Source organism: Roseobacter sp., assembly GCF_024639605.1.
Classification (GTDB): domain Bacteria; phylum Pseudomonadota; class Alphaproteobacteria; order Rhodobacterales; family Rhodobacteraceae; genus Roseobacter.
Window position 1 is genome coordinate 1 of the sequence record NZ_JAHEHZ010000003.1, and the last position, 56,097, is coordinate 56,097.

57 protein-coding genes and 1 pseudogene (1 of these 58 only partly in view) are annotated in these 56,097 nt (G+C 60.1%); 28 read left to right on the forward strand and 30 right to left on the reverse strand.

Annotation, left to right across the window (positions count from 1 at the left end; genetic code table 11):
- Window positions 1-216: pseudogene (hrcA, locus tag Q0M35_RS00770) on the reverse strand (heat-inducible transcriptional repressor HrcA); the annotation flags it as partial.
- Window positions 217-329: 113 nt separating this feature from the next.
- On the opposite strand from hrcA, the gene rph reads away from it, so the two are divergent.
- From rph to hemW, 3 genes are read left to right on the forward strand one after another with little or no spacing between them, the layout of a single operon-like run.
- Entirely contained in the window at window positions 330-1,043 is a 714-nt protein-coding gene (rph, locus tag Q0M35_RS00775; RefSeq protein ID WP_295311209.1) for a ribonuclease PH, read from the forward strand.
- Entirely contained in the window at window positions 1,040-1,651 is a 612-nt protein-coding gene (locus tag Q0M35_RS00780; protein ID WP_295311211.1) for a non-canonical purine NTP pyrophosphatase, read from the forward strand. The genes rph and Q0M35_RS00780 overlap by 4 nt, the downstream gene beginning before the upstream one ends.
- Window positions 1,644-2,801: a radical SAM family heme chaperone HemW gene (gene hemW, locus Q0M35_RS00785; protein ID WP_295311213.1), complete on the forward strand. Its 1,158-nt coding sequence runs from the start codon at window positions 1,644-1,646 to the stop codon at window positions 2,799-2,801. Before Q0M35_RS00780 ends, hemW begins: the two co-directional genes overlap by 8 nt.
- On the opposite strand, the gene Q0M35_RS00790 is transcribed toward hemW, so the two are convergent.
- From Q0M35_RS00790 to hemJ, 7 genes are all read right to left on the reverse strand, one after another.
- Window positions 2,798-3,688, reverse strand: coding sequence for a ParB/RepB/Spo0J family partition protein (locus tag Q0M35_RS00790; RefSeq protein ID WP_295311215.1), 891 nt, complete (start codon window positions 3,686-3,688; stop codon window positions 2,798-2,800). The two genes, hemW and Q0M35_RS00790, sit on opposite strands and share 4 nt — an antisense overlap.
- Window positions 3,689-3,699: 11 nt before the next feature.
- Complete coding sequence (locus Q0M35_RS00795) at window positions 3,700-4,509, reverse strand: AAA family ATPase (protein WP_295311217.1); 810 nt, start codon at window positions 4,507-4,509, stop codon at window positions 3,700-3,702.
- A complete protein-coding gene (gene rsmG, locus Q0M35_RS00800; RefSeq protein ID WP_295311219.1) occupies window positions 4,502-5,116 on the reverse strand; it encodes a 16S rRNA (guanine(527)-N(7))-methyltransferase RsmG in 615 nt (204 codons plus the stop codon). Before rsmG ends, Q0M35_RS00795 begins: the two co-directional genes overlap by 8 nt.
- Complete coding sequence (gene mnmG / locus Q0M35_RS00805) at window positions 5,113-7,023, reverse strand: tRNA uridine-5-carboxymethylaminomethyl(34) synthesis enzyme MnmG (RefSeq protein WP_295311310.1); 1,911 nt, start codon at window positions 7,021-7,023, stop codon at window positions 5,113-5,115. Before mnmG ends, rsmG begins: the two co-directional genes overlap by 4 nt.
- The gene (gene mnmE / locus Q0M35_RS00810; RefSeq protein ID WP_295311221.1) at window positions 6,989-8,272 is read right to left on the reverse strand and encodes a tRNA uridine-5-carboxymethylaminomethyl(34) synthesis GTPase MnmE; all 1,284 of its coding nucleotides are present in this window, start codon (window positions 8,270-8,272) and stop codon (window positions 6,989-6,991) included. The genes mnmG and mnmE overlap by 35 nt, the downstream gene beginning before the upstream one ends.
- Before the next feature lie 31 nt (window positions 8,273-8,303).
- A complete protein-coding gene (gene rho / locus Q0M35_RS00815; protein ID WP_295311223.1) occupies window positions 8,304-9,602 on the reverse strand; it encodes a transcription termination factor Rho in 1,299 nt (432 codons plus the stop codon).
- A gap of 121 nt (window positions 9,603-9,723) precedes the next feature.
- The gene (gene hemJ / locus Q0M35_RS00820; RefSeq protein WP_295311225.1) at window positions 9,724-10,173 is read right to left on the reverse strand and encodes a protoporphyrinogen oxidase HemJ; all 450 of its coding nucleotides are present in this window, start codon (window positions 10,171-10,173) and stop codon (window positions 9,724-9,726) included.
- Between the two features lie 403 nt (window positions 10,174-10,576).
- On the opposite strand from hemJ, the gene Q0M35_RS00825 reads away from it, so the two are divergent.
- The 4 genes from Q0M35_RS00825 to dnaQ are packed head-to-tail and all read left to right on the forward strand — an operon-like array spanning window position 10,577 to window position 13,275.
- Entirely contained in the window at window positions 10,577-11,176 is a 600-nt protein-coding gene (locus Q0M35_RS00825; RefSeq protein WP_295311227.1) for a nucleoside triphosphate pyrophosphatase, read from the forward strand.
- Window positions 11,173-12,006 carry a shikimate dehydrogenase gene (locus Q0M35_RS00830; RefSeq protein WP_295311228.1) on the forward strand — a complete coding sequence of 278 codons (834 nt, stop codon included), beginning with the start codon at window positions 11,173-11,175 and terminating at the stop codon, window positions 12,004-12,006. Before Q0M35_RS00825 ends, Q0M35_RS00830 begins: the two co-directional genes overlap by 4 nt.
- Window positions 12,006-12,596: a dephospho-CoA kinase gene (gene coaE, locus Q0M35_RS00835; protein WP_295311230.1), complete on the forward strand. Its 591-nt coding sequence runs from the start codon at window positions 12,006-12,008 to the stop codon at window positions 12,594-12,596. Before Q0M35_RS00830 ends, coaE begins: the two co-directional genes overlap by 1 nt.
- Window positions 12,589-13,275 carry a DNA polymerase III subunit epsilon gene (gene dnaQ / locus Q0M35_RS00840; RefSeq protein ID WP_295311232.1) on the forward strand — a complete coding sequence of 229 codons (687 nt, stop codon included), beginning with the start codon at window positions 12,589-12,591 and terminating at the stop codon, window positions 13,273-13,275. The genes coaE and dnaQ overlap by 8 nt, the downstream gene beginning before the upstream one ends.
- A gap of 2 nt (window positions 13,276-13,277) precedes the next feature.
- On the opposite strand, the gene secB is transcribed toward dnaQ, so the two are convergent.
- Both secB and Q0M35_RS00850 read right to left on the reverse strand, forming a co-directional pair.
- Complete coding sequence (gene secB, locus Q0M35_RS00845; protein WP_295311234.1) at window positions 13,278-13,781, reverse strand: protein-export chaperone SecB; 504 nt, start codon at window positions 13,779-13,781, stop codon at window positions 13,278-13,280.
- 59 nt (window positions 13,782-13,840) lie between these two features.
- Window positions 13,841-14,332, reverse strand: coding sequence for an FxsA family protein (locus Q0M35_RS00850; RefSeq protein WP_295311235.1), 492 nt, complete (start codon window positions 14,330-14,332; stop codon window positions 13,841-13,843).
- Window positions 14,333-14,436: 104 nt separating this feature from the next.
- On the opposite strand from Q0M35_RS00850, the gene Q0M35_RS00855 reads away from it, so the two are divergent.
- From Q0M35_RS00855 to Q0M35_RS00865, 3 genes are read left to right on the forward strand one after another with little or no spacing between them, the layout of a single operon-like run.
- Complete coding sequence (locus Q0M35_RS00855) at window positions 14,437-15,096, forward strand: Tim44/TimA family putative adaptor protein (protein ID WP_295311237.1); 660 nt, start codon at window positions 14,437-14,439, stop codon at window positions 15,094-15,096.
- A 38-nt stretch (window positions 15,097-15,134) separates the two neighbouring features.
- On the forward strand, window positions 15,135-16,127 hold the full coding sequence (locus Q0M35_RS00860) for an MltA domain-containing protein (RefSeq protein WP_295311239.1): 993 nt from the start codon (window positions 15,135-15,137) through the stop codon (window positions 16,125-16,127).
- Window positions 16,124-16,726, forward strand: a complete 603-nt coding sequence (locus tag Q0M35_RS00865; protein ID WP_295311241.1) for a Smr/MutS family protein — start codon at window positions 16,124-16,126, stop codon at window positions 16,724-16,726. Before Q0M35_RS00860 ends, Q0M35_RS00865 begins: the two co-directional genes overlap by 4 nt.
- Here the strand turns inward: Q0M35_RS00865 and Q0M35_RS00870 are convergent.
- The 12 genes from Q0M35_RS00870 to regB form a co-directional block, all read right to left on the reverse strand.
- Complete coding sequence (locus Q0M35_RS00870; RefSeq protein ID WP_295311243.1) at window positions 16,710-17,936, reverse strand: MFS transporter; 1,227 nt, start codon at window positions 17,934-17,936, stop codon at window positions 16,710-16,712. The two genes, Q0M35_RS00865 and Q0M35_RS00870, sit on opposite strands and share 17 nt — an antisense overlap.
- A gap of 39 nt (window positions 17,937-17,975) precedes the next feature.
- Window positions 17,976-19,286, reverse strand: a complete 1,311-nt coding sequence (gene hslU / locus Q0M35_RS00875) for an ATP-dependent protease ATPase subunit HslU (protein ID WP_295311244.1) — start codon at window positions 19,284-19,286, stop codon at window positions 17,976-17,978.
- A gap of 96 nt (window positions 19,287-19,382) precedes the next feature.
- The gene (locus Q0M35_RS00880) at window positions 19,383-20,447 is read right to left on the reverse strand and encodes a hypothetical protein (protein WP_295311247.1); all 1,065 of its coding nucleotides are present in this window, start codon (window positions 20,445-20,447) and stop codon (window positions 19,383-19,385) included.
- Window positions 20,444-21,001, reverse strand: coding sequence for an ATP-dependent protease subunit HslV (gene hslV, locus Q0M35_RS00885; protein ID WP_295311248.1), 558 nt, complete (start codon window positions 20,999-21,001; stop codon window positions 20,444-20,446). Before hslV ends, Q0M35_RS00880 begins: the two co-directional genes overlap by 4 nt.
- A gap of 136 nt (window positions 21,002-21,137) precedes the next feature.
- Window positions 21,138-21,458: a thioredoxin gene (gene trxA / locus Q0M35_RS00890; protein WP_295311251.1), complete on the reverse strand. Its 321-nt coding sequence runs from the start codon at window positions 21,456-21,458 to the stop codon at window positions 21,138-21,140.
- Between the two features lie 35 nt (window positions 21,459-21,493).
- Window positions 21,494-24,868, reverse strand: coding sequence for a double-strand break repair helicase AddA (gene addA, locus Q0M35_RS00895; protein WP_295311253.1), 3,375 nt, complete (start codon window positions 24,866-24,868; stop codon window positions 21,494-21,496).
- The gene (gene addB, locus Q0M35_RS00900) at window positions 24,865-27,813 is read right to left on the reverse strand and encodes a double-strand break repair protein AddB (protein WP_295311255.1); all 2,949 of its coding nucleotides are present in this window, start codon (window positions 27,811-27,813) and stop codon (window positions 24,865-24,867) included. The genes addA and addB overlap by 4 nt, the downstream gene beginning before the upstream one ends.
- Window positions 27,806-28,489: a nucleotidyltransferase family protein gene (locus Q0M35_RS00905; RefSeq protein WP_295311257.1), complete on the reverse strand. Its 684-nt coding sequence runs from the start codon at window positions 28,487-28,489 to the stop codon at window positions 27,806-27,808. Before Q0M35_RS00905 ends, addB begins: the two co-directional genes overlap by 8 nt.
- Window positions 28,474-29,526 carry a phosphotransferase gene (locus Q0M35_RS00910; protein WP_295311258.1) on the reverse strand — a complete coding sequence of 351 codons (1,053 nt, stop codon included), beginning with the start codon at window positions 29,524-29,526 and terminating at the stop codon, window positions 28,474-28,476. The genes Q0M35_RS00905 and Q0M35_RS00910 overlap by 16 nt, the downstream gene beginning before the upstream one ends.
- Window positions 29,493-29,966, reverse strand: a complete 474-nt coding sequence (gene tsaE, locus Q0M35_RS00915) for a tRNA (adenosine(37)-N6)-threonylcarbamoyltransferase complex ATPase subunit type 1 TsaE (protein WP_295311260.1) — start codon at window positions 29,964-29,966, stop codon at window positions 29,493-29,495. The genes Q0M35_RS00910 and tsaE overlap by 34 nt, the downstream gene beginning before the upstream one ends.
- A 38-nt stretch (window positions 29,967-30,004) precedes the next feature.
- Window positions 30,005-31,564, reverse strand: a complete 1,560-nt coding sequence (locus Q0M35_RS00920; RefSeq protein WP_295311262.1) for a PAS-domain containing protein — start codon at window positions 31,562-31,564, stop codon at window positions 30,005-30,007.
- Between the two features lie 96 nt (window positions 31,565-31,660).
- A complete protein-coding gene (gene regB, locus Q0M35_RS00925; protein ID WP_295311264.1) occupies window positions 31,661-33,049 on the reverse strand; it encodes a sensor histidine kinase RegB in 1,389 nt (462 codons plus the stop codon).
- A gap of 92 nt (window positions 33,050-33,141) precedes the next feature.
- On the opposite strand from regB, the gene Q0M35_RS00930 reads away from it, so the two are divergent.
- Together Q0M35_RS00930 and Q0M35_RS00935 are read left to right on the forward strand one after the other, a co-directional pair.
- Window positions 33,142-33,765 (forward strand): SCO family protein, encoded by a 624-nt coding sequence (locus tag Q0M35_RS00930; protein WP_295311265.1) that lies wholly within the window; start codon window positions 33,142-33,144, stop codon window positions 33,763-33,765.
- A gap of 97 nt (window positions 33,766-33,862) precedes the next feature.
- Window positions 33,863-34,417 carry an ActR/PrrA/RegA family redox response regulator transcription factor gene (locus Q0M35_RS00935; RefSeq protein ID WP_295311267.1) on the forward strand — a complete coding sequence of 185 codons (555 nt, stop codon included), beginning with the start codon at window positions 33,863-33,865 and terminating at the stop codon, window positions 34,415-34,417.
- Between the two features lie 3 nt (window positions 34,418-34,420).
- Here the strand turns inward: Q0M35_RS00935 and Q0M35_RS00940 are convergent, their stop codons facing one another.
- Together Q0M35_RS00940 and Q0M35_RS00945 are read right to left on the reverse strand one after the other, a co-directional pair.
- Window positions 34,421-34,906 (reverse strand): GNAT family N-acetyltransferase, encoded by a 486-nt coding sequence (locus tag Q0M35_RS00940; RefSeq protein WP_295311269.1) that lies wholly within the window; start codon window positions 34,904-34,906, stop codon window positions 34,421-34,423.
- Entirely contained in the window at window positions 34,903-35,499 is a 597-nt protein-coding gene (locus tag Q0M35_RS00945) for an HD family hydrolase (protein WP_295311271.1), read from the reverse strand. The genes Q0M35_RS00940 and Q0M35_RS00945 overlap by 4 nt, the downstream gene beginning before the upstream one ends.
- A 217-nt stretch (window positions 35,500-35,716) precedes the next feature.
- On the opposite strand from Q0M35_RS00945, the gene Q0M35_RS00950 reads away from it, so the two are divergent.
- The 5 genes from Q0M35_RS00950 to Q0M35_RS00970 all read left to right on the forward strand — a co-directional run bounded on the left by Q0M35_RS00950 (window position 35,717) and on the right by Q0M35_RS00970 (window position 39,423).
- The gene (locus Q0M35_RS00950; RefSeq protein ID WP_295311273.1) at window positions 35,717-36,031 is read left to right on the forward strand and encodes a hypothetical protein; all 315 of its coding nucleotides are present in this window, start codon (window positions 35,717-35,719) and stop codon (window positions 36,029-36,031) included.
- A 143-nt stretch (window positions 36,032-36,174) separates the two neighbouring features.
- Entirely contained in the window at window positions 36,175-37,563 is a 1,389-nt protein-coding gene (ahcY, locus tag Q0M35_RS00955; protein WP_295311275.1) for an adenosylhomocysteinase, read from the forward strand.
- Between the two features lies 1 nt (window position 37,564).
- Complete coding sequence (locus Q0M35_RS00960) at window positions 37,565-38,011, forward strand: hypothetical protein (RefSeq protein ID WP_295311277.1); 447 nt, start codon at window positions 37,565-37,567, stop codon at window positions 38,009-38,011.
- 130 nt (window positions 38,012-38,141) lie between these two features.
- Complete coding sequence (locus tag Q0M35_RS00965; RefSeq protein ID WP_295311278.1) at window positions 38,142-38,906, forward strand: PRC-barrel domain-containing protein; 765 nt, start codon at window positions 38,142-38,144, stop codon at window positions 38,904-38,906.
- 175 nt (window positions 38,907-39,081) lie between these two features.
- The gene (locus tag Q0M35_RS00970; RefSeq protein WP_295311280.1) at window positions 39,082-39,423 is read left to right on the forward strand and encodes a DUF2853 family protein; all 342 of its coding nucleotides are present in this window, start codon (window positions 39,082-39,084) and stop codon (window positions 39,421-39,423) included.
- Between the two features lie 219 nt (window positions 39,424-39,642).
- On the opposite strand, the gene Q0M35_RS00975 is transcribed toward Q0M35_RS00970, so the two are convergent.
- Genes Q0M35_RS00975 through tsaD form a run of 5 tightly spaced genes read right to left on the reverse strand, consistent with a single transcriptional unit; the run spans window position 39,643 to window position 42,845 of the window.
- Window positions 39,643-40,038, reverse strand: coding sequence for a DUF1761 domain-containing protein (locus Q0M35_RS00975; RefSeq protein WP_295311282.1), 396 nt, complete (start codon window positions 40,036-40,038; stop codon window positions 39,643-39,645).
- 57 nt (window positions 40,039-40,095) lie between these two features.
- Window positions 40,096-40,515 (reverse strand): EVE domain-containing protein, encoded by a 420-nt coding sequence (locus tag Q0M35_RS00980; protein WP_295311312.1) that lies wholly within the window; start codon window positions 40,513-40,515, stop codon window positions 40,096-40,098.
- A complete protein-coding gene (locus tag Q0M35_RS00985) occupies window positions 40,515-40,787 on the reverse strand; it encodes a YciI family protein (RefSeq protein ID WP_295311284.1) in 273 nt (90 codons plus the stop codon). The genes Q0M35_RS00980 and Q0M35_RS00985 overlap by 1 nt, the downstream gene beginning before the upstream one ends.
- A gap of 1 nt (window position 40,788) precedes the next feature.
- Window positions 40,789-41,751 (reverse strand): NAD(P)H-dependent glycerol-3-phosphate dehydrogenase, encoded by a 963-nt coding sequence (locus Q0M35_RS00990; protein WP_295311286.1) that lies wholly within the window; start codon window positions 41,749-41,751, stop codon window positions 40,789-40,791.
- On the reverse strand, window positions 41,748-42,845 hold the full coding sequence (tsaD, locus tag Q0M35_RS00995; RefSeq protein WP_295311288.1) for a tRNA (adenosine(37)-N6)-threonylcarbamoyltransferase complex transferase subunit TsaD: 1,098 nt from the start codon (window positions 42,843-42,845) through the stop codon (window positions 41,748-41,750). The genes Q0M35_RS00990 and tsaD overlap by 4 nt, the downstream gene beginning before the upstream one ends.
- Before the next feature lie 74 nt (window positions 42,846-42,919).
- Here tsaD and Q0M35_RS01000 point away from each other — a divergent pair, with 74 nt between their 5' ends.
- From Q0M35_RS01000 to Q0M35_RS01050, 11 genes are all read left to right on the forward strand, one after another.
- Window positions 42,920-43,615: a uroporphyrinogen-III synthase gene (locus Q0M35_RS01000; protein ID WP_295311290.1), complete on the forward strand. Its 696-nt coding sequence runs from the start codon at window positions 42,920-42,922 to the stop codon at window positions 43,613-43,615.
- Between the two features lie 87 nt (window positions 43,616-43,702).
- The gene (locus Q0M35_RS01005) at window positions 43,703-45,172 is read left to right on the forward strand and encodes a hypothetical protein (protein WP_295311292.1); all 1,470 of its coding nucleotides are present in this window, start codon (window positions 43,703-43,705) and stop codon (window positions 45,170-45,172) included.
- A 10-nt stretch (window positions 45,173-45,182) separates the two neighbouring features.
- Entirely contained in the window at window positions 45,183-46,697 is a 1,515-nt protein-coding gene (locus Q0M35_RS01010) for a heme biosynthesis HemY N-terminal domain-containing protein (RefSeq protein ID WP_295311294.1), read from the forward strand.
- 78 nt (window positions 46,698-46,775) lie between these two features.
- Window positions 46,776-49,001 (forward strand): heavy metal translocating P-type ATPase, encoded by a 2,226-nt coding sequence (locus Q0M35_RS01015; RefSeq protein WP_295311296.1) that lies wholly within the window; start codon window positions 46,776-46,778, stop codon window positions 48,999-49,001.
- A complete protein-coding gene (gene cueR / locus Q0M35_RS01020) occupies window positions 48,998-49,393 on the forward strand; it encodes a Cu(I)-responsive transcriptional regulator (RefSeq protein ID WP_295311297.1) in 396 nt (131 codons plus the stop codon). The genes Q0M35_RS01015 and cueR overlap by 4 nt, the downstream gene beginning before the upstream one ends.
- Before the next feature lie 30 nt (window positions 49,394-49,423).
- Window positions 49,424-49,849 (forward strand): thioesterase family protein, encoded by a 426-nt coding sequence (locus Q0M35_RS01025; protein WP_295311299.1) that lies wholly within the window; start codon window positions 49,424-49,426, stop codon window positions 49,847-49,849.
- A 78-nt stretch (window positions 49,850-49,927) separates the two neighbouring features.
- Window positions 49,928-52,228: a bifunctional salicylyl-CoA 5-hydroxylase/oxidoreductase gene (locus tag Q0M35_RS01030; RefSeq protein WP_295311301.1), complete on the forward strand. Its 2,301-nt coding sequence runs from the start codon at window positions 49,928-49,930 to the stop codon at window positions 52,226-52,228.
- Complete coding sequence (locus Q0M35_RS01035) at window positions 52,225-52,944, forward strand: SDR family NAD(P)-dependent oxidoreductase (RefSeq protein ID WP_295311302.1); 720 nt, start codon at window positions 52,225-52,227, stop codon at window positions 52,942-52,944. The genes Q0M35_RS01030 and Q0M35_RS01035 overlap by 4 nt, the downstream gene beginning before the upstream one ends.
- A 37-nt stretch (window positions 52,945-52,981) precedes the next feature.
- Window positions 52,982-53,446, forward strand: a complete 465-nt coding sequence (locus tag Q0M35_RS01040; protein ID WP_295311304.1) for a MarR family transcriptional regulator — start codon at window positions 52,982-52,984, stop codon at window positions 53,444-53,446.
- Window positions 53,446-54,237, forward strand: a complete 792-nt coding sequence (locus Q0M35_RS01045) for an enoyl-CoA hydratase family protein (protein ID WP_295311306.1) — start codon at window positions 53,446-53,448, stop codon at window positions 54,235-54,237. Before Q0M35_RS01040 ends, Q0M35_RS01045 begins: the two co-directional genes overlap by 1 nt.
- A gap of 95 nt (window positions 54,238-54,332) precedes the next feature.
- Entirely contained in the window at window positions 54,333-55,484 is a 1,152-nt protein-coding gene (locus Q0M35_RS01050) for an acyl-CoA dehydrogenase family protein (protein ID WP_295311307.1), read from the forward strand.
- Between the two features lie 9 nt (window positions 55,485-55,493).
- Here Q0M35_RS01050 and Q0M35_RS01055 read toward each other — a convergent pair whose 3' ends face one another.
- Window positions 55,494-56,097: the 3' portion of a transcriptional regulator gene (locus tag Q0M35_RS01055; protein ID WP_295311309.1), read on the reverse strand. The gene runs 233 nt beyond the window's last position; 604 of the gene's 837 nt are visible here — the last part of the coding sequence; its start codon lies beyond the right edge, outside the window; it ends in the stop codon at window positions 55,494-55,496.

Below are 56,097 nucleotides of genomic sequence, written 5' to 3' on the forward strand. Positions count from 1 at the left end.
CCCCGCACTGATATGCGGGCTGTCGAGAAGTCCCAGATATTCCAGATCCTGCATGACGTTGCGGATCGTCGCCGCACTCACCTTTTCCGAGAAATCCCGTGTCAGTGTGCGCGAGCCGACAGGCGCGCCATCAGCAAGGTAGCCTTCGACCACGCGTCGAAACACTTCGCGCGAGCGATCGTTCATCTCTCCGAGGATATCTGCCTTGTCACTCATAACCGTTTCCTGACCAGGAGCACATAAAAGCACAGATCGCGCGGAATTCAATCGGGGTTGCATCAGGGCCCGCAGCCCCTGTATCGGAGAGACGCATATAAAAAGGATATCCCATGCGCCCCTCCGGCCGAGAACTGAACGAAATGCGCGCTGTTTCTATAGAAACAGATTTCACCAAACACGCCGAAGGCTCCGCGCTGATCCGCATGGGCGACACGCATGTGCTCTGTACCGCAACCATCGAAGACCGCGTGCCGCCGTTCATAAAAGGCTCCGGGCTTGGCTGGGTTACAGCAGAATACGGCATGCTGCCACGCGCCACCAACACCCGCATGCGCCGCGAAGCCGCCAGCGGCAAACAGGGTGGCCGCACCGTCGAGATCCAGCGACTGATCGGGCGCTCTCTGCGCGCCGGTGTCGATCGCGTGGCCCTGGGCGAGCGGCAGATCACCGTCGATTGCGATGTACTACAGGCTGATGGCGGCACCCGCTGCGCATCTATCACCGGCGGCTGGATCGCGCTGAAACTGGCGGTGAACAAGCTGATGAAGGCCGGCGATGTTGTCAGTGACCCGCTGACCGATCCGGTGGCCGCGATCAGCTGCGGCATCTATGCAGGCCAGCCGGTGCTTGATCTGGACTATCCGGAAGATTCCGAGGCCGGCGTGGATGGTAATTTCATCATGACCGGCACGAAACAGCTCATTGAGGTGCAGATGAGTGCTGAGGGCTCGACCTATTCACGTGATCAGATGAATGCTTTACTTGATCTTGCCGAAAAAGGCGTGAGCGAACTGGTCACAGCACAGAAAGCCGCCACCTCATGACACGACGCTTCACTGGCAAACGTATCCTGATCGCCACCCATAACACGGGCAAGCTGGAAGAGATGGAACAGCTCTTTGCGCAACACGGGGTCGAGGTTGTGGGTGCTGCCGCGATGGAGCTGACGGAACCCGAAGAAACCGAAGACACCTTTGTCGGCAACGCCCGGATCAAGGCGCGCGGGGCCGTCGCGGGCACCGGCTTGCCTGCGCTGGCGGACGACTCCGGGATTGAGGTTGAAGGACTGGACGATCAGCCGGGCGTTTACGCCGCCGACTGGGCCGAAACACCTGACGGTCGCGATTTCATGATGGCGATGCAGAAAACCCACGACATGCTGGTGTCCAAAGGCGTGCCACAGCCCTGGCGCGCCCGTTTCCGCGCCACCTTTGTGCTGGCCTGGCCCGGCGGCGACGAAGAGGTCTTTGAGGGCCGCGTGAACGGCACGCTCGTATGGCCGGTCCGGGGCGGGACCGGGCACGGCTATGACCCGATGTTCATGCCCGACGGGTACGACGTGACCTTTGCCGAAATGGACCCGGCACAGAAAAACAAGGTGAGCCACCGCGCCGACGCCTTCCGGAAACTGATTGCCGGCTGCTTTGGCTGAGGATTGGCAGGAGGGCGGGTTCGGGCTCTATATCCACTGGCCTTTCTGCGAGGCAAAGTGTCCCTATTGCGACTTTAACAGTCACGTATCACGCTCCATCAACCAGGCGGCCTGGGCTGCGGCGTATCTGTCGGAACTGCGCCGCGCAGCTTCTGAAACTCCGGGCCGGGTGCTGAACGCGGTATTCTTCGGCGGCGGCACTCCCAGCCTGATGGACCCCGACACCGTTGCCGCGATCATCGCCGAAATCCGAAGGTTGTGGCCTGTGGCAAACGATCCGGAGATCACGCTGGAAGCAAACCCCGGTTCTGTGGAGGCCGGGCGCTTCCGGGCCTATCGCGATGGAGGCGTGAACCGTATCTCGATGGGTATTCAGGCGCTCAATGATGATGATCTGCGCCGGCTGGGCCGTATCCACACCGCGCAGGAAGCCATGGCCGCATTCGATATCGCGCGGGACACTTTCGCCCGGGTCAGTTTTGACCTGATTTATGCCCGCCAGGGACAATCCCTTGCAGACTGGGATGCGGAACTGCGCTCTGCCCTGTCGATGGCCGTAGACCACCTGTCGCTTTATCAGCTGACCATCGAACAGGGCACCGCTTTCGGCGACCGCTACAACGCCGGCAAATTGCGCGGCCTTCCCGACGATGATCTGAGCGTGGATCTCTATGCTCTGACCCGCGACATTTGCGGCGCGGAGGGCATGCCCGCGTATGAAGTTTCCAATCATGCCCGGGACGGGGCGCAGTCCCGGCACAACCTGATCTACTGGCGATACGGTGATTACATCGGGATCGGTCCGGGCGCACACGGGCGGCTCACATCAGACGGGGCACGATACGCTACTGAATGTTTCTCTAACCCAACGCGATGGCTTGCCGCTGTCGACACCAACTCCGCTGAAAAACCCCGCCAGCTTCTGACGCGGGCAGACGAGGCCAGTGAATTTCTGCTGATGGGATTGCGTCTGAAGGAGGGCGTCAGCCTCTCCCGCTATGAAAAGCTCAGCGGCAGACCGCTTGATCCCGGCCGCATTGAGCATCTTCGCGATATCGGTATGGTCGATGCGACTAAAGACAGAATTACTGTTTCAGAACAAGGGTTTATGGTTCTTAATGCAGTGCTTGCCGACCTTCTGAGCGTTTAACTCCCGCTCAGAATACGGCAAAGCTCGTCCAGCTCTTCCAGCGATGAATAGTGCAGCGTGATATGCCCTTTTTCGCCGCCAGGCTTATGGGAGAGCTCGACCTTCATCCCAAGGGTCGCGGAAAGATCCCCTTCAAGCGCTTTGGTATCGGCATCCTTTGCAGGCGCCGCAGCTTTCTCAGGCCTCGTGGCGCCGTCCCCCGCCTGAACCTTTTTCACAAGCGCTTCTGTCGCGCGCACGGACAGCCCGCCTTTGACGATCTGCTTTGCGAGGGCCAGCGGATCATCGGACCCGATCAGCGCGCGCGCATGACCGGCGCTCAGCGTATCACCGCGGACCATGTCCAGAACAGGTTCAGGTAGATTCAGCAAGCGCAACAGGTTGGCAATATGGCTGCGGCTCTTGCCAAGGGCCTCGGCCATCTTTTCCTGAGTGTGGCCAAACTCATCCATCAGGCGCCGGTAGCCAGCAGCCTCTTCCACCGCATTCAGATCGGCCCGCTGGATATTTTCGATAATCGCCACTTCGAGCACTTCGACATCGGAAAACTGCCGCACGATGACCGGCAACTCATGCAGCTTTGCCATCTGCGCCGCGCGCCAGCGCCGCTCTCCTGCAACAATCTCATAGCGTCCGCTTGCCAGGGCCCGCACGATCAGGGGCTGAATGATTCCCTTCTCTTTGATCGAGGCCGCAAGATCATCAAGATCACCGTCCGCAAAGCGTTTGCGCGGCTGGTCCGGATTCGGGGATATCTGTTCAATAGGGATTTTCCGCTCGGCAGCTGCGGGGCCTGCAGCAGCACGCTCCCCGGTGTCCGCCACATCCGACATCAGGGCAGACAGCCCCCGTCCCAAACCACGCTTGCGCTCTGTTCCACCCGACATGTCCCGCTCCCTCACGCCACTTTGGCTTTATTTTTATGCATAATTTCCTGCGCCAGCGCGCGATAGGCCTGCGCGCCTTTCGACGCTGTGTCATAAGTCAGCACCGGCATGGCATAAGACGGCGCTTCACTGACACGCACGTTGCGGGGAATGCGCGTTTCAAACACCAGTTCCCCCAGATTGTCCCGTGCATCCTGCTCCACCAGCGTCGACAGGTTGTTGCGCTGATCGAACATTGTCAGCAGCACGCCCTCAATGCGCAGGTTCTTGTTCCCGGTCTGACGCACTTCGCGAATCGTCAGCATGAGCTGAGACAGACCTTCCAGCGCGAAAAACTCACTTTGCAGCGGCACCAGAACGGAATGCGCCGCAATCATCGCATTCACCGTCAGCAGGTTCAGCGACGGCGGGCAATCGATCAGGATATAGTCGAGGTTGAAATCGTCCATCCGCGTCTGACGCAGCGCGTCATGCAGAAGAAAACTACGCTTTTCGTTGGACATCAGTTCCAGATCGGCAGAACTCAGATCGACCGTTGCCGGCACGATCATCAGATTTGGCGTAACCGTCGGCAGAATAACCGAGCCCAGATCGATGTCTTCAAGCAAAAGCTCATAGGTGGTGAATTCACGGTTCTCCATCTCGATCCCGAGACCGGTGGACGCATTTCCCTGCGGATCCAGATCAATCACCAGTACCCGTGCGCCGGATTCGGCGAGTGCTGCGGCAAGATTGATGGTGGTCGTCGTCTTGCCGACGCCCCCTTTCTGATTCGCAACTGCAATAATTTTTGGGCCTTGAGGACGCGACAGGTCAGACACGCTTGATTTCCTTTATCTCAAGAACGGCAGCAGCGGGGTTCGTTTTACTTTTATGCGATGTGACGGAAAATGACCAGGTTTCCTGTGCTCTGGCGAGCTCTTTTTCCCATGTTTCGCCTTTGAAAAAGACGGCGCGACCCTCAGGGTTGAGATGACGCTCAGCATACCCGATAAGCTCCGTCAGATCAGCCAGCGCCCGGGCAGAAATCACATCGGCTCCCACGGGCTCAGTGGTCTCAACCCGGGACACCTTAACGGATGCGTTCAGGTCAAGCTCTCTTATGGCAGTTCTCAGAAACGCCGCCTTACGCTGATCGCTTTCGATCATGATGACCCGGCCGCCAGGGTTTTGCCGCTGCGCAAGGATCGCAATGATAATAGCGGGAAATCCGCCCCCGCTTCCGATATCCAGCCAGGTATTCCAATCTTCGACAATCGGATACGCCTGCGCAGAATCCCATATATGGCGGCTCCAAAGCTCTGGGATACTTGATTTAGATATCAGGTTTATTCGCGGGTTCCATTTGAGCACCAGATCGTGAAAGACACAAAGCCGCTCAGATGTTTCACGTGAAACATTGATATCCATCGGCGCCTGTGAACTCATGCGGATCTGCGCTTGTTGCGCTGCCGCAGCCGCGCCAGAACAATGGTCATGGCCGCCGGTGTGATCCCATCGACACGCCCCATCTGCGCGAGCGTCTCCGGACGCGCCAGGGAAAGCTTAACCTGCAGTTCTTTCGACAACCCATCGAGAGAAGTATACTCAAAGTCGGCTGGTATCTTAAGCGCCTCGTCCTTCTGCAGCATCGCGATATCCCGCTGCTGACGCTCAATGTAGTTGGCATAAAGTGCTTCCCGCTCCATCTGACGCCGTATCTCAGGCTGGACTGCGGCCAAACGCGCATCAACCCGTTCAACCATATCAAAATCTGCGTCCGGAAAGGCCAGTAACTCCATCGCCGTTCTGCGGGACCCATCCTGGTTGATCTTCATGCCTGCCGCGCCTGCCTCCGATGGTGTAAACGTTGCATCTGTCAGCATGGTTCTTGCTGCCTCAAGCGCTTCCCGCTTTTCTGACCACGCGGCGGCGCGTGCCGGACCCACACATCCGATTGCGATTCCTTTCGGCGTCAGACGCTGATCGGCATTATCCGCCCGCAGTGACAGCCTGAATTCTGCACGGGAGGTAAACATGCGGTAAGGTTCCGTCACCCCCCGTGTGGTGAGATCGTCGATCATAACGCCGATATAGCTTTCGGCCCTTGAAAATATGATCTTTTCGCGCCCCATCGCCCGGGCGGCCGCGTTCAACCCAGCGACCATGCCCTGCGCTGCAGCCTCCTCATACCCGGTGGTTCCGTTGATCTGACCAGCGAGATAAAGCCCTGGAATACTGTCCAGACCCAGCGTCGCATTCAAGACCCTCGGATCGACAAAATCATATTCAATTGCGTAGCCAGGCTGAATGATCCGAGCTCCTTCTAGACCTTCTATCGACCGGACATATTCCAATTGAACGGCTTCGGGCAGAGATGTTGAAATTCCGTTCGGATAGACCGTATTCGTGTTCAACCCCTCTGGTTCAAGAAAAATCTGGTGGGATTCCTTATCGGCAAAGCGCACGATTTTATCTTCAATTGACGGGCAATATCTAGGTCCGACGCCGTCAATATGCCCACCGTACATTGCTGACTTCTCAAGATTTGCCCGGATAATAGCATGCGTTTTTTCATTGGTGTGCGTAATACCGCAGGAGACTTGCCGCGCTGAAACACCTAGCGACATAAAGGAAAAAAGCACCGGTTCATCATCGCCCGGTTGTTCTTCAAGGATGTCCCAGTTGATTGTTGTCCCGTCCAGTCGCGGCGGCGTCCCGGTTTTTAAACGCCCCATAGGAAGCTCAAAGCTATCCATACGATCTGCAAGCTTAACGGACGCGCGATCACCCATCCGTCCACCTGACCGTGAGACATCTCCGATATGAATAACACCGCGCAGAAAGGTCCCGGTGGTCAGCACAACTGTTTGTGACGCAATCTCACTCCCGTCTGAAAGGATCACACCTGTCACCCCCGAGCCATACATCTGAAAATCAGTAACCTCGCCCGTTATGACGGTGAGATTTTCCTGATGAGTGATTTCAGCAAGCATTTCCCGTTGATAGATTTCGCGGTCGGATTGTGCCCGGGGGCCCTGTACTGCCGGCCCCTTGCGCCGGTTCAGCAGACGAAACTGAATACCCGCTTTATCAGCAACCCGGCCCATGACGCCGTCCAGCGCATCTATTTCCCGTACCAAATGCCCTTTACCGAGGCCACCGATCGCCGGGTTACAAGACATAACACCGATTCCGGCCTCTGACATGGTTACAAGCGCGGTCTGTGCGCCACAACGCGCTGCCGCGTGCGCGGCTTCGGCCCCGGCATGACCGCCACCAATCACCAGAACGTCAAATTGTTTCACGTGAAACACTCCGCTATTTTCCGAGGCAAAAGCTGGCGAAAATCTCATCCAGCAGGTTCTCAACATCAATGCGGCCAACGAGCGCCTCAAGTGCTCGAATCGCAGATCTCAGTTCTTCGGCAGCTATATCATATAGCTCCGGTCCGCGACCAACGATCTCCCGGGCAGCTTTCAGGCCATCCAGCGCGCGCTCCATGGCAACCCGGTGGCGCTCGTGCGTGGCAATCCCGGCATCAGAGGTTCTGTTTGAGAGGATCTGCCTGATATCTTCGATCAGTTCATTAACACCCTGACCAGTTCTTCCCGAAACGCCTCGAACACCAGAAAAAGGCGTGTCCTGCTTCGGCACGAGGACGATATCTTCCGGACAAGGGGAAATCTTCAGAATTCCGCCGTCGTTCAGAAAAACACGCAGATCGGCCCTTTCTGCCCGCTCGACAGCACGCTCAACTCCGATCGCTTCAATCTGGTCTTCGCTGTCCCGAAGGCCAGCGGTGTCCAGAAATGTAACAGGCAGCCCGCCCAGATCCATTCTCACTTCAATCACATCGCGCGTTGTTCCGGCAATCTCAGACGTGATCGCAGCATCCCTGCCGGCCAGTCGGTTCAGCAGCGTGGATTTCCCAACGTTGGGCGCACCAATGATCGCAACCTCAAACCCGGTTCTGATCCTCTCGGCAACAAATGAGCCGTTGATCTCAGAGGTGATGTCGGATGCGGTCGCGGTCAGGAGTGTTGACACTTCCGGAGAGACATCAACGGGCACGTCCTCATCCGCAAAATCAATGGTGGCCTCAAGTAAGGCAGCCGCACGAATAAGGTCCCGACGCCAGATCTCGACCTTTTCTCCCAAGGCACCTGAAAAAACCCGCACAGCCTGACGACGTTGCGCGTCTGTCTCCGCATTTATGAGATCCGCCAGGCCTTCGACCTGCGCGAGATCCAGCCGGTTATTCTCCAGAGCGCGCCGTGTGAACTCGCCAGGCTCCGCCAGCCGGCATCCATCAATTGTGCCAAGCTCTTTCAGGCAGCCGCGCACAACAGCCACACTACCATGCACCTGCAACTCCACCACGTCTTCTCCGGTAAAGCTGTTTGGCCCGGAGAAGCTGAGTACCAGCGCCTCATCGATCAGATCTCCGGAGGCATCCCGCAGTTTTCTCACGGCAGCACGCCGGGATTGAGGGACATCCCCACACAGCACCTCAGCCGCGTCGAACGCGAGAGGACCGGAAATCCGGATCACCGACACGCCGGCCCTGCCTTGCGCCGTTGCGAGGGCAAAGATCGTATCCATTACGGTTAACTCACTGTTAATAAACAGTAATTCAGGTATTCATAGAATCAAAAAACTCAGCGTTATTTTTGGTCTGCTTGAGTTTCGAGATCAGGAACTCAATGGCATCTGTGGTGCCCATCGGGTTCAGAATACGACGCAGCACGAAGGTTTTCTGCAGATCGATCTTGTCGACAAGCAGGTCTTCTTTCCGGGTGCCCGATTTGAGAATGTCCATCGCGGGGAAGACCCGTTTGTCGGCCACCTTGCGATCCAGCACAATCTCGGAGTTGCCCGTGCCTTTGAATTCTTCAAAGATCACCTCATCCATCCGGCTGCCCGTGTCGATCAGCGCCGTGGCAATGATGGTCAGCGAGCCACCCTCTTCGATGTTCCGCGCAGCACCAAAGAAGCGTTTAGGCCGCTGCAGCGCATTAGCGTCGACACCGCCGGTCAGAACCTTACCCGACGAGGGCACAACAGTGTTAAACGCCCGGCCCAGTCGCGTGATGGAATCGAGCAGAATGACCACGTCACGCTTGTGCTCCACGAGACGCTTGGCCTTTTCAATCACCATATCCGAGACCGCCACGTGACGTGTTGCAGGCTCATCGAAGGTCGAGGAGACCACCTCGCCTTTGACCGAGCGCTGCATGTCGGTGACCTCTTCGGGCCGTTCGTCGATGAGCAGAACAATCAGATAGCATTCCGGATGGTTCTTCTCGATCGAATTGGCAATGTTCTGCAGCAGAACGGTTTTACCCGTGCGCGGCGGCGCGACAATCAGCGACCGCTGCCCTTTACCAATCGGTGACACCAGGTCGATGATCCGCGCGGACCGGTCTTTGCTTGTCGGATCGTCTGTTTCCATCGTCAGACGCTCATCCGGATAGAGCGGCGTGAGGTTTTCAAAAGCAACCTTGTGGCGCGCCTTTTCCGGCTCTTCGAAGTTGATTTGCGTGACATCGATCAGCGCAAAATACCGCTCATTGTCGTCCGGCGCTTTGATGACGCCTTCGATGGTGTCCCCGGTGCGCAGCGAATATTTGCGGATCATCTCAGGCGACACATAGATGTCGTCTGGACCCGGCAGATAGTTTGCCTCAGGAGAGCGCAGAAAGCCAAATCCGTCCTGCAGCACTTCGAGCACGCCGTCCCCGGAAATTTCCCAGCCCTCATCTGCGCGCTCGCGCAGGATCTGGAACATCATCTCGCCTTTGCGCATGGTCGATGCGTTTTCGATCTCCAGATCTTCGGCCATGGACAGGAGATCTTTTGGCGACTTGCGCTTGAGATCCGCCAGGTTCAGCGTTTCCATCGGTTCGTTGGTGTCGATCGTGTCAGTTGTCATGGAGATACCCGCAAAGCCGCGTGGCCCGGCGGCCCGCAGCAAGAATTCAGAAATGTAAGGTCTGCACCATCCCCGGACGGGGTGGTGGCAATCAGTTAATCAGCCAGTCCGCCCCTGTCAATCAGAACCGGACCACCACCGACAGAACAATCAGGACCATCAGCACTGTGGGCACCTCATTCATCATCCGGTACTGCCGGCCGGTCAGAGTATTTTCACCAGCGATAAACTCTTTGCGCCGCAACCCCAGCCAGTGATGAAACCATGTCATGGCCAGCACACCGCCAGCCTTTGTCCAGGGCCAGACCTGATCCCAGCTCACAATGCCCGGGGTAAAGACCAGACACAGCCCGAAGATCCAGGTGGCAATCATCGCCGGGTTCATGATCGCGCGCAGCAGGCGCCGTTCCATGTCCTGAAACATCTGATGGGTATCGCCCGTCGTGCCCACCTGTTCGGTATGATAAACAAAAAGGCGTGGCAGATAGAAAAGCCCGGCCATCCAGGCAATCACCGACATAATGTGAAAGGCCTTGATCCAGGGATAGGCGTTTAAGAGCAGATCAGTCATTCCGGGCCCCCGTCGGTCCAACCCTCTTAATAATTAATAAAGAAAGAGAAAAGGATGATGATGTAGGTAGGGTTGCCGATTTCTGTGGATTAACGATTTACCAGGGGTTTTTCCCACAGGGGGACAAGATCAGCGTTTAAAATTAACAGTATGGTAATGAAATAAATAACGATTTAAAATCAAGTAATTAAATGGTCCTATTACTCCGGGAAACTGTACGACTCTGTGTATAAACCGGTGGAAGACACATTATGCACACCGACTGGTTTATCCTTACCCTTACGGGGGTGAAATGCGCCGGACCCCGTGAGACAAGCGCGCCGCCCGGGACTTGCGCCGGGCCGGCATTTTGCCCAGAAGAAATGCAGCAACAATCCAGCGTCCCGCACACAGGCTTATTCACATGCCAACGCCCCTGATCCTTGCCTCCGGATCCGAGATTCGCGCCCGGCTTCTGCAGCAGGCTGCCGTTGCATTCACGGTCGTCCCGGCCCGGGTCGATGAAGAGATGGTGCGTGCGGCCCTACTGGCAGAAAACGCGCCGCCCCGGGATATTGCTGATACACTCGCGGAGCTCAAAGCCCGCAAGATCAGTGAAAAGTACCCCGGTGCGTTGGTAATCGGCTGTGATCAGGTGCTTGATCATAAGGGGACGCTGATGTCCAAGCCCGCGACGCCCGAAGATGCTGTTGATCAGTTGCACGCGTTGCGCGGAGGCCGGCATCAGCTTTTGTCGGCGGCGGTGGTCTGTGAAAACGGAGAGGCGATCTGGCGACACGTGGGTCAGGTCAGGCTGTATATGCGCGCTGCGACCGATGCTTATATCGCGGGATATGTCGCGCGGAACTGGGACAGCATCCGCCATTCCGTCGGCGCCTATAAACTCGAAGAAGAAGGCGTGCGGCTTTTTCACCGGGTCGAGGGCGACTATTTCAATGTGCTGGGCCTGCCTTTGCTGGAGCTTCTGTCCTGGCTCACTTTGCGGGGGGATCTCGAACAATGATCAGGGAAAACATCCCGCTGGCCGGCGTGATCGGATCACCCATCGCCCACTCCCGGTCCCCGCAGCTGCACGGGTACTGGTTGCACAGATACGATATTGCTGGATTCTACGTACCGATGAACGTGGCGGCAGGCGATCTGGAAACGGTGTTGCGCACCCTGCCGCGCGCCGGATTTGTCGGGGTAAATGTCACCATCCCGCATAAAGAAGCCGCTCTCAGAATTGCGGATGAGACCAGTGAAACCGCCCGGTCAGTCGGTGCGGCGAACACTCTGACTTTTCTGCCAGATGGACGAATTCACGCAGATAATACAGATGGTTACGGATTTATGGCAAATCTGCGCCAGGGCGCACCGTCCTGGAAACCTGAGTCCGGTCCGGCGCTGGTTTTAGGCGCTGGCGGCGCCGCGCGTGCAGTGATCGTGGCCCTGCTGGATGCGGGTGTCCCGGAAATTTACCTGACGAACCGGACACGCGCCCGTGCCGAAGAACTGCGCGCGGCCTTCGGAGCTAAAATCACCGTCACCGGATGGGAAGACGCTCGGGATGCCGTTGAACCCGCGCATCTGATTGTGAATACCACGTCGCTGGGCATGACCGGGAAACCACCGCTGGAAACAGACCTCGCAGGTCTGCAACCGCGAACGCTGGTCACCGATCTGGTCTATGCTCCGCTCCGCACGGGTCTTCTGCAAACGGCCGCCGCGCGGGGCTGCGCGACGGTCGATGGACTGGGCATGCTTCTGCATCAGGGTGTTCCGGGATTTGAGAGATGGTTTGGTCAACGCCCCGACGTGACCGAAGACCTGCGCGATGCGGTGCTTGGCTGATGTTCATCCTCGGGCTCACCGGCTCCATCGGCATGGGCAAATCAACTACGGCGAAGATGTTCGCCGAAGAAGGCTGCGCCCTCTGGAACGCGGATGCTGCGGTGCACCGGCTTTATGCGAAAGGCGGCGCCGCCGTCGGACCATTGCAGGAGGCTTTCCCGCAAGCCATTTCGGATGGCGCTGTCAGCCGTGACACCCTGCGCGGCATCATTGCCGATGACCCGGGCGCGCTGAAACGGATCGAAGCAATCGTGCACCCGCTGGTCGCCGCCGACCGCGCGGCATTCCTGTCAGAAACCACCGCAGACATTGCCGTCCTCGATATTCCGCTGCTCTTTGAAACCGGAGGTGAAAAACTCGCAGATGCCGTTGTATGCGTCTCTGTTCCGGCCGAATTACAGGAAAAAAGAGTTATGGAGCGTGGCACGATGACACGTGAACAGTTTGCGCATATCCGCGATAAACAGCTGCCTGATGCCGAAAAACGAGCGCGTTCTGATTATGTGATCATCACCGATACGGTTGAACATGCCCGCGCGCAGGTTCAGAATATCGTCAGGCAGATCAGGGAGAAAATGGCCAATGCGTGAGATCGTTCTGGATACGGAAACCACCGGCTTTGACCCGGAAACCGGCGACCGGATCGTTGAGATCGGCGCAGTTGAGCTGATGGGCCATATGGCCACCGGGCGCACGTATCATCAGTATATCAACCCGGAACGCGCGATGCCGGAGGATGCGTTTCAGGTACACGGGCTTGGTGATGAGTTCCTTGCTGATAAACCGAAATTTGCCGAGGTCGGTCAGGGTTTTCTGGATTTCGTCGGCGATGCAAAGCTGGTCATTCACAACGCTGCATTCGACATCAAATTTCTCAATGCCGAGCTGAAATGGATGAACCTGCCGCAAATCCCCTGGGAGCAGGCAATTGATACGCTGGCGATTGCGCGCAAACGTTTCCCCGGGTCGCCCGCTTCTCTTGATGCGCTTTGCCGGCGTTTCAGCATCGATAATTCATCGCGCACCCTGCACGGAGCACTTCTCGACAGTGAAATCCTCGCAGAAGTATATCTGGAACTGATCGGGGGACGGCAGCCTGATTTCGGCCTGTCAGGTGACAGTCAGAAACCGGGCAGCGATGCAGTACCCGAGTGGACGCCGAGACCGCGTCCGACAGCACTGCCATCCCGTCTTTCTGAGAAAGAAGCCGCCGCCCATGCCGCCTTCGTGGCAAAGCTGGGCGACGACGCTATGTGGAAAAAAGCCTGAGATCAGGCGTCGGCTTTGGGTGTCTCTGCGGCCTGACGGCGCGCGATTTCGTTGCGGTAAAGCGACAGGAAATCAATGTTTTCGAGGTTGAGCGGCGGGAAGCCACCGTCTCGGGTGATGTCACTGACAACCCGGCGCAGAAACGGAAAAATCATCCGCGGGCATTCGATCAGCAAAAACGGGTGCAACTGATCTTCGGGCACGTTCTCGACATGGAAAATACCGGCATAATCGATCTCGAGCACGAAAAGCGTGGTGTCGCCCTCTTTTGCCTTTGATGTCACGTTCAGCTTGATCGATGTCTCGTACTGGTTTTCGGCTGAGCGCTTTTTGGCGTCCAGATTGACCTGCACCTGAACGTCGGGCGTCGTATCAGCCGGCGCGCCCTTCTGTGCCATGATGTTTTCAAAGGACATATCACGGATGAACTGACCAAGGACGCGCATCTGCGGGGCCTGAACCTGCTCCTGTCCGTTCGGCTGCGCTTGCGGTTGTTCGTCTGCCATTGGTTACTCCTGACGGGAAAATAAAATCAGCGCGTGCTTAACAGCTTGGCGGGGGCTTCTCAATGCCTGGTCCAGCCCGACGGACCAGACGGCGAATCGTCTTCGGGCCGGGCTTCGGAATACTCGCCCTCGATAACGTCATTCTGGTAATGCGCCCGTCGGGTATCCTGAAAACCGTCCCGCGGACCGGGGCCCATGGTCTGAATGTTCACCCGGGCGCGGATCGCAGCGAAAACAGCCGTGCGCACCCCGGGGATCAGCAGCAGAAAACCGATGGCATCGGTGAAAAACCCGGGCGTCAGCAGCAAAGCACCCGAAAAAAGGATCATCGCGCCGTGCACCAGCGGTTCGGTCGGATCTTTCATATCGGAAAACGACGCGCGCAGCTGCGTGAGCGCCAGCGCCCCCTGATTGCGCACCAGAACGGTACCGATGATCGCAGTAATAACGACCGTTGCGAGGGTCCATCCGAGACCAATTGCGCCGCCGATCTGGATGAAAAGTGTGATTTCAATCAGCGGAACCGCGAGAAAGGCTATAAAGAGCCACATTTTGATACTTCCTTTCATGGCACCGCAGTGGACTTGGGCGTGCCCCGCACCTACATAAGAGCAGACTGGCTCCGTTTCCACATCGTACCCCGCATGAGGTTTTTATGAATTCGTCCCTGATACAGCTTCTTGTCCTTGCCGGCATCGCTGTTTTTTTGATTCTGCGCCTGAAAAACGTGCTTGGGACCCGGGATGGATTTGAAGCACCGCCCGCGCAGAAACCCGTAACCGACCGGCGCGCCGGTCGTGACTTCGAAGTTATTGAGGGCGGACCCGATCTTGATATCACCGATCACGTCGATGAAGGCAGCGACGAGGCAAAAGCGCTGGCTGAGATGAAGCGCGCTGAGCCATCGTTCAGCGTTACCGAATTTCTTGGCGGTGCGCGCGGTGCTTATGAGATGATCGTCATGGGCTATGAGAACGGCGAGCTTGATCAGATCCAGCCGTTTCTCGCGGAAGACATCTATGATTCCTTCGTCGATGGCGTCGCCGCCCGCGAAGACGCCGGCCTGACGATCGAGGCAAACTTCATCGGCGTGCGTGAGATCAAACTCATGAATGCCACTTTCGACCGCGACACGAACGAGGCCGAGCTGACCATCCGCTTTACCAGCGAGATGACATCGGCGGTGCGCAATGCCGAAGGTGAGATAATCGAAGGCAGCACAACTGAAATCAAACGGCAGAAAGACACCTGGTCCTTTGCGCGGACCATGGGCGCGGATGATCCCAATTGGTTGCTGGTATCCACAGACGCCTGAATGCGGCGGTCTGTGCGGCATGCGCGGGGCTGGTTTTTATGGCTGATGCCGCGATGCCGGATACCCGAACGCAGATATTGTCGTTTGATGATCTCGATGGCTGGGCCGCGGATGACCATGCCGCGGCCTTTGATGTTTTTAACCAGACCTGTCCTGACCTGACCGCGCCCGACTGGCGCGCTGTCTGCGCCTATGCCACCAGCAATCCGGAGCCGCGGGCGTTTTTTGAGCTGTTCTTCCGGCCGGTGCTGATCGAAGATGATTCAGATATGCTTTTCACCGGATATTTCGAACCGGAACTCAGAGGCGCACTGACCCCGGACGCGCGCTACCGGTATCCGGTTTATGCCATGCCGCCCGAGGCGCTGGAAGTTGAGCAATGGTTTTCCCGACAGCAGCTGCTGGATGACGATCTCCTGGCCGGGCGTGGTCTTGAGATTGCTTACGTCGATGACCCGGTGGAGCTTTTCTTTCTTCAGATCCAGGGCTCGGGCCGGATCACCCTGCCGGACGGCGACAAAATCCGCGTAGGTTATGGCGGGGCAAACGGGCATCCCTATCGCTCGGTAGGCAAGGAGCTGGTGCGCCGTGGCGTTTACGAGGCGCATCAGGTAAGCGCCGATGTCATCCGGTCCTGGGTGCGGCGTAACCCGGTTGAGGGCGAGGCGCTGCTGTATCACAACCCGTCTTATGTTTTTTTCCGTGAAGTCAGCGAAGTGCCCGCGCATCTGGGCCCGCTTGGCGCGATGAACCGCTCGGTCACGCCGATGCGCACCATTGCAGTTGATCCTGCTTTCACACCGCTCGGCGCTCCGGTCTGGATCGAGAAAGACGGAGAAGATCCGTTGCGCCGGCTGATGATCGCACAGGATACCGGCTCTGCGATCAAAGGCGCGCAACGGGCGGATATTTTTTTTGGTACCGGCGATGACGCGGGGCGCGCGGCCGGGCGGCTCAGAGACCCCGGGCGGATGGTTGTGCTGCTGCCCATTCAGCGGGCCTATGCCTTGTTGCCGGAGGACACACCGTGAGCCGGCGCAAACTGCGACCTGATGAGATCGCGCTCTGGCAGCAGGTGGCGGACCGCACAGAGCGGCTCGATAAACGCGAAACATTTGATCCTGACGCGGTGGCTCCGAAACCTGTGCGCAGTGAGACGCCTCAGTCCCCGCGCAAAGTGCGCCAGGCTTTTGGCGATGCGATACAACCGCCCAGACCAGCGTCGCGCAAAACCAGTTACGATCTGGCACCGGCCCTGCCTGACCGTCTGCGCAAAGTGCCGGTCCAGATGGACCGCAAAACTTTTGGCAGAATGAACCGTGGCAAGCTGAAACCCGAGGGGCGCATCGATCTGCACGGCATGACGCTCGACCGTGCACATGCGGCCCTGAACCGGTTTATCATGTCCGCGCACGGATCCGGAAAACGGCTGGTGCTTGTGATCACCGGCAAGGGCAAAAACCGGGACGAGGGCGGACCGATCCCGGTGCGTTTTGGCGTGCTGCGTCATCAGGTGCCGCAATGGCTGACGACGCAACCGCTGGCCGGTGTGGTCATGCAGATCTCGGAGGCGCATATCAGCCACGGTGGCGGTGGTGCCTATTACGTCTACCTCAGGCGGCACCGCTAGGCAGATCGCGCTGGTAGCGCAGGATGCCGAAACCTGCCAGCAGGGCTCCGGCGAAATAATAAGCGGCAATCGGGATCATCTGTTGCGGAAAATCGATCCCGGCATCTATCAGCGCGCCGGTAATCCCCGGGCCGATGGCAGAGCCGAAAACCATCAGCGCCGCTGCTGCCGCTTTGATGGATCCCAAATTGCGCGTGCCATAGAAAACCGCCCAGAATGCAGTGATTGCCGTGGCCTGCATTCCCTGCCCGATCCCGAACACCGTCAGGCCGGCACCGGCCATGAAAATCGTATCCGCATAAGCGAGGATCAGGAACGACACACCAAACGGCACCAGGTAAAACGGCACGATCCATTTCACGCCGATCCGGTCCACGGCCCAGCCGGTGATGAAGGTAAAAGCGATGGTCGCCAGCGTATAGACCGGCATCAGCGCCACATAAGACACGAGGCTCCAGCCTTTAACTTCGGTCAGATGCACCTGCTGAAAAAACAATGCTGTGCCCCATGCGGCAGGCCCCAGAATGAGCGGGATCAGCATGTAAAAGAGCGGATGGCGCAACAGTTCTGCGCGGGTCCAGTGACGCCCGCCCATCCCGAGGCTTTGAGTGCTGTCTGACATGGATTGCGGTGTGCGTTCCTGGCGCAGCAGCATCTGCATCACCGGTATTGTCACCAGGATGCATATCGCCGCCAGAACCCAGAGCAAACGCCAGTCAAAGCGCACCAGCAGGGCCACGAAAATGACCGGCAAAAGCGCCTGGCCTGCGGCAAACCCCATAGATGCCAGCGAAATTGCCCGCCCGCGCGCCGCGACGAACCAGCGCGACATGGCCACCGCGCTGAGCTGCGACATCATCCCCTGGCCCGTCAGGCGCAGGGCATAAACGACAAACACCAGCAGAAATCCCGTCGGCACCAGGGCCATCGCCACGCAGGCCATCGCCAGCAATCCCATCACGCCCAGCGACAGATGCCGCACCCGGAAACGATCGGTCAGCGCGCCTGCCCAGATCATCGTGATGGCCGACAGTGTGGTGCCGATGGTATAAATGCCGCCCCAGCTGCCATCGGTCAGACCAAAGGCCTCTTTGATCTCACCGGCAAAGAGCGAGATGAAATAGGTCTGCCCGTAGGACGAGGTAAAGGTCAGCAGAAACCCCGCCAGCAAAAACAGCCGGTTGTCGATCAGAAAGCGGATGTAGCCCATGCGCAGAGGTGTTGCAGGACCGCAGCCCGATGGGAAGCCTTAAAGCACGTAGCGGCTGATATCTGTGGATTTTGTCAGCTCGCCGAGGTTGGCGTCGACAAATTCCGCATTGACCACGATTTCCTCACCGCCGCGATCCGGGGCCGTGAATGACAGTTCCTCAAAGACCCGTTCCATGACCGTGTAGAGGCGTCGCGCGCCGATGTTTTCGACCGACTGGTTCACGTCGGCGGCGATTTTCGCGAGTGCTGCGATACCGTCTTCGGTGAAGGACACGGTCACTTTTTCGGTGTCCATGAGTGCTGTGTATTGCAGCGTCAGCGCGTTGTCGGTTTCGGTCAGAATGCGCACGAAATCCTCTTCGGTCAGAGCACGCAACTCCACCCGGATGGGTAAACGCCCCTGAAGTTCGGGCAAAAGATCAGAGGGCTTGGCAATGTGAAAGGCGCCTGAAGCAATAAAGAGCACGTGATCAGTTTTGACGGGTCCGTGTTTGGTGCTGACCGTGGTGCCCTCGATAAGCGGCAGCAGATCGCGCTGCACCCCTTCTCGGCTCACGTCCCCGCCGCGCGCATCCGAGCGGGCGCAAACCTTGTCGATCTCATCGAGAAACACGATCCCGTTCTGTTCCACGGCTTCGATGGCAGCACGGGTCACCGTTTCATCATCCAGCAGTTTATCGGCTTCTTCGCCGATCAGAATTTCATAACTCTGCGCCACCGACATGCGTTTACGGGTGGTGCGCCCACCCATGGCTTTGCCGAAAATATCGCCAAGGTTCATCATGCCGCCGCCCATTGCGGGCTGTCCGGGGATGTCCATCATGGCGCCAAAGGGGTTGGAACTGTCGGCAATCTCAAGCTCAATCTCGGTATCATCAAGCTCACCGGATTTGAGCTTTCTGCGAAACATCTCACGGGTACTTTCGCGGGCGTCCTCGCCGGCGATGGCAGTGATCACGCGCTCTTCGGCGGCTTTGTGGGCGTTGGCTTTGACGTCCTCGCGCATATGCTCGCGCACCATGGTGATCGCGCTGTCCACCAGATCGCGGATGATCTGTTCCACGTCGCGGCCCACATATCCGACTTCGGTGAATTTTGTGGCCTCTACCTTGAGAAACGGCGCACGCGCCAGTTTCGCCAGACGGCGGCTGATCTCGGTTTTGCCGACTCCGGTGGGCCCGATCATCAGGATATTTTTGGGATAGACCTCATCGCGCAGATCGTCGCTCAGCTGTTTGCGCCGCCAGCGGTTTCTGAGGGCCACAGCCACGGCGCGCTTGGCGTCTTTCTGTCCGATGATGAACCGGTCGAGTTCGGAAACGATTTCGCGGGGCGTAAGGTCAGTCAAGGGAATATCCTGAAGTCAGTTCTCTGAAGCGATGTAAGGAGTAGTGCCGGAAACGCAACCGCGTAGGTGAAATCACGCCACTTCGCGGCGCGGATTTCAGATCGATGGTGGCAGTCTGTCACGCGGAATGACCCCCGGCAGAATGCGCATAAGCCGCGCGCGGATCCGTTCCCAGCGCGCACCGAGCACCAGCAGAAAGATGCCCAGAAACAGCACGGTAAAGACCGCGCTTTGCTCGTCAAAAACCGTGTTGCTCAGGATCACAATATATCCGATGGCCGCGATCAGGAACGAGCGCCGGTCGATCACGATCGCAATCATCGCGACCACAGCCAGCACCGCCAGAAGTACGGCATTCGACCAGGCCGCATCCCGGTCCATCAGGCTGAGCGCGATGGTGTTCACCAGCGCCGGGGCCGCCACCACATGCAGCCAGAACCCGTTGGCCGCGCGCCGTGTCACGCGGTGCGGATCGGACATGTCGAACAGCATAGCGATGGCGAAAACGATAAGCCCAAGCACAAGAGTGATCACCGCAAAGGGCCCGTCGGCGGAGAGCAGAAAAAGATCACGCATGTCCTGTGGCGCGCCTGACATATTGCCGGCGATCAGCACGGACACGCCAAAAGCTCCGAGTGCGATGATCGCCAGCGCGAAGGGCACCCGGAACCGGTACCAGAAAATCAGCAGGGACACGGTCGCAAGGGCGAGAGGCAGCGGCAGGCTGTCAGTATCGCCCTGGGCCACCATGAAAAGCTCGGCAATGCCACCGGAAAATCCGTAAGCGGCATTCACCGCAAACATCACGGACAGGGCAATCGCCGGTGCGACCATCCGGCGGGTGCGGATGAAATACTCCGAAAGCGTCCAGACGACGACCGCGCCGATCAGGCCCGACCCGATCAGAACATTGCGCAGATCAGAGATATTCTCGATGGCGGCGAAGGTGACGACACCGATCCATCCGGTGGTCAGGATGATCAGGCCGACGACGATGAAAATCTCGTTGAAACCGCGGAAAAGCTCAAAGGGTTCGTCGCCCGGGTCGAGGTTTTCGCGCGCGCCCCGCCGGCTGTCTGCCAGCGAGGTGAGTGCCGCGGCCTGCGCTTCGGTCAGCAGGCCGGCGGCGACCGAGGCGCGCAGGTCGTCGCGCCCGATCATTTGCTGATCTTTTCGACCGTCAGATTGCCGTTGGTATAGACACAGATGTCTGCGGCAATCGCCATCGCATCACGTGCCACGGTTTCGGCATCCCGGTCGCTGTCCATCATGCCGCGCGCGGCCGCAAGCGCATAGTTGCCGCCCGACCCGATGGCGGTGACGTCATGTTCCGGCTCCAGCACATCGCCCGCGCCGGTGATCACAAAAATCTCCGCGCCATCGGTAACAATCAGCATCGCTTCGAGCTTTTGCAGGTACTTGTCAGTGCGCCAGTCCTTGGCCAGCTCAACACTCGCGCGGGCCAGCTGCCCGGGCGTTGATTCCAGTTTCGCCTCCAGCCGCTCAAGCAGCGCAAAGGCATCCGCCGTTGACCCCGCAAACCCCGCGACCACATCATAGCCACCGGGCGAGAGCCTGCGCACCTTGCGCGCGGAGCCCTTGATCACGGTCTGGCCCAGAGAGACCTGCCCGTCGCCTGCAATGACAACCTCGCCGCCCTTTTTGACGCCGATGATGGTGGTGCCGTGCCATCCGGGAAACTCTTCGCGGGCCATTGTGCTCTCCTGTCGTTTTGCAGAGCCTATATGGCGGTCAGGGCGGCGTGGCACAAGGGCCGGTCGCGGGGCATGGATAACGCAGCGAAAAGGGCGCCCCGCAGCGGGACGCCCTGAAAATCCTGATATCAGAGGATCAGATGGAGGCTTCGATCCAGCTTTGCAGCGCTGCTTTCGGCTTGGCGCCAGCCATGTTCGAGACCACCTGACCGTCTTTGAAGATAAAGAGCGCCGGAATGCCGCGCACACCCATCTGGGCGGGGGCATTGGGGTTTTCATCCACGTTTACTTTGACGATTTTGACCTTGCCGTCCATCTCAGAGGACAGTTCTTCAAGAGAGGGGCCGATCTGTTTACAGGGGCCGCACCAGGGCGCCCAGAAATCGACAACAACGGGGATGTCGGACTGTTTGACTTCAGCGTCAAAGGTCTCGTCGGTTACTGCATGGGTTGCCATGATGGTCTCCTGAGGCATGTGTCTGAGCGCTGAACCTATGTATCCGGGGCCGCAGCGTCAAGATATGGCGCGTGTGCCAGCGCGTCCCTCACGATTTCGTGCGGCAGATGCATGAGTCTGCACCGCGCCGTCCACAAAATCGCCGTTTCGATGCGCTTGTCCGGGTAAATCTGCGTAAGGGCATGGGCATAGGCGCCCATTTGTCGCAGGAGCCCCTCGGGCACTGCTTCGGACGTGTCAGGCACCACGCGGTTTGTCTTGAAATCAACGGCAAGAATGAGATCGCCGGTGATCAGCAAACGGTCAATGACACCGAACATCCGGCGGCCGTGCAGATCGGCTGAAACGGGCACCTCGGCCAGACCGTCCGGGGAAAAGAGATGTGCAAAACCAGGCGTTTTCAGAACAGACTGCGCCTCCGCAAGCGCCTCGTCTGCATCCGGGTGACCTTCCGCGAGGGCGCGTGCGAGATCCGGATCCGCATCTGCGCCGGCGCCAGCCAGATGCTCCAGCAGCAGATGCACCAGCGTGCCGTAGGCTTTTGCCTCTTCCTCGGTGCGCGCGCTTTCGCCGGGCAGCGCTTTGGCACCTTCCAGATCCGAGGGTGACAGGGTCTCCTCACGCGCTTCAGGTGCAAGTGCTGCTCTTCCAAAAAACGCAGGGAGCACCGGGGTTTCGGGCGTGTTGCTATCGGTTGCCACCAGCGGCAGCGCGTCCCAGTCGCCGTGGCTGAGCCGCCGGACCGGCATCCCGAAGAAATCCACTTCCTCTGCACCGGCCGCATTCAGAGCGGCCTCTACCATCTGGTACCAGCTTTCGCCCCGGTCAGATAATTTCCCCGCCGCCGCCACGATCAGCCACTTTTCCGCCCGTGTCAGAGCCACATAAAGCAGCCTCAGGCGTTCCCGGCGCTGGGCTTCCTTCATTGCATCCACGACCGTCACCATGGAGGCGGGCATATCATCGGCCCGGGTTTTCCAGACCGGTGTATCCTCCATCGTGAGAATGCTGTCATTGATCGTAATGTCGCGTTTGCGCGTATCGGGCAGAATGACGACGGGGGCCTCGAGGCCCTTGGCGCCATGTACCGTCATTACCCGGATCTGATCGGAGGCCGTGTCGATCTGGCGTTTTACTTCCAGATCATCGGTTTCGATCCAGACCAGAAAACCGGTCAGGCTGGGGATGCTGGTACGCTCATAGGCAAGCGCCTGGCTCAGCAGTGCGTTGATCCCGTCTTCGGCTTCCGCCCCCAGGCGTGCGAGCAGTTTTCTGCGACCGTCGTGCCGGGTCAGAATCCGTTCCACCAGATCATAGGGCCGCAGAAAATCAACATTGGCGCGCAGATCTTGCAGCATGGCGAGCGTTTCCGGGTGCCTTGCCTGCTGGTTCCGCAGCACTTCCCACAAATGCTTCGGCCCGCGCCCCTGCGCCAAAGTGAAAAGCGCCTGCTCGCTCCAGCCGAAAAGCGGCGATTTCAGCGCCGACGCCAGCGACAGGCTGTCTTCCGGCGTGGCAAGGAAGGCCAGCAGTGCGGCCAGATCACGGACCGCCAGTTCACCGCCCACCTTCAGCCTGTCCGCGCCAGCAATCGGAAGGTCTGCGTTCTTACACGCGCGGATGATCTCGGAAAAAAGCGTCCCGCGCCGCTGCACGAGAATGAGGAAATCGCCGGCCCGCAGCGGCCTGCGCACGAGAGCACCACCCGGCCCGCTATCGTCCGGGATGGTCATGCCGGTGGCGATCATATCCGCAATCCGGCCCGCGATCTGCCGCGCGAGAACGACATCGTGATGCTGCGTGCCGCGCCGGTCGAGCGGTTCGTGCCAGGCCCTGTCGTCCTCGTCTTCCTGCTCTGGCGTCAGGGGCCAGAGATCCACACGCCCGGGCAGGTCCGATTTGAAGGCGCGGTGCGGATCGGCGCCGAAACCGGCCTCTTCTTCGTCGCTAAAGGTGTTATCGACCAGCCGCAGAACGGCCTCTGATGAACGGAAAGACCAGGCCAGCGCCTCTCTTTGAAACACCAGATCAGCTTCTGTGAACCTTGCGCAGAATTCGCTTTCCATGCGGTCAAACTCGCGCGGATCAGCCCCCTGAAAGGAATAGATCGACTGCTTTTTATCACCCACGACAAAAAGCGTGCGCGCAAGATCGCCCCTTGCACCCGCGCCGCTGTAAAATTCCGTCGCAAGCTGCCGGATCACGTCCCATTGCGCGGGGCTGGTGTCCTGGGCTTCGTCCACAAGGATGTGATCAATTCCGCCGTCAATCCGGAAGAGCACCCAGGCGGCAACATCAGGGTCACGCAGCAAGGCGCGCGCCTTGAGGATGAGATCATCAAAATCGAGCCAGCCGCGCCTGAGTTTTTCAGCTGCGTATAACCCCAGAAAACGTCCGGCGAAATCATGAAGCGCTTTCGATTTTGCCGCTGCCGCGAGGGCGAGGCGCGCCTCTCGCGCGTCAGCGATCCGGTCTGCGAAGGCATCCAGCGACGGCGTAAGATGCGCGATTTTTGTCCGTGTCGGTTTGGTCGGAAAGTTGCCCGATTTGGAGCCGAAAGCATTTGCGGCATCTTTTCCATAAAGAAAAACCGTCTCTAACACAGGCAGATTGTTGAGGTCAAAACCGTATACGGCTGCGAGCTTCTGCGCCGCTTTCGCGTCATTTCCCCCCTTTTCCAGCATCACCGGAATTGCCTCGTCCAGAACGGCCTGTTCGGTTCCGTCAAATACAGCGGCCTCAAGACCCGCGGCGCTGAGATCCGGTGATTGCCCCAAAAGCGCCAGCAGATCGCCGCGCTTTATCGGGGCGCCAAAGGCCTCGCGATACCGCACAATATCCGCAGTCAGCTCTGTGAAACCTTCGTTGCTGTAATGCTCGGCCAGTTGTGCGACCAGTGCGGCGTCCCTGCCGTCAGCCATTTCCTCGATGATCTCCGCGCGCAGAAGGTCAGCGGCGCGGTCCTCGATTTCGGTGAACTGGGGGCTGACGCGTGCTTCCAGCGGAAAACGGCGCAGCAATGAGGCACAGAACGAGTGAATCGTCTGGATTTTTAAACCGCCCGGCGTCTCGATTGCGCGGGCAAAAAGCGTGCGTGCATCCCGCAGACGGTCCGCGCCGGTTTCTGCATTAATGCCCAGCTCTGCCAGAGCCTTGCTGAGAGCCACATCTTCCAGCATTGCCCATTCGCCGAGTCGCCGGAAAAGCCGGTTCTGCATCTCAGAAGCGGCGGCCTTGGTATAGGTCAGGCACAGAATGTGCTGTGGTTCGACACCTTCGAGCAGAAGGCGCGCGACCCGGTCGGTCAGCACCCGCGTCTTGCCGGAACCGGCATTGGCCGCAAGCCAGGTCGACGCATCGGGGCGCGCGGCTCGGATCTGTGCTTCGGTTGCCTCATCGCGCGCGGTCATTTCAGATCCTCCGGAACCGGCGTATCCGTGGCATCCCATTCGCCGAAACGCGCCAGCAGATCATAGTCGCTGCCATAGGCGTCTTTTTCCATCATCCGGCGCGCAGTGAACCCCTGTCCCGGATCAAGATAAGCGCTGATCAGCGCCCGCAGCTTTGCCAGCACCACGGCTGGCGGTTCATTGTCCAGGGGTGCAGCCACCTCCTTCATATCAGTGCCTAATCCAATAAAAACGGCCTCTCTGACCGGGTGTGGCCCCGGCAGACCGAGCGCACCTACTTCGATCATTGCGGCCTCGATCAACAGCTGTTTATCAAACTGCGCCTGTTGTTTGCGGGTAGGCACGCTGCCGGTTTTGTAATCGTAGATCAGCGCTGCACCATCCGGCGCGAGATCAATCCGGTCGGCCCGCGCAGTGAGGGTAAAAGGCGGATCCTGCCAGACCAGTTTTCCGGTCGCGGCGTCCTCCAGCACGGCAGGGGTACCACGTGCCCTGCGCGCAACCTCAGCCGTGACAAACCGGGGTGCGGTGCGGTTCAGCAACGCCTGCCACAGCGCGCGCTCGGCAGGCCAGGGCACCCCCTCCTGCAGCATCTGATGCGCAACCTGCGAGAGATGCCCGGCGGTCAGTGCTTTCGGGTTTTCCAGCGTGTCTTTGATAAACTGCTCGAGAATATCGTGGACCACGATGCCGCGCATCAGGTGGTCCGGGCTTTGCACCAGCGGGCCAAGCGGGCGCAGACCCAGCACGTGACGGGCGTAGATCGCATAGGGGTCGCGGATCAGCCGTTTGATCTCGGTCACTGAAAGCGCGTCAGGCCGGGCGGCGCGCGGGGGTCTGGGCGAGGGCCTTGCGGCGGCGGCAACGGGATGCGTTTTTTCCAGAGCTTCGGCACGGGCCAGCCAGGCCGCACCGCGCTGACGCATCGCGTCGAGCGCTGTCGCTCCGCCATTGTCCCGGAGCCCTGCAAGAAGATTGCCGAGCCTGTTGAGCCAGCGTGAGGCGACTGTTTCGGCGTCATCGGACCGGATCGCCCGTGTCAGCCAGACCTCAGTGGCGCCCACAGCCTGCTGGTAATCATGCGCTGCCAGCCCGATACGCCGCTCAGGCAGCAAAAGCCCCGCCTTGTGACGCATCGCGCGGTTCAGCCACGGATCGGGTGCGGGGGCTTCCGGCCATGTGCCGTCGTTCAGCCCCGCGAGGATCACCAGGTCCGCGCCCTGCACCCGTGCCTCCAGAGTGCCCCAGATCATGATGCCGGGATGCGGGGCGTCGCGGTCGCGCACCTCGCCTTCGGCCAGCAGCGCGCCGCTCAGATCGGCATAGTCAGATGCGGACATATCGCTGCCGAAACGCGCCTGATCGGTCAGGCGCTGCAGCACGGCGCGTGCCTCCTGGCCGGCTTTCTTCTGCCAGAGCTCACCGCTGTCCTGACCGTCGGGTCCCCGGGCCGCAGACTCCGCCAGGGCCAGATGCCGCGCTACTATATCGGGCAGACGGTGATCGCCCGGGGCCTGGCGTTCGGTGAAGGTGTCCGCCACCCAGGCAAGCCATTCGTCGAGCCGCTCATGCCGTTCCATATCCCGGTGCATCAGACGCAAAAGCCCCTCGCGGTCAGGGAACGGCAGCCCGTCTTTGCGGATGCGCAACTCCAGCCGCTGCGTGTTGAGAATATGTTCATTGCGGGCGCTGGCGGAATGGGTCAGCGGATGCTTGAGCAGGGTCAGAAGAGCCGCTGCGTCAAGCCGCTGGTGAAAAAGCCGCGCGATATGGCGCAGAAACCGGCCCGGGGGCGACAGATGCAACGGGCTGCCTGCGGAATCGTCGGGCAGGATGTTCCACTGATCCAGTGCTGCTGTGACCTGGCGGGTGAGCATCCGGTCAGGTGTGATAAGAGCGGCGGTAATGCCTTCTTCGGCGGCCTGCCGCAGGCGCATTGCGATGGTCAGCGCCTCCTGCCTGGGACCGGGTGCCTCAAGCAGCGTAATGCCGGAGGTGGCCTGCGCAATGCCGGTCAGCGCCGGACCTTCGGTGAGCCAGGCGTCGGTCACGGGCGCAGGGCGCAGGGACAGCGAGATCAGCGCATTGCGCGCCGGCGACGGTGGCGGCGTGTCATGCCAGGGGATTATGTCGGCGGGTTGCTGCCCGGTCATCTGCATCAGCCGGTGAAACCGGTACTGCGGATGATCTTCGGACACCAGCCCGTCACGCAGCTGTTCCCAGACTGCCGCCGGCTGATCGAAATCGAACCCGGGCAGAATAATCGCGCCGTTGCTCAGATTTGCTACGGCTTGCATCAGCAAAAGCGTCGTGCCGCGCGATCCGGTAGAGCCTGCAATGATCACCGGATGCGCTGGCGGGCGGGTCGCCCAGCGGGTGACCAGGGTCTCGATCATCGCCCGTTGCCGCGCCTCGCTGTCCGGCAGGGTCGAGGTATCAGCAAGGTAATCCTGCGCAATGCGGATAAACTCCTGCGCCCGCTGCCAGTGGCCGGACTGGTCCGAGACGTCCAGACCGGCGAGCTTTCCGGCCGGCACGCCTTCGCCCTGCATCTCGTCCATCAGCGCGGCCAGGCTGTCGGTCAGACCATAAAGAGAGGCGCGCGGTGCCAGTTCCGGCTGCTTGTGCAGCAGACGGGACACCAGTGCAATCAGCTCAAGCCTGCGGCGCAGGGGTGGAACCGCAGGGGGCAGCGTGACCGCCGGATCAATCCTGTCAGGTTCCGTGATCAGACAGATTTTCGGCAATAACAGAGACTGTTTTTCATGAAACAGCTGGTGTATCCGCCGCCGCATTCGCGTGGTATTCACTACCAGCGTTACCCGCGCCAGCGCTTCGGGCGGCGCATCCCCGAACCGCTGTAGAAGGCCATCGACCAGTGCGCGCGGGAAATCGACCCCGCAGGCGAGACCGTAAAGACCCCGGGTGCGCGGCGCGTCACCCATCGTCTGCCTCCAGCATCGCCTCGGCGGCGGCAATGCCATCCGGATGCCCGACGTCACACCATCGCCCGCTGTGCACCAGACCAAAGAGCCTGCCGCGCGCATGCATAAGATCCCAGACGCGGTTCAGCGAAAAGACAGGGTCTGGAATGTCGTGCAGGAGTGCTGTGCTGATGATCTGCACACCGCCGTAAACCAGATCACCGCCCCGGTTCAGATGTCCGCCCGCGCCAATGCTGAAATCCCCCGGCGCGCTGCGCCCGATGGTCTGCGCCAGGGGCACGCACATCAGCAAAGCATCCATGCGGTCACCGTCCCAGGCATCATAGAGAGCCTGCAGCGGGTTCGGTCCCGTCCAGACGGCATCGGGGTTCATCGTCAGAACCGGCGCCGTTCCGAGGTGTGGCAAAGCGTTCCTCAGCCCGCCTCCGGTATCCAGAATATCAGGGTCTTCCGTTACGGTGACGACGTCGGTGCCCTTAAGATGGGTGATCAGCGGACCAGGTTTGTAATGCAGATTGACGACAATCCTGTCGGGAGATGTTTCCCGGATCAGCGCCAGAGCATGATCGATCAGCGGCCGGCCTGCGACCGTGATCATCGGTTTTGGCCGGTCGTCGGTCAGCGGGCGCATGCGCGTCCCGAAGCCGGCGGCAAAGAGCATTACAGCGCCCGGCATGCGCCGCACTTCGATTTGAGTTGCGCCAGAACCGCCGCGTCAGGTTCCGGCAAAACCCCTTCGATCAGCGGCCTGATTTCAGCAAGCGCAGGATGCTCGAGGTTTGTGGCGATATGCCCCCACACGCGAGGGATAAGATCAATGTAATGCTGTTTGTTGTCGCGCAGACAGAGCCGGGCGAAGACACCCAGAATACGCAGATTGCGCTGCGCACCCAACAGGGCATAAGCATGGCTGAAGGCCTTTGTTTCGAGACTGTTCTGCGCCACATAGCGGTCGAACATCGCGGCGGCTGTTGCCGGTGTTACATCACGGCGCGCGTCCTGCAGCACAGAGACCAGATCATAGGCGCGGTGCCCGGTCATGGCGTCCTGAAAATCAAGCAGTCCGACCCGCGCGGCCCCCGCCCGATCTGGGAGCCAGAGCAGGTTTTCAGCGTGGTAGTCACGCTGGATCAGCACGTCGAGCTCAGCATCGAGGGGAGCCAGGGTCCGGGCGAAGATGTCGGTAAACACCTGCCGCGCGTCCTGGTCAACCGCACCGGTCGCACCGAACTGATACCAGTCAAAGGCGAGCGCGGCGAGTGGCGTGGAAACGTCAGAGGAATAGCGCGGGGCAAGCGGCGAGGGCACCTGATGCAGCGCTGTGAGCACATCAACGGCAGCCTCATAAAGCGGCCCCTCCAGATCCGGGTCAGCAGCGATCCGACGGGCATAAAGATCATCGCCCAGATCTTCGAGAAGAAGAAACCCGCGAGCCTCATCAGCCGCAAAAATTTCCGGTGCGCTCAGCCCCCTCTTCCGCAGAAACTGCGCAATGTTGATAAAGGGGCGGACATCCTCGCCTTTGTCGGGTGGCGCATCCATCAGCACGGCGTGTCTGCCATCCTGATGCACCAGCCGGTCGTACCGCCGGTTGGATGCATCGCCCGCCAGCGGCGTGATCTGCGCGCTGGCCCAGCCACTGCTTTCCAGAAATGCCGTCAGGTGATCTGTCCGCGCGTTCATGCGGCCCAGGCCCTGAGACGGTCGTCCCATTTCGGATCCTGCCAGCGGGCAGTCAGGTGCCGCTCATCCTCGCCGGTCGCTGAGCGCAGTTCGATCTCAAGCGCGTCCTCCGGGCGCAGATCGCCCAGCCTGTCGGGCCATTCCACAAGGCAGACCGCCTCCGAGAACGCCTCCACCAGACCAAGCTCTTCAATTTCGGAAACGGAGCCGATCCGGTAAAGATCACTGTGCCAGAGTGTCCCGCGCGAGGTCTCATAGGTCTGAACGAGGGTGAATGTCGGCGATGGGATATCTTCAGGCACCTCCTGCACCGACCGGATCAGCGCGCGGGCGAAATGGGTTTTTCCCGCGCCGACACCGCCCGAGAGCAGCACCACATCCGCAGGTTTCAGCCGCTCTCCAAGCGCCGCGGCCCGCTCAGCGGTTTCATCGGGGGTGAGCAGATCAAGGTGGAGCGTCCGGGCAGTCATGCCGCATGCTTACCCCGCGCACCCGGGGCTGCAAGTGCTTAGTTGGCGCTGCTGCCGGTTCGGTCGGCAGCGATTGTCCTGCGGCGGCGCGCGGGCAGGTTGTTGCTGCGCACGAACCTGACAACCGTGGCACCGGAAGCAATGCGCGACACTGTGCACAGGAGCGGCACGCCTGACGAAAGAGTCGCAGGCATTTCCCAGGCCACGCGGTCGCCGTAATCGAGTACGAAATTCACCAGCGCAGGCCAGCGCGCGCCGGATTTACACATGCGTTTCCATTCCCGCACGGAATCGCTGATCGTCACATCGGCAAAGGAGCTGTCCGGATCCAGTCCCCAGAGTTCCCGGTATGCCCGGTTGCAGAAACTGAGCACACCGGTCGAGGAGAAAACCACCAGCGCCTCGTCAAAGGTATCCATCAGCGATTGCCCGAGTTCGAGCTCAGCGCGGAAATTGCGCGTCATGGAGACCTCGGCACTGATGTCCTCAATGAGAAAGGCAATGGCACCGTCCGGATGCGGGCGTCCCTTGACGCGATAGGTCTGCCCGCTCTCCAGCGTCCAGGTTTCCTGATACCGCCCGTCGGTGGCGGCCGCGATCACATCAGAAATTTCTTCGCGCCAGGTTTTGTAGTTCTTGGGCTCCGGCATCCGGCGGTTTTCGCGCATACGGTCAAAAAATGACAACAGCGTTGGCCGGCCGCTCAGAAAATCTGCAGGCAGACTGGTCAGATCAATCAGTGCCGGATTGAAAAGGGCAAGCTGCCCGTTCCGGTCAAAAATCGCCAGTCCGATCGAAAGCTGCGCAAAGGTTTTGGCAAGCGTCTGAACAAAGTTGCGCTGGGCGATCTCCGACCGGACAACCACATTGACGTTGAGTGCGTGAAAGACCGTGATCCCGCCCACCCGGACGGCACTGACATCGTACCAGTCCTTGCGGGCGCCGTTTGATGACTGGGATGAAACCCGCTGAGTATCTGTGGTGCCGCCAACCGGTGTGTCAATCTCAAACACCGGCCGGTCGTCGCGGGGTCTGGTATTGTGGAGCTGGCTGTAGAGGCGCTCGTAGGCTGCATTGTACCAGGTGATCTTGCCGTCTTCGTTTACCTGCCAGATGGCATGGGAGGTCGTGTCGCTGGCGCGCCGCAGGTGATTGGCCTCGGTGGTGAGCGCGCGCATCTGTTGCGTCTGGGTCGCGCCGGGCAGTCCGTTTTCGATCATCTGAACCTGGGTAAACCGCCCGCGCCGGGTCAGGCAGAGGGTCGCTTTATCCTCGACGTGGCGCGCCTGAACCGTGATGTTTTCGCCGTCTGCGGCATCGGGTGAGGCGGGCACATCGGGAAAGCGCGACAGCATCCGGTCGCGCCAGGTTTGCCAGTCGTCCTGCCCGGGCACCAGATTGTACATCTGCATTGCGATTTCGGACGCATGGTGCAGGTTTTTATTATCAAAAAGAAATGAGACACCCTCGGCAAGCCGTCGCGACATGCTGCGCCCGGTGGCCAGCGATTGCCCGCGCGGGGAGAGGATCCAGACAAGCGCTGCAAGTGTGCTGACGATGGCAGCACCTGCGCTGATTGCGATGTCCCAGACAGTCATATGCCACGCCCCTTTGTCGCCACGGCAAGCCTGTCAGTAGTACAGGCAGCTTGGTTAACGCATTCTTAACGGGGAATCCGGATCTGCCGGCCTGTGTCAGACGGAAATGGGCTGATTGACGCCCGTCGGCGCCGGGCTGTCACCGGTGACGGCGTCAAGGTGACGGCGCTCCCAGATGACTTCAATGATCGCGCCGAAACTGTCCGCGCGCCGTGCAGACGGGGACGCGGGATCGCGCCCGTTGGCAAATCCGAGCTCCGCGCCCGAGCGCTCCAGCAATGTCTTAGCGATAAAAAGACCAAGCCCCATGCCTTCGTATCCGGGCCGCATGCGCCCGCCGGACGACGCGCGGCGTTTGCGCACGAAAGGATCTCCGATACGGCCGATCAGATCGGCGGGAAACCCGGGACCGTTATCGATAATGCGCAGCGAAATCCGGGTTTCGCTCCAGTCGGCCTCGATCCAGACTTCGGAATGGGCAAAATCGACCGCGTTCTGGATCAGGTTGCGCAACCCGTGAATGATTTCGGGTTTGCGCAGAATGGCAGGCTGTTCCGCCTCGGGCGACATGGCGCGGAAATGCACCCGTTTGCCGCGCCCGGCGTGCGGCTCTGCGGCCTCTTCCAGCACCGCCATCAGAGGGGCCTGGCGCAGGTGCAGATCATCTTTGCCGGCGCGGCCCATATCACGCAGAATGTCGCGGCACCTGTCGGCCTGCTGCCGGATCAGGGCAGCGTCCTCGCGCAGATCGGGCCTGTCTTCGAGCTCTTCGTATAGCTCGCCGCTGGCCAGTTTGATCGTCGCCAGCGGCGTCCCAAGCTCATGTGCGGCAGCGGCCACCACACCACCCAGATCGGTCAGTTTCTGCTCGCGGGCGAGTGCCATCTGGGTTGCTGAAAGAGCGTCCGACATGGAGTGAATTTCCGAGGTTACCCGCGCTGAATAGGCACTGATAAAGACAATTGCGATGATCAGCGCGATCCAGTTGCCAAACACGAAGATTTCCGGGATTTCCAGAATGAACCCCTGATCGGTGCGCAATGGCAGATGAAACTGCGACAGAACCGTCACCGACAAAATCGCCACACTGCCCAGAAGCACGGTCGAGCGCATTGTCAGCACCGCCGCTGAAATCGTCACCGGTCCGAGCATCAGCAGCGCAAACGGATTGTTGAGTCCGCCTGTAAGAAACAACAACAGGCTCAGCTGCAGCAGATCGAACATCACGATCAGCATGTTTTCCACTTCGGTCAGACGCTTGTTTTCGGGAAAGACAAACATCGCCACCAGGTTTGAGATTACCGAGGCACCGACCACCAGATAGCACAGCCCCAGATCGAGCCGCAGACCGAACCAGTGCTGTGCTACGGTGATTGCGGTGAGCTGTCCGGCAATGGCAAACCAGCGCAGCACAATAAGCGTGCGCAACCGGATCCAGTTGGCCCGTATCTCTCCGCTGGGGGGGCTGACGTTTTCTTCGGCCATTACGTTCACCGGTTATTGAATTGCACTCATGACACAGGACGTTAGGACTGCACCCTGACAGGATCAACCTCAACGCCACGACGGAGACTGATATGAACACGCGCCTGCTTGCACCGCTTGCCCTTCTGGGCGTCGCTGTTTTTGTCGGCGTTTTCTGGTTTGTCAGCCGTGACAGAACCGGCGGGGATCAGTTCGCCCAGTGCCGCGCCAGTCAGATCGCCGGCGGCGCGGGCGCCATCGGCGGCCCGTTCGAGCTTGTGAACGCACAGGGCGACACTGTGACCGACGCCGATGTCATCACGGAGCCGTCGATTGTGTATTTCGGATATACCTTCTGCCCGGATGTCTGCCCGCTTGATGTGGCGCGCAATGCAGCGGCTGTCGATGTTCTGTCGGAACGCAACATATCCGTCACGCCGGTCTTCATTTCGATCGACCCGGCGCGCGACACGCCCGAGGTTGTCGGCGATTATGCGGCAAATATGCATGAGCGCATGATCGGCCTGACCGGATCGGCCGAACAGGTCAAAGCCGCAAGTCAGGCCTATCGCACCTATTACAGGGCGCAGGACACCGGCGACGAATTTTACCTCGTGGATCACTCGACATTCAGCTACCTGGTGCTGCCGGAGCACGGATTTGTCGAGTTTTTCCGCCGTGAAACAACGCCGCAGCAAATGGCCGACACTGTCGCCTGTTTTGTCTCAAATGCCTGAAAAACCGGCACCACTGGAAAAGGGTTATTTGACGTGACCCGGTGAGGCGCACATATAGTCAGGACAAAGGAAGTTAACAAAAGGTCTCAGTGCGCATATGGCTGACATTTCGGAACTCGCGCCCGGTGCGGAAAAAACCATTCTGCTGCTCGATGATGACGAGCCGTTTCTGCGCCGGCTGGCCAAGGCGATGGAAAAACGCGGTTTCGACGTTGAAACTGCGGACTCTGTGGCTGCCGGGCGTGCGATTGCCACGGCGCGCCCGCCAGCCTTTGCGGTTGTCGATCTGCGGCTGGAAGACGGCAATGGTCTTGATGTGGTCGAAGTGCTGCGCGAAAAGCGCCCGGATGCGCGCGTTGTGGTCCTGACGGGCTATGGTGCTATCGCCACGGCCGTTGCTGCGGTGAAAATCGGTGCGGTGGATTATCTGTCGAAACCCGCGGATGCCGCCGATATCGTGAATGCGCTGCTGGCCACGGGTGACGACCTGCCGCCCCCGCCCGAGAACCCGATGAGTGCCGATCGCGTGCGCTGGGAGCATATCCAGCGCGTGTTTGAGCTTTGCGACCGCAATGTCAGCGAAACCGCCCGGCGTCTGAACATGCACCGGCGCACGTTGCAGCGTATTCTGGCGAAACGCTCTCCGCGCTGATCCTCAGATGTCATAGCGTTTGCTGATCCGGTCCACCACCAGGCCGCTGTCGAGCGTCACCGCCTCTTCGCGGTGCCAGTCGCGGAAGCCGCGGCTCTGGTAATATGTCAGCCCGCCGGTGTTATCGGCCCGGATGGTTGCATTGATCCAGGAATATCCAAGCGCTTTCGCCGCCTTTTCTGTTGCTGTGAAAAGTGCCGATCCGATGCCAAGACCGGTGCGGCCGATTTTCACGAAGGTCGCGATGTCACATGCCACGGGCGGAAGCTTTTCTCTGGGGCAGACCCACTGAAAGCCGACCACCGCCCCCGACTCATCAAGCGCCACCTGCCAGGCAGAGCGGTCCGCATCTTCGGCCATCCAACCGGCGATATCCTGACCGGTTACCGGACGGGTCAGCGCAGTGGTACCGCCCTCTTTGATGATGGCAATCAGAAGCTCTGCCATCGGCCGGGTATCAAGCGGCGTCGGCGTCCGGACGGTGATCACTTTATCTGCTCCAGCAGAGTGTGGTGGCGTGCTGTAAACTCCCGGCGTACCTCGACAGGGGGCCGCAGAACGATTTGCAGACCCTCCATAAGAGCAGCATTTGCCGGCCCGAAAAACTTTGTCGCCTCGGCTTCGGAAAACCCGGCGATCTGCGTGGCTTCCATCCAGGCGCTGATCTTGTCGGCGCGTTTAATCTGTTTCTTGACCGAAACAGGCAGCGCGCCGGGCAGGCCGAAACGGATGTGGATCGCCGCCATCAGCCGTTCGTCCAGCGCGCCGTACCCCGGACCGACCGCCGCTTTGACCGGCGAGATCATATCCCCGATCACATATTCGGGCGCATCGTGCAGCAGAGCGGCGAGCCGCCAGCCCGGCGGTGCTTTGGGCGCGATCCGGCCGAATATAGTCTCTGTCAAAAGGGAATGCTCGGCCACCGAATAAGCGTAATCGCCGTGCGTCTGCCCGTTCCAGCGCGCGACAAAGGCAAGCCCGTGGGCGATATCCTCAATCTCGATATCAACCGGCGTCGGGTCCAGCAGATCCAGTCTGCGCCCCGACAACATCCGCTGCCATGCCCGGTTAATTGTTGCCATTTGGTCACTGCCCGTCGGTTACGCCTGCTTTGTGCCCTAATTCCGGCGCAGACTTAAAGTATGGTGATTGCAAGCTGCCACAGATTATTGATGACCCGCGCTTTGTAAACCGGGCTCGTGGTCGCGATAAAAGAAGTACCAGGGGGGGAGGGCACAGCCTTTCCCGGGTCATGTCCTCTTCCCGCATCGAGCGAGAGAAAGAGGAAAGGAGGATGTCATGAAAAGGCATCTCACACTAGCAGCACTGACAGCCACAGCTCTGGCTGCGGCATCCATGGCTCAGGCCGCCAACTGTGGCGACCGGGACAAGGTTGTCGAAAAACTTGCATCCAAATACGATGAGCATCTGACAGCAGGCGGTCTGCAACAGACGCGGTCCGCGCTCAGTGTCATGGAAATCTGGGCGTCCAGCAAAACCGGTACGTTTACCGTGCTGATCACCAGCCCCGAAGGCATCAGCTGTGTTGTTGCGGCCGGAACCGATTTCTTTGACGCCGAAGAAGCACCGCGTGTAAAAGGCTCTGCAAGCTGAGTAACCGGACGGGTCTGTCTGGCAATATCCGGCCGGGCCGGCAGTGAGGACATCCTTAACCACAAGGGTATGGTGACGCATTGTCATGTTGCCGGGGCGATGGTATCTGCGCGGTCAAACCGCATGGATAGGATCACCCGAAGATGAGCAACGATTATATCGTCAAAGACATTGAACTGGCCGCTTACGGTCGCAAAGAGCTTGATATTGCCGAAACAGAAATGCCGGGCCTGATGGCCTGCCGCGAGGAATACGGCGAGAGCCAGCCGCTCAAAGGCGCGCGCATTGTGGGCTCTCTTCACATGACTATTCAGACTGCGGTTCTGATTGAGACACTGACGGCTCTGGGCGCGGATGTGCGCTGGGCGTCGTGCAACATTTTCTCCACCCAGGACCATGCAGCGGCCGCGATCGCCGCAGGTGGCACGCCGGTTTTCGCGATCAAAGGCCAGTCGCTGGAAGAGCACTGGGACTACCTCGACAAATCGTTCGACTTCCCGGACGGGCCGAACATGATCCTCGATGACGGCGGTGATGCGACCCTCTATGTCCTGCTGGGCGCACGCGCCGAAGCCGGCGAGGAGATCATTCCGGTACCGACTTCCGAGGAAGAAGAAGTCATCAAGGCGCAGATCAAAAAGCGCATGGAAGCAAGCCCGGGATGGTTCACCAAAATCCGCGACCAGATCCAGGGCGTCTCCGAAGAGACAACCACCGGCGTACACCGCCTCTATGATCTGGTAAAGCAGGGCCAGCTGCCCTTCCCCGCGATCAACGTGAACGACTCCGTGACCAAGTCGAAATTCGACAACAAATACGGCTGCAAGGAATCGCTGGTCGATGGCATCCGCCGTGCAACCGACACCATGATGGCTGGCAAGGTCGCCGTGGTCATGGGCTACGGCGACGTGGGCAAAGGCTCCGCGGCCTCTCTGCGCGGCGCCGGCGCGCGTGTCAAAGTCACCGAAGTTGACCCTATTTGTGCGCTGCAGGCCGCGATGGACGGCTTCGAAGTCGTGCTGCTCGAAGACGTTGTGGGTTCCGCTGACATCTTCATCACCACCACCGGCAACAAGGACGTGATCCGCATCGAGCACATGCGCGAGATGAAGGACATGGCGATCGTCGGCAACATCGGCCACTTTGATAACGAGATCCAGGTCGCTGCCCTCAAGAATCACAAATGGACCAACATCAAAGAGCAGGTGGACATGATCGAGATGCCAAACGGCAATCGTCTGATCCTGCTCTCCGAGGGCCGTTTGCTGAACCTTGGCAATGCAACGGGCCACCCGTCGTTTGTGATGTCCGCGTCCTTTACCAATCAGGTGCTCGCACAGATCGAGCTCTGGACGCGTGGCGACCAGTACAAAAACGACGTCTATATCCTGCCCAAGCATCTCGATGAAAAAGTGGCACGCCTGCACCTCGACCGCATCGGCGTGAAGCTGAGCAAACTGGATCCGGAACAGGCCGCCTATATCGGTGTAGCACCCGAAGGTCCGTTCAAGCCGGAGCATTACCGCTACTGAAATGACAGGCGCGCGCATTAAACGCTCAGAGGAAAACGACGCGGTCTATCGCCAGATCCGCAACGAAATTCAGTTTGAGCTCTCTTTGATCAATGCGCGCGTCAACTGGTTGGTCACCAGCCAGGCGTTTCTTTTCGTGCCGTTGACGCTCGGCGCGCGTGACGGCGGGATCGGGGCCTCTGTATATTATCCCGTGATCCCGGTGCTCGGAGTTGCGATCTGCTCACTGGTGCTGATTTCCGTGATGGCCGCGGTCTGGCGCAGCCACCAGTGGCGCGCCAAGGCCTGTCAGGGCGCCTACGACGGGCGCAGCAATGATGCCACATTCGATATTATTCTGCCCCACCGGCCGCTGATCCCGCGCATGGGGCTGATCGGCGGCGTGGGTGTGCCGGTCATTCTCGTGCTCGTCTGGTTCTGGCTCCTCATCGCGCCGCCCGGCACCTGACCCCCTGCGTTTTCGACTCTGCACCGGGCCATTGAGCGGTTTTCTGCCGGGGCTGCGTGATTTTTATTGTTTACGGGAACCAATGAAAACCTGCCGGCGTTGCCTCATTGTAAATCTCAAGGAGGTAAAAATGTCCCATTCTAAACTCATGACCACCGTTGCCGTTCTCGCCCTGACTGCAGGTACGGCTTTCGCAGGATCCACGGAAACCAAAGCCGCGGATGAAGAGCTGAAAATTCAGACCCAGACCGAAGCGGCACTGGAAAACGCGGAGCAGGAGATCGAAGAAACTGCTTCTGATGCTGCTGCTGCGACTGAAAACGCTGCAGAAGCAACTGCTGAAGCGACCGGTGATGCGGCCCAGGCTGTTGAAGAGACAGCAGAGAACGCGGCCGAAGCCACCGAAGAAGCGATTGAAGACACTGCTGCCGCTACAGAATCCGTTGCTGATGAGGCGGTCGAAGAGACTGCTGAAGCCGCAGAGGAAACTGAGCAGGCGATCGAACAGACCGCTGACGCTGCAACAACCGAAGACACCGACATGGCGAGCGAAGACACTGTCACCAGTGCCGCCACAGGTTCCGAGTTCTCCGGTATGGTTGTGGGCGATCTGCTGGGCCTGAACGTCTATGAAGCCAATGGCGATGACATCGGCGAAATCGACTATATCGTGCGTGGCGCCAACGGCTACGAAGCTGTAATTGGCATCGGCGGATTTCTTGGTCTGGGTGAATACACCGTGGCCATCCCGCTGGAGGAGTTCTCCATGTCCGCTGAAGATGACGGCCTGAAGCTCAGCACCTGGACCGAAGAAGAGCTCGAGGCACAGCCCGAGTTCGACGAAACCGGTGTTGAAGGTCTCGCAGACGACGTGCGTCTCGACGAAATGTCCTGACCCGACCCTTCTGACCTGATGAGAGAGGCTCCGCACAGCGGGGCCTCTTTTTTTTCCTGCGCCTGCGCTGCGGGGAAATCCGACGGAGAAAAACCCTTTTGCGAATAAGGAATATGCTTTTAGTCTCCGGGGCAGGGCATCAGAAAGCCCGGAAAGCCAATTGGGAGACGATATTATGGGCAAGCGTGACGATCTTATTGCGCAATACGCGGACGATCTGAAAAATAAATGCGGGATGAACCCCGATATGGACCTGCTGACAAAGGTCACAATCGGATGCGGCCCGTCGATCTATGACGCTGATGCCTCAACCGTGGCCGCCAGCCAGCCGGGAGAACTGGAAACTGTCAAAGACAAGTTTCTGATTAAGAAACTTGGCCTGTCCGATGGTCCCGAACTGATGGCGGCCATCAACAAAGTCGTTGAGACTTATGGCAAATCCGAGCGGAACAAGTACCGCGCCGTTGTCTATTACATGCTGACCAAACACTTCAGTAAAGAAGCCGTCTACAGCTGACGCGGGACACCACACGATGATGAGCGCCCCGTTTCCTAACGGGGCGTTTCTTTTTTGTACGGCATTTAAACTATTGAATGATTGCGGTTTTTTGCGACCGGTTGTATCACATTCTTGTCCGGCCAGTATGGCCAGAACCAGTTTCAGATACACGCGTGGGTATGGGATCGCGTGGGGTGAAGAGGGGTTCTGGCTTTCGCGTCAGGCCCCTTTTTCCGTTCAGAACAGTGTCAGCACCAGCCCGATCACCGTGCATCCGAAGGTGGCATAGCCGCCGTCGATCAGGATCAGTGTGCGTGGCTTTGCGGAGAAACTGTAAAAGGTGGCAATCCACGGGCTGACCAGAAAGAACCCGATCCCAAAGCCGGAAATCAGCCCCTTGCCCGCCGTATCGATCGCGCTCAGCTCAAAGATATGTCGCATCATGCCTGCCACCAGAACCGCCCCCAGCAGGCTGGTGACATAGGGCACCGGGTCCTTTCGGTTTGCCGGAACCCCCTGCCCGTCCAGCGGCACACCGGAGGCTTTCATCCAGCGCTCAGCAAATACCGTGTACCAGAGCGCACCGAACATAAATCCGGCGACACCCGCAATAAGAACGCTGAAAAACCCCATGTTCTGACCCCCGACAGATAAATCCATACCTATCGTGGCAAATATCCGCGCTTTCGCCTAGTCAGAAAGGCCCGCGAGCCGGCAGACAATCCGCCATTCATCGTCTGTCACCGGCTGCACCGAGAGCCGCGAATTGCGCACCAGCACCATATCGGCAAGCTCCGGCTCTTTTTTGATCCGCTCGAGGGTCACGGGCGTTTCCAACGGCTTTACGGCTTTGATATCAACGCATTCCCACCGGTCATCGTCCGTGGTGCTGTCGGGATGGGCCTCGCGGATCACTTCGACGATGCCTGCGACCGCGCGCTCTTTCTGCGAGTGATAGAAAAACCCGGTGTCGCCCTTTTTCATCTCACGCATGAAGTTGCGGGCCTGGTAATTGCGCACGCCGTCCCATTCCTCGCCGGCCTCGCCTTTTGCTACCTGATCGTCCCAGCTCCACGTGGAGGGTTCGGATTTGAAGAGCCAGTGCGCCATCAGCCGATAACCCTGTTCCATGGAACAAGCTCAACCGAGGCGAAAAGACCCGCTTTTGCATAGGGGTCTGAAGCAGCCCAGGCCTCTGCTGCGGCCATATCGGCCACATCGAGAATTATCAGCGACCCGCACATGTCACCCGCCGCATCGAGCAGTGGCCCGGCCTGTTGAACGGCGGGTCCGGATTTAAGGTATTCCACGTGCAACGGGCGGTTTTCCTGTCTGACAGGCAGCGCGCCGGGCTTGTCTCGCGCAATCAGTGCAACCAGCATGTTATTCTTCCTTCAGTGAGCGCGACAAGAGGCGTCGCATGGCCTGGGGTACATCCAAACGGTTTTCGACAAGCGCTGCAACCACCGCCGTGATGGGCATATCGTCCCCTGCAGCGCGCGCGGCTGCGTCCATCGCCCGGGCGGTTGCGGCCCCTTCGACGGTCACGGCAGGGTCAAATCCGGTCCCCTGCCCCAGCGACAACCCCAGGCGGTAATTGCGCGACTGTTCCGAGGTGCAGGTCAGCACCAGATCTCCGAATCCCGAGAGCCCGCTGAGCGTTGCGGGGTCCGCACCCCGCCGGGCCGCGAGCCGCGTCATTTCGGCATTTCCGCGCGTCATCAGGGCCGCGCGGGCACTCTCACCAAGCCCGGCACCGATCGCCGCACCGCAGGCAATCGCCACGACGTTTTTCAGCGCCCCGCCCAGTGCTGCGCCGGTCACATCGGTGCTGCGATAAAGCCGCAGCGTGACCGACGACAACCGCTCCTGAAGCACCCCGCCAAGGGTTGAATCCGCACAGGCCAGTGTCATCGCGGTCGGCAGACCGATGGCAATATCGCGGGCGAAAGCGGGGCCGGTCAGCAGCGCCAGAGGAGCTTCCGGCAGTACATCGGCGATGACATCCTGCGGCCCCTGCCCGGTATCAAGCTCGATCCCTTTGCAGCAGGCCACCAGCGTTCTGCCGGCAAGCTGCGCGCGATGATCCTGCAGAAATCCACGCAGCTTCTGCATCGGCACTGCCAGCAGGACGATCTCTGCCTCTGACAGTGCCTGAGCGTCAGATGAAACCCGGATGCTGTCGGGCAGACGCGCGCCGGGAAGACGCCGCGCATTTTCACGCGTCATGCTGAGTTTCTCTGCTTCGCCTGCGTCGCGCAGCCACAGGGTGACCGGGCCTGTGGCACTGATTGAAATGGCCAGCGCCGTGCCGAAAGCACCTGCACCTGCCACCGCGACCTTCATGCCTTTGCCCCCTTTTTGCCGCTGCCCAGCATCGCGGGGCTTGTCTGGTCCAGCGGCCAGCGGGGACGCGCAGCCAGGGTCATGCCCGACGGCCCGGAAAGTGCCATCTGTTCCAGAGCAGCATACCCGATCATCGCCGCATTATCGGTGCAAAGTGCCAGCGGAGGCGCGATGAAACGCGCGCCAAACTCTTTTGAAACAGTCTCTAATGAAAACCGGATCATCATATTTGCCGCGACACCGCCGGCGACGCAGATTACCGGCGTCTGATCCGCAACCTGCGGGTATGCGGCCATGGCCCGACGCGTTTTTTCGGCAAAAACATCCGCAACTGCGGCCTGAAACCCGGCACAAAGATCGTGTCGGTCCTGTTCTGTCAGCCCGCCCTGGTCTGCTATCAGCGCGTCCCGGGTCCGTAAAACGGCGGTCTTCAGCCCGGAGAAGGACATATCGCACCCTGGCCTGTCGAGCAGCGGCCTCGGAAAGGCAAAGCGTGCCGGATCACCTTCTTTTGCGGCGGCCTCGACCGCCGGTCCGCCCGGTTGCGGCAGCCCCAGAAGCCTCGCAATTTTGTCGAAAGCTTCGCCGGGTGCATCGTCGATCGTGCCGCCAAGTCGGGTGAAATCGTCCGGGCCGCGCACAAGCAGAAACTGGCAGTGCCCGCCGGAGACAAGCAACATCAGCCACGGGTATGGCACGGCGTCGGTCAGACCGGGCGTCAGCGCGTGACCGGCGAGATGATTGATTCCGTAAAGCGGTTTGCCGGTGGCGGCCGCCAGCCCCTTGGCACACATCACACCGGACACCACGCCGCCGATAAGCCCCGGACCCGCAGTCACTGCAATTGCGTCGATGTCATCCAACCCGAGACCTGAGGCCTCCAGCGCCTGTTCCACGCAATGATCAAGCGTTTCAGCATGCGCGCGTGCAGCAATCTCAGGCACAACGCCCCCGAAACCGGCGTGCAGTTCCGCCTGCCCGTGCACCACGGAGGACAGGATCTCTGTCGCGCCACCGGCCGTCCGGCGCAGCACGGCAGCAGCCGTGTCATCACAGCTGCTTTCCAGCGCCAGAACGGTACAGGGTGCGGCCATCAGGGTGTTTCCGTTGCAAGATAAACGCCCTGCAGGTAACACCGGATGGCTGCGTAAACAATGCCGGGGGCGAGATGGCAGATCAGAAATTGTCATTGCTGATGACACGTCCCGAGGGCTCAAACGCCGGTTTTGTCGGGATGCTGCCGCCCCGGGTCCGGTCTGCGGTAGAGGTTATTGAAAGCCCCCTGCTGAGTATCGAATCCCTCGGCGGTACGGCGGCACCGGGCCCGCAGGAAGAAGCGCTTTTTTCCTCGTCCAACGGTGTGCGGTTTGCCCCGCCGGGTGATGGACGCAGGGCCTGGTGTGTCGGCGCACGCACCACGGCCAGCGCACACGACGCGGGCTGGGAAGCCGTGCATGCGGGCGACACGGCAGCGGACCTGATCAGACGTATCCTCGCGGAACGCCCGGCGGCAGATCTCGTGCATCTGAGCGGCGCACACACGCGCGGCGCGATCTGTGAATCGTTGCAGGCTGCGGGGCTCCGGGCCCGGAGAATCGTTCTCTACGATCAGCAACTTCTGAGCCTCAGCCCGGCTGCCCGCGCGCTTTTTGACCAGCCCCGGCAGGTCATTGTGCCACTTTTTTCACCGCGTATCGCCGTCCGGTTTGTGGCGGAATGCCCGGCCCCCGAACAGGTGATCGCAGTCTTTCTGAGTGACGCTGTTGCAGCCGGTACGGGTCAGACAGCGTTTTTGCAGCGGATCACTGCCGGCACACCCGATGCGGTTTCCATGGCGGCAAGTATTGAAAAACTGTTTCGCTGAGACAGCTTGGGTTGAGAGGAGTTCCGCCGCGGAGTAAGCTTTCAAAGCGACGCCGGCGGGCGGAGAATCGGATTAGGGGTGGATGTTTTGGCTAAATCGCGCAAATCGGGCAACAAGGAAGAAGACAAAGACCTGTCTGCAGAGACGCCGGAGACGCATGTCACCGATGAAGTATCAGGAAAAGACACGCCCGTTATAAAGGCAGATGACACCGACGGGCACGAGCAGCAGGAAGTCTCTGCTGAGCAGTCGGATGCAGCGGATGAGCCAGTTACGGATCCTGATGCGATCCTCGCGAAGACGCCTGAGAAAGCGCCCGAACCCGACCCTGAAAATCCCGATGCAGAGCCTGATTTTGTCCTGTTAGAGACAGATGAAACTGAAAAGAAATCATCCGGGAACCCCTGGTCTGCGGAGGCCGGAGAGGCAGACATTGCGGACACTCAGACCGCAGTAAACGACGCCGGTGAGACCTCTGACGCGGATAAACCGGAAGAGGAACCGGCCCTGCCTGTGGTCACTCAGACGACGGTGCGCGAGGTGCACAAAGGCAGCATGTGGCCCGCTGTCTTTGGTGGCGTGATCGCTGCCCTGATTGGTTTTATCGCAGGCCGCGGCGATCAGCTTGACGCTTATCTTCCGGAATCGATGCAGAGAAGCAGCCTTGATGTTGCAGAGATCGAATCGTGGACGGAGGAGCTGCGCTCTGAGTCCGCCGCTCTTTCCGCAAGGATTGAAGAACTGGAAAACGCCGAACCTGTTGTTGCTGATACATCTGAGGTCTCTGGCGCTGTCGGTGAACTTGCCATGTCAGTTGAAGCCCTTTCCGGGCGGATCACTGATCTGGAAAGCAGGCCGGTCGTCACGGATACCGGCGACAGCGGCGCCTCTGCCGAAGAGATTGCCGCCCTGCAGTCCGCCCTCGATGAACAGAGCAGGCGGCTCGATGAACAGAGCCAGCAGCTCGATGAACAGAGCCGGCAGATTGCTGCAAAAAGCGAAGAGATCGCAAGCCTGCAGGCCGGGGCAGCCAACGCCGAAGCAGCCGCACGTTCAGAGGCTGAAAAGATCCTCGCGCGGGCGGCTTTGACACGGGTGGTTACGGCCGTCGAAAGCGGTGAGGCTTTTGAGCCGGCGCTGAGCGATCTTGAAGAGGTCGCACCTGTTGAGGTCCCTGAGGCGCTGCGCACTGCCGCATCTGCCGGTGTCCCCACCATCAGCGATCTGCGTGATAGTTTTCCGGGTGCCGCGCGCGCGGGTCTTGCCGCAGCGCGCAAGAATACACCCGAAGCCGAAGTTCAGGGCGTTGGCGCGTTTTTGCGCCGTACGCTCGGTGCGCGGTCTGTGACGCCGCGGGATGGTGATGACCCTGATGCGATCCTGTCGCGCAGCGAAGCCGCTCTGAAACAGGGTGATATCGCGCTTGCGCTGAGCGAGATGGAGGCTCTTCCCGAACCTGCCAGAACCGCGATGCAGGACTGGATAGAATCTGCCGAGGCCCGTCAGGCCGCCCGTGACGCTGCAACCACGCTGTCTGACAGCCTGCAAAGTAACTAAGGAAGACATAATGCTCTGGTCTCTGATTAAGATTGTACTCTTTGTTGCAGCTGTTGCAGCACTGGCACTCGGTGCCGATTACCTGCTCGAAAGCGAAGGCGGTGTGCAGGTCACCGTAATGGGCAGCGAATACACCTTTGGCCCGCTGCAATCGGTCATCGCCGTGGCGGTGATGGTGCTCGCCGTCTGGATATTGCTGAAACTGCTCTCGCTGCTGATGGCCACGTGGCATTTCCTCAATGGTGATGAAACGGCGCTGTCGCGGTATTTTGACCGCAACCGGGAACGCAAAGGCTTCGAGGCTCTGTCCGAAGGGCTGATGGCGCTGGCCAGCGGCGAGGGCCGTGTTGCGATGAACAAGGCCGCCAAAGCCGACCGATATCTCAACAAGCCTGAGCTGACCAATCTGCTCACTGCGCAGGCCGCCGAAATGGCCGGGGACAAGCGCAAGGCCGAAGAGACATACAAAAAGCTGGTCGCCAACAACGCGACGCGCTTTGTCGGAGTGCGCGGTATTCTGCGTCAGAAACTGGCAGAGGGGGACACCGAAACGGCGCTGGCTCTGGCTGAGAAAGCGTTTGCTCTCAAGCCCAGACACGAAGAAACCCAGGACGTGCTGTTGCGTCTGCAGGCAAGGAAAGAGGACTGGGCCGGTGCGCGGCAGACCCTGAGTGCCAAGCTGAAACACGGCACCCTGCCACGCGACGTGCATAAACGCCGTGATGCGGTTCTGGCGCTGTCGGAGGCCAGGGATATTATTTCTGACGAGAGTTCTATCGAGGTGCAGGAAAAGGCCATCGAGGCGAATAAACTGTCGCCTGACCTCATTCCCGCAGCGGTCATGGCGGCGCGCAGCTATATCCGCCAGCAGCGCCCGCGCCTCGCGACGCGGCTCCTGAAAAAGGCCTGGGAGGCACACCCGCACCCCGATCTGGCCGCAGCTTTCGCTGAAATAGAGCCTGATGAGACACCCCAGGCCCGGATCAAACGTTTTGCCGCTCTGACCCGGACGCGACCTGACGACCCTGAGACAAAGATGCTGCTGTCTGAACTGCACATCGCCAACGAGGATTTCCCGGAAGCCCGGCGCGCTCTGGGAGATCTGGTTGAAACCGACCCGACGGTGCGGTCTGTGACCCTGATGGCGGCGATCGAGCGGGGCGAGGGGGCAGCGGATGCAGTCGTGCGGGGCTGGCTTGCGCGGGCGGTAACTGTTTCGCGCGGCCCGCAGTGGATCTGTGACAACTGCCAGCACATCCACGCGGAGTGGGCGCCGATCTGTGAGAATTGCGAGAGCTTTGACACGCTGGCCTGGAAACGCCCGCCAATGTCGGAAATGGCGATGCCCGGCGGCGTGCAGATGCTTCCTCTGATTGTCGGTACGCTTGAGGACAAATCCGCGACGGAAGAGCCCGACGAAACAACCGAAGATACCGAAATTGTAGATGCGGAGCTGGTCACGGATCCGCCGGGCGACCCTGCTACGGAAACTCCTGAAAACCAGGAAACCAGCAAAGCCGTCTGAAACCCCGGCGCCGGGTCTTGACCTTCCAGTTACTGGAACCCTTATGTAGACGGCATCTGCATAAGGGAACCCTGGTACATGGCAAATACAGTCACGCTTTCGGTCGAAAAAATGTCCTGCGCCTCCTGCGTCGGTCGGGTGGATCGCGCCCTTTCGGCGGTGCCCGGGGTTCACAGCGTCGCGGTAAACCTTGCAACGGAAACCGCGACCGTCACCGGCGACGTTTCTGCTGACGCTCTGATCGCTGCCGCAACTGACGCAGGATACCCCGCACGCCGGTCCGATGCCGATGCGCTGGCACAGGGCGCGCGCCGTGATGCAGAAGCCAGCCACCTGAAAAGGCAGGTTATGCTGGCGGCGGCACTGACCGCGCCGGTGTTTTTCCTCGCCATGGGCGCGCATGTGGTGCCGGCACTCGAAGCTGCGGTCGGGCAGGGGAACAGCCACCTCATTCAGGCCATCCTGACGCTCGCGGTAATGGCCGGCCCCGGGCGCGCTTTCTATCGTGACGGGTTTCCGGCGCTTTTCCGGGGCGCGCCCGATATGAACAGCCTCGTTGCCCTCGGCAGCGGTGCGGCGCTGATATATTCGTTGTTTGTGATGCTGATCCCTTCGGCCTTTCCCGAAGCAGCCCGCGGCGTTTATTTCGAAGCTGCTGCCGTCATCGTGACCCTGATCCTCACAGGACGCTGGCTGGAGGCGCGCGCGAAAGGCCGTACCGGTGCCGCGATCCGTGCGCTCGCCGGGTTGCAGCCGCGCAGCGCCCGTGTGGAACGCGACGGAAAGACCCTCGAATTGGCCGTTGCTGACATCGTGACGGGCGACTTTATTCTGCTGCGTCCGGGCGAACGGGTGCCGGTCGACGGCGAAGTGCTCGAAGGCACAGGAGCCGTGGATGAAGCGATGATGACCGGCGAGCCGATGCCGGTTGAAAAAACGCCCGGTGATAAGGTCACCGGCGGAACGGTCAATGGCGCGGCCAGCCTCAGGATCAGAGCGACCCGGGTGGGCAAAGACACCGTGCTTGCCGGCATCATCCGCATGGTGCAACAGGCCCAGGGCGCCAAACTACCAGTGCAGGATCTTGTAGACCGCATCACCATGTGGTTCGTTCCGGCGGTTCTGGTGGTGGCTGCGATTGCTGTCGTGGCCTGGGTGATCTTCGGGCCGGCACCTGTCATATCCTACGCTCTGGTGGCCGGTGTGTCGGTGCTGATCATCGCCTGTCCCTGCGCCATGGGGCTGGCAACGCCGACCTCGATCATGGTGGCGGTGGGACGTGCTGCCGAACTGGGCGTTCTTTTCCGCAAGGGCGATGCGTTGCAGACGCTGGCCGGGATCGACGTCATCGCATTCGATAAAACCGGCACGCTGACAACCGGGCGACCGGTGCTGGCGAGCCTGGAACTTGTTGAAGGCCGGGAGAGAACTGACCTGCTGGCGTATATCGCCGCTGTGGAGGCGCGTGCGGAACATCCCGTCGCCCGCGCCATCGTCGAGGCTGCAAAAGACGCGGGTGCGCCGGAGCACGCGGCGCAGAATGTCTCCGCACGCAGCGGACTGGGCATCGAAGGAGAGGTCGAAGGCCGCACCGTCCTGATCGGGTCAGGCAAACTGATGGCTGATACCGGGATCAGCACAGCAGAGATGGACGACCGCGCCAGTGAACTTGCAGCGCAGGGTCAGACGGTATTTTTCGCCGCAATCGACGGCAACGTGGCGGCGCTTCTGGGGGTGTCGGACCAGATCAAAGAGAACGCCCGCGCAACGGTGGCCGCCCTGCGCGCGCATGGTACGGAAGTTGCCATGATCACCGGCGACCGCGAAGAAACAGCCCGCACAATCGCCAAAGAGATCGGTATCAGCACCGTGGTCGCGGGGGTCATGCCCGACGGCAAGGTCAGTGCCCTGCAGGAGATCCGCGGCGATGGACGCCGTATCGCATTTGTCGGGGACGGGATCAACGACGCGCCGGCCCTTGCGGCGGCGGATGTGGGCATCGCCATCGGCGCGGGCACGGATGTGGCAATTGAAGCGGCAGACGTGGTTTTGATGTCCGGCGATCTGCAGGGTGTGATCCGTGCGGTATCAGTCTCTGATAAGGCAATGCGCAACATCCGTCAGAACCTTTTCTGGGCATTCGGATATAATGTCGCTTTGATCCCCGTCGCCGCCGGGGTCCTTTGGGCCAGTGCGGGTATCCTGTTGTCTCCGATGCTCGCGGCCGGAGCCATGGCGCTTTCGAGTGTTTTTGTTCTGACCAACGCACTGCGCCTGCGTGGCATGACGGGAGATAAGCTTTGAACATCAGCGACGTCGCAAAGGCCACGGGCCTGCCGGTAAAAACCATCCGCTATTACGAAGACATTGATCTGATCACGCCCGGGCGGGGCGAGAACGGCTATCGCAGGTTCAGCGTGCAGGATCAGCACCGGCTGGCTTTTATCGGGCGGGCACGCTCGCTGGGGTTTTCGGTCGAGGCCTGCCGCAGTCTGCTGTTGCTTTATAATGACCGCGACCGGGCCAGCGCCGATGTCAAACGGATCGCCAGAGAGCATCTCGCGGAGATTGAGCGCAAGCGGGATGAGCTGACACAGATGCGCGATACGCTCTTTCAACTGATCAGCGCCTGTGCGGGTAACGACCGGCCCGACTGCCCGATCCTCGCGGATCTGGCGTCAGGTGATGGCTCTTGACGCGGCGCGCATTCGGGTCAGGTTAGGCGTATGGGCGACGTTTTTCAGCATACGATCAAGGTTCTATTTCAGCACTGCGACCCGGCGGGGATCGTTTTTTATCCGCGCTACTTCGAGATGGTCAATCAGACGGTCGAGGAATGGCATGAGGTCGGCCTTGGCCACTCTTTCGCACAGATGCATCTGGAACGTGGCCACGGTGTGCCAACGGTCTCTATCGGGGCCGAGTTTTCCGCGCCCAGCAGAATGGGCGATATTCTGACCTGGCGGCTGCGTGTTACAAAGCTCGGGCGCACATCTGCCCATCTGCATGTTGAAGCGCATTGCGCGAACGAACTGCGCATGACGGCTACGCCGGTTCTCGTGTCGGTGGATATGAGCACCGGCCGTCCGGTGCCCTGGCCCGACGCCATGCGATCACGCATCACGACCTTCCTGCAGAGCAAACAGCTTTAAATATAAAAATTTCAGGCTTGAAACAAATTCCGTGTCGGATAGGTTTGTGATCAGTGAATCACAGACAGGGTGCCGGTGATGAAAGTTGCATGTCTGGGCGGAGGGCCTGCAGGGCTCTATTTTGCGATCTCGATGAAGTTGCGCAGTCCGGAGCATGAGATCGTGGTTTTTGAACGCAACAAGGCTGACGACACCTTTGGCTGGGGGGTCGTACTGTCCGACGAAACGCTGGATAACCTCGCCGCAAACGATCCCGTCAGTGCCGACATGATCCGGGCCGAATTTGCATACTGGGACGATATTGCAGTCGTGCATGACGGGCACCGGACGGTTTCTTCGGGCCACGGGTTCTGTGGCATCGGGCGCAAACGCCTGCTGATACTGCTGCAGCAGCGCGCGCGGGATCTGAACATCGATCTGCGCTTTGAGCAGACTGTGGAAAAAGCCGCTGATCTGGCGGCGGAGTACGATCTTGTTGTGGCCTCTGACGGGCTCAATTCCCGCACCCGAACGGAGTTCGAAGAAAGCTTCAAGCCGGATGTGGACCTGCGCAAATGCCCCTTCACCTGGCTGGGCACGCATCAGAAATTTGACGATGCATTTACGTTTATTTTCGAGAAGACCGTGCATGGCTGGGTCTGGGCACACGCCTATCAGTTCGACCCTGACACAGCGACTTTTATCGTGGAATGCAGTCAGGAGACCTATGACAACTGGGGCTTTGAGACGATGTCCAAAGCGGACAGCATCGCCACCTGCGAGCGGATTTTTGAAAAGCATCTCGGCGGTCATGCGCTGATGTCGAACGCCGGTCATGTGCGCGGGTCGGCGTGGATTCGGTTCCCGCGCGTGCTTTGTGAGCACTGGCATCACGACAATATCGTGCTGATGGGCGACGCCGCGGCGACGGCACATTTCTCCATCGGATCGGGCACAAAACTCGCGCTGGAATCCGCCATTGCTCTCGCCGGTTACCTTACGACTGAAGAGAGCATGCCGGCGGCCTTTCAGAAATACGAAGACGAACGGCGCGTGGAAGTTCTGAAACTTCAGTCGGCCGCGCGCAACTCGCTGGAGTGGTTCGAGGAGGTCGGGCGCTACCTGGATCTCGACCCGGTACAGTTTAATTATTCGCTGCTCACCCGGTCGCAGCGGATCAGTCACGAGAACCTGCGCGCGCGCGATGCCGACTGGCTGAGGTCTGCGGAAGGCTGGTTTCAGACCGCGGCCGGGGTCAGCGACAACGCGCCGGTGCGGCACCCGATGTTCGCCCCCTTTCAGCTGCGCGGGATGCATCTGAAAAACCGCGTAGTGGTCTCGCCAATGGCGCAGTACAAAGCGGTGGATGGTACGCCGACCGACTGGCACCTCATCCATTACGGTGAGCGCGCCAAGGGCGGCGCGGGCCTGATATATACGGAAATGACCTGTATCAGTGACGATGCGCGCATCACGCCGGGCTGCCCCTGTATCGCAACAGATGCGGATGAGGCCGCCTGGAAACGCATTGTGGATTTCATTCACGCGGAGACCGCGGCGAAAGTCTGCCTGCAGCTTGGCCACGCGGGATCGAAAGGATCGACCCAGGTGGGCTGGGAGGAAATGGACGCGCCGCTTGAGACAGGGAACTGGCCGCTGATTGCAGCGTCCGATGTTCCCTGGTCGCCACGCAACGCAACACCACGCCCGATGACGCGGGACGATATGGACCGGGTAAAGGCAGATTTCGTTGCGGCAGTGAAACGCGCGGACCGTGCCGGATTTGACATGATCGAGCTGCATGCTGCGCACGGCTATCTGATTTCGGGTTTCATCACACCGGTTCAGAACCGGCGGGAGGACGAATATGGCGGGTCGCTGGACAACCGCCTGCGTTATCCGTTGGAGGTGTTTGACGCCATGCGCGCCGCCTGGCCCGAAGATAAACCGATGTCGGTGCGGATTTCTGCACACGACTGGCTTGGCGATGAGGGCATCACGCCTGAAGATGCCGTGCAGATCGCAGCGGCCTTCCGCGATCATGGCGTGGACATTTGTGATGTCTCTGCAGGGCAGACTTCCACAGATGCACGGCCTGTCTATGGCCGCATGTTTCAGACACCGTTTTCGGACAGGATCCGCAATGAAACGGGCCTGCCCACCATGGCGGTCGGCAATATTTTCGAGCCTGATCACGTGAATTCCATTCTGATGGCAGGGCGTGCGGATCTGGTATGTCTCGCCCGGCCCCATCTCAGTGATCCTTACTGGCTATTGCATGCCGCGACCGCCCTGGGGGACCGTGCAGAAGCCTGGCCCGCGCCTTACCTTCCTGGCCGTGATCAGGCCTGGCGACTGGCGGACAAAGATCAGGCCGCCTCTGAGGAGATACGCGCATGAGACGGGTGCTGGTGACAGGCGGCGGTTCGGGGATAGGCCGCGCAATTGCCCGCGATTTTGCCGATGCAGGTGACGCGGTCACGATTTCCGGGCGACGTACTGATGCCCTTGAGGAAACGGATGGCGGGCGCGGTATGACGCTGCGCCCGGGCGATGTGACCTGCGAGGCGGATGTGCGCGCCCTCTTTGATGCTCCCTATGATGTGGTTGTCGCCAATGCCGGATCTGCCGTGGTTCTGCCACTTGCAAAAACCGGGCTTGAAGACTGGCAGAGCACCATTGATGTCTGCCTCACGGGCGTTTTTCTGACGTTCCGCGAGGCGTTGCGCGACATGCCTGCCGGGGGGCGGCTGATTGCTATGGCGTCAACCTCCAGCCTGCAGGGGAGCGCAAACCTTTCCGCCTATGTGGCGGCCAAACACGGCGTGCTGGGCATGGTGCGCAGTCTGGCGATCGAGGTGGCGCGCAAGGAGATAACCTGCAACGCCGTCTGCCCCGGTTTTGTCGACACACCGATGGCCGACGGCGCGGTGCAGAACGTGGCCACACGGTACGATATCAGCCTGGAAGAGGCGACCGCCCGGATCGTAGAGGACAATCCGCTGAAACGCATGATCCGGCCCGACGAAGTGGTTGCCGCCGTCCGGTTTCTGGCAAGTGCTGAGGCCAGCATGGTGAACGGCCATGCGCTCAGCGTTTCGGGAGGCGAAGTATGAGACGGTGCAGGCAGCTTCCCACAGGTGGAGAGTATTGATGCAGGAGACCACGTCCCCGTCAGACCTGAGCAAAGACCGTCTGCGTGTCTGGCTGCGCATGCTCAAAGTCACCCGGATGATCGAGGCTGAACTGCGCGAACGCATGCGCCTGACCTGGGATATTACCCTGCCGCGTTTCGATGTCATGGCGGCCCTGCGCCGCAACGCGGAGGGGCTCAAAATGAGTGATCTGTCCGGTGTCCTGCGTGTCTCGAACGGTAATGTCACCGGGATCGTGGACCGCCTCGTGGCCGACGATCTGGTCGAGCGGCGCGCCGTCGAGGGCGACCGCCGGGCCATGCGCGTTGTGCTGACGGCGGCAGGGCGAGAAATGTTTGACGAGATGGCTGCCGTGCATGAGCTCTGGGTCGATGAGCTTCTGTCACCGGTCGGCGCACAGGGCCTGAACACGCTTCACAGCCGTCTGGGGCGCATAACCGGTCGTCTTGAGGAGGAAAGCTGATGCCTGAGCATTTCAACCTGACGCGCCGGGGGGATGTCGCCCTCGTGACGCTCAACAACCCGTCCCGCAAGAACCCGCTGACCTTTGAAAGCTATGCTGAACTGCGCGACTGGTTCCGTGCGCTGCGCGATGATGAGGAAACAGGCGCCGTGGTGTTCGGATCGGCGGGTGGCAATTTCTGCTCGGGCGGTGATGTGCATGACATCATCGGGCCGCTGGTCGCGATGGATATGAAAGACCTGCTGAAGTTCACCCGGATGACCGGCGATCTGGTCAGGGCGATGCTGGGTTGTGGCAAGCCGGTGATTGCGGCGGTGGATGGTGTCTGCGTTGGTGCAGGAGCGATCATCGCCATGGCCTCGGATCTGCGGCTGGGCACTGCTGACGCGAAAACCGCGTTTCTCTTCACCCGGGTGGGGCTCGCGGGCTGTGACATGGGTGCCTGTGCGATGCTGCCGCGCATTATCGGGCAGGGTCGGGCGGCTGAACTGCTTTATACAGGGCGCACCATGCGCGCAGACGAGGGCGAAGCCTGGGGCTTCTTCAACCGCCTTGTGGCCCCCGGGGACCTCGAAGCTGAGGCCGTCACCCTGGCGCAGCGGATCGCCGACGGGCCCGGGTTTGCGCATATGATGACCAAAACCATGCTGCAGCAGGAATGGTCGATGACCGTTGATCAGGCGATCGAAGCCGAAGCGCAGGCGCAGGCCATCTGTATGCAGACCGCCGATTTCCGCCGCGCTTACGAGGCGTTTGTGGCAAAAGAGAAGCCGGTGTTCGAAGGTGACTAAAGACTGTTTTGCGTTGGATACTTCCTGGCACCCGGCAGATCACCGATGCCTCTGGCACGGTTGTCTGCCGCCCGAAGACGTAAGGAGCCCGCGCCATGACAGACCGTAGTTTTCTCGACTGGCCGTTTTTCGAAGACCGGCACAGGGAGCTTGCAGCAGCGCTGGAGACCTGGTGTGCCGAAAACCTCGGGTCGGTCGATCACAGTGATACAGATGCTGCGACCGTGGCGCTTGTGCAGATGCTGGGGGCAGGTGGCTGGCTGAGATATTCCGGTCCTGATCCGGCGAAACCTGCGCCGCTGGATGTGCGCAGCCTGTGCCTGATCCGCGAAACACTGGCGCGCCACGACGGGCTGGCGGATTTCGCTTTTGCCATGCAGGGGCTGGGCATGGGGGCTGTATCGCTTTTCGGAAGCTCAGAGCAGCGCGAATGGCTTGTCCGTACACGTAAAGGCGCGGCTCTCTCAGCATTTGCACTCAGCGAGCCGGCGTCGGGCTCCGATGTGGCCAGCCTCGCGACAACGGCGGTGCGCGATGGCAATCACTATGTCCTGAACGGCGAAAAGACCTGGATTTCCAACGGCGGCATTGCGGATGTCTACACGGTTTTCGCGCGCACCGGAGAGGCAGAGGGCGCGCGGGGGCTCACGGCTTTTCTGGTGCCGGCTGACACGCAGGGTCTGGAGATTGCCGAACGGCTCGAGGTGATGGCGCCGCATCCGCTGGCGCGGCTGACTTTTCGCGATCTGCGCATCGATGCCGGTGCAGTGATCGGAACCCCGGGTGAGGGGTTCAAAGTCGCGATGTCGGTGCTGGATGTCTTCCGCTCCACCGTTGCAGCGGCAGCACTCGGGTTTGCGCGTTCCGCACTGGACGCGTCTCTTGAGCGGGTCCGCGCACGGCAGCTTTTTGGCGCGCCGCTGTCTGAGTTACAGATGGTTCAGGGGCACATCGCTGATATGGCACTGGATGTGGACGCCTCGGCACTGCTGATTTACCGTGCGGCCTGGGCGAAGGACACAGGCGCCGCGCGTGTCAGCCGGGAGGCCGCAATGGCGAAACTTTTTGCCACGGATCAGGCGCAGCGTGTCATCGACAAAGCGGTGCAGCTGCACGGTGGCGACGGGGTGCGCGTAGGCTCTGTTCCCGAACGGCTTTACCGCGAAATCCGGGCGCTGCGAATCTATGAAGGGGCGTCAGATGTGCAGAAGGTCGTGATCGCCCGCGCGACACTGAAAACACCGTAACAGAGACGGTTATTCAGGTCCTGCGGCCTGTGCCAGCTCATCCAGCGTGATGTGCACGATGTCGGGGCTGATGATTGTCTGGCGTACCAGACGGTCGAACTGGCGGGCGAAATCACGTACCTGATCGGGGCTGCTGACCACCAGATAGGCATCACCGATATATAGAGCCACGCGCTCCTTGCCGAAGACGGTGAAAGGTGCGGAGAAACTCCGCGTGCCATCATAAAGATGCAGCCGGAGCGCGGGATAATTATCGCGGCACACGCGCGCCATATGAGTAAGCTGCCGGCGTCGCAAAGCCACCGGCGTGTCGGCCCAGAGGCCGGTGCCGGCAGAGAGATCCCTGAGGGTCTGGACCGGCATGGCAATTTCCACGTCGACATCATCCAGCGAGATACTGCCCAGAACCGCCTCGACACCGCCACCGTGCGGGCCTGGTGTGGCGTAATGACCCGCTTCATCAGGATCAAAGCTCAGCATGTCGGGCAGGGTGGAGGGCACATAACGCAGTTTGAACCCGGTGGCCTCGCTGCGCCACTGGTCCAGCGGAGTGGAGCCATCGGCCTGCATTTCCTGTTCAATCTTGACGCTGCCTGCCACTTCCTGGCGGCCT

Coding starts and splice junctions, on each gene's coding strand:
- rph (WP_295311209.1), top strand. CDS start 330: ATGCGCCCCTCCGGCCGAGAACTGAACGAAATGCGCGCTGTTTCTATA.
- Q0M35_RS00780 (WP_295311211.1), top strand. CDS start 1,040: ATGACACGACGCTTCACTGGCAAACGTATCCTGATCGCCACCCATAAC.
- Q0M35_RS00790 (WP_295311215.1), bottom strand. CDS start 3,688: ATGTCGGGTGGAACAGAGCGCAAGCGTGGTTTGGGACGGGGGCTGTCT.
- rsmG (WP_295311219.1), bottom strand. CDS start 5,116: ATGAGTTCACAGGCGCCGATGGATATCAATGTTTCACGTGAAACATCT.
- mnmG (WP_295311310.1), bottom strand. CDS start 7,023: ATGAGATTTTCGCCAGCTTTTGCCTCGGAAAATAGCGGAGTGTTTCAC.
- mnmE (WP_295311221.1), bottom strand. CDS start 8,272: ATGGATACGATCTTTGCCCTCGCAACGGCGCAAGGCAGGGCCGGCGTG.
- rho (WP_295311223.1), bottom strand. CDS start 9,602: ATGACAACTGACACGATCGACACCAACGAACCGATGGAAACGCTGAAC.
- hemJ (WP_295311225.1), bottom strand. CDS start 10,173: ATGACTGATCTGCTCTTAAACGCCTATCCCTGGATCAAGGCCTTTCAC.
- Q0M35_RS00825 (WP_295311227.1), top strand. CDS start 10,577: ATGCCAACGCCCCTGATCCTTGCCTCCGGATCCGAGATTCGCGCCCGG.
- Q0M35_RS00830 (WP_295311228.1), top strand. CDS start 11,173: ATGATCAGGGAAAACATCCCGCTGGCCGGCGTGATCGGATCACCCATC.
- coaE (WP_295311230.1), top strand. CDS start 12,006: ATGTTCATCCTCGGGCTCACCGGCTCCATCGGCATGGGCAAATCAACT.
- dnaQ (WP_295311232.1), top strand. CDS start 12,589: ATGCGTGAGATCGTTCTGGATACGGAAACCACCGGCTTTGACCCGGAA.
- secB (WP_295311234.1), bottom strand. CDS start 13,781: ATGGCAGACGAACAACCGCAAGCGCAGCCGAACGGACAGGAGCAGGTT.
- Q0M35_RS00850 (WP_295311235.1), bottom strand. CDS start 14,332: ATGTGGCTCTTTATAGCCTTTCTCGCGGTTCCGCTGATTGAAATCACA.
- Q0M35_RS00855 (WP_295311237.1), top strand. CDS start 14,437: ATGAATTCGTCCCTGATACAGCTTCTTGTCCTTGCCGGCATCGCTGTT.
- Q0M35_RS00860 (WP_295311239.1), top strand. CDS start 15,135: ATGGCTGATGCCGCGATGCCGGATACCCGAACGCAGATATTGTCGTTT.
- Q0M35_RS00870 (WP_295311243.1), bottom strand. CDS start 17,936: ATGGGCTACATCCGCTTTCTGATCGACAACCGGCTGTTTTTGCTGGCG.
- Q0M35_RS00880 (WP_295311247.1), bottom strand. CDS start 20,447: ATGATCGGGCGCGACGACCTGCGCGCCTCGGTCGCCGCCGGCCTGCTG.
- hslV (WP_295311248.1), bottom strand. CDS start 21,001: ATGGCCCGCGAAGAGTTTCCCGGATGGCACGGCACCACCATCATCGGC.
- trxA (WP_295311251.1), bottom strand. CDS start 21,458: ATGGCAACCCATGCAGTAACCGACGAGACCTTTGACGCTGAAGTCAAA.
- addA (WP_295311253.1), bottom strand. CDS start 24,868: ATGACCGCGCGCGATGAGGCAACCGAAGCACAGATCCGAGCCGCGCGC.
- addB (WP_295311255.1), bottom strand. CDS start 27,813: ATGGGTGACGCGCCGCGCACCCGGGGTCTTTACGGTCTCGCCTGCGGG.
- Q0M35_RS00905 (WP_295311257.1), bottom strand. CDS start 28,489: ATGCCGGGCGCTGTAATGCTCTTTGCCGCCGGCTTCGGGACGCGCATG.
- Q0M35_RS00910 (WP_295311258.1), bottom strand. CDS start 29,526: ATGGGACGACCGTCTCAGGGCCTGGGCCGCATGAACGCGCGGACAGAT.
- tsaE (WP_295311260.1), bottom strand. CDS start 29,966: ATGACTGCCCGGACGCTCCACCTTGATCTGCTCACCCCCGATGAAACC.
- Q0M35_RS00920 (WP_295311262.1), bottom strand. CDS start 31,564: ATGACTGTCTGGGACATCGCAATCAGCGCAGGTGCTGCCATCGTCAGC.
- regB (WP_295311264.1), bottom strand. CDS start 33,049: ATGGCCGAAGAAAACGTCAGCCCCCCCAGCGGAGAGATACGGGCCAAC.
- Q0M35_RS00930 (WP_295311265.1), top strand. CDS start 33,142: ATGAACACGCGCCTGCTTGCACCGCTTGCCCTTCTGGGCGTCGCTGTT.
- Q0M35_RS00935 (WP_295311267.1), top strand. CDS start 33,863: ATGGCTGACATTTCGGAACTCGCGCCCGGTGCGGAAAAAACCATTCTG.
- Q0M35_RS00945 (WP_295311271.1), bottom strand. CDS start 35,499: ATGGCAACAATTAACCGGGCATGGCAGCGGATGTTGTCGGGGCGCAGA.
- Q0M35_RS00950 (WP_295311273.1), top strand. CDS start 35,717: ATGAAAAGGCATCTCACACTAGCAGCACTGACAGCCACAGCTCTGGCT.
- ahcY (WP_295311275.1), top strand. CDS start 36,175: ATGAGCAACGATTATATCGTCAAAGACATTGAACTGGCCGCTTACGGT.
- Q0M35_RS00960 (WP_295311277.1), top strand. CDS start 37,565: ATGACAGGCGCGCGCATTAAACGCTCAGAGGAAAACGACGCGGTCTAT.
- Q0M35_RS00965 (WP_295311278.1), top strand. CDS start 38,142: ATGTCCCATTCTAAACTCATGACCACCGTTGCCGTTCTCGCCCTGACT.
- Q0M35_RS00970 (WP_295311280.1), top strand. CDS start 39,082: ATGGGCAAGCGTGACGATCTTATTGCGCAATACGCGGACGATCTGAAA.
- Q0M35_RS00975 (WP_295311282.1), bottom strand. CDS start 40,038: ATGGGGTTTTTCAGCGTTCTTATTGCGGGTGTCGCCGGATTTATGTTC.
- Q0M35_RS00980 (WP_295311312.1), bottom strand. CDS start 40,515: ATGGCGCACTGGCTCTTCAAATCCGAACCCTCCACGTGGAGCTGGGAC.
- Q0M35_RS00985 (WP_295311284.1), bottom strand. CDS start 40,787: ATGCTGGTTGCACTGATTGCGCGAGACAAGCCCGGCGCGCTGCCTGTC.
- Q0M35_RS00990 (WP_295311286.1), bottom strand. CDS start 41,751: ATGAAGGTCGCGGTGGCAGGTGCAGGTGCTTTCGGCACGGCGCTGGCC.
- tsaD (WP_295311288.1), bottom strand. CDS start 42,845: ATGGCCGCACCCTGTACCGTTCTGGCGCTGGAAAGCAGCTGTGATGAC.
- Q0M35_RS01000 (WP_295311290.1), top strand. CDS start 42,920: ATGGCAGATCAGAAATTGTCATTGCTGATGACACGTCCCGAGGGCTCA.
- Q0M35_RS01010 (WP_295311294.1), top strand. CDS start 45,183: ATGCTCTGGTCTCTGATTAAGATTGTACTCTTTGTTGCAGCTGTTGCA.
- Q0M35_RS01015 (WP_295311296.1), top strand. CDS start 46,776: ATGGCAAATACAGTCACGCTTTCGGTCGAAAAAATGTCCTGCGCCTCC.
- Q0M35_RS01025 (WP_295311299.1), top strand. CDS start 49,424: ATGGGCGACGTTTTTCAGCATACGATCAAGGTTCTATTTCAGCACTGC.
- Q0M35_RS01030 (WP_295311301.1), top strand. CDS start 49,928: ATGAAAGTTGCATGTCTGGGCGGAGGGCCTGCAGGGCTCTATTTTGCG.
- Q0M35_RS01035 (WP_295311302.1), top strand. CDS start 52,225: ATGAGACGGGTGCTGGTGACAGGCGGCGGTTCGGGGATAGGCCGCGCA.
- Q0M35_RS01040 (WP_295311304.1), top strand. CDS start 52,982: ATGCAGGAGACCACGTCCCCGTCAGACCTGAGCAAAGACCGTCTGCGT.
- Q0M35_RS01045 (WP_295311306.1), top strand. CDS start 53,446: ATGCCTGAGCATTTCAACCTGACGCGCCGGGGGGATGTCGCCCTCGTG.
- Q0M35_RS01050 (WP_295311307.1), top strand. CDS start 54,333: ATGACAGACCGTAGTTTTCTCGACTGGCCGTTTTTCGAAGACCGGCAC.